This window comes from Mesorhizobium sp. CO1-1-11, assembly GCF_020164995.1.
GTDB classification, from domain to species: domain Bacteria; phylum Pseudomonadota; class Alphaproteobacteria; order Rhizobiales; family Rhizobiaceae; genus Mesorhizobium; species Mesorhizobium australicum.
Genome location: NZ_JAIUHE010000017.1, coordinates 115,344 through 157,154 on the forward strand (window position 1 = coordinate 115,344; position 41,811 = coordinate 157,154).

Here is a 41,811-nt window from a genome sequence, read left to right on the forward strand (position 1 = left end):
GGATTCACAAAGGTCGGAAGTTGGGTCCTCGCCCTGAGCTGATAGAGGAGTTTCAAGCCGGCTCGGATCAAGACTTCCACATTTACGAGTTCGGCCAGTTCTTAAGGTTCGCGGCGGAACGCTTCCCGGAGATCAAGGCGGGCGTGGATCAGGTCGAAAAGAGTCTGCAGGACGACGTACGTGCTCGTCGGAAGCAGAGCGAGGCCGCCGAAGCGAGCGTGACACGAGCAAGGGCACGAGAACTCGAGGACGAACGGGACCATATTGTAGGCCTGTTGTCGGGGGCTCCGGGCGCAACGATGCCTGCTGCGACCGCTGACCGCTCGGTTTTGAGGGCGCGGCTCAGCGAGCTGAACGGCGAACTGCAGTCCTTGTCACTGACGAGCTCCGCCCCTCCCGAAGACCAGGACGATGGCGGAACGCCAGCGAGCCAGGAAGCATGACGAATTCCGCCACGGCATCACGGGTGCCCCGGTCGCCGCAGCCACGCTCAACCGTTCGATTTTACTCGATCGTGTTATTCACGCCTCGGGTGGGGGACGTCGCACGCATAAAAGGCCTTCATGCCTCTCGGGCTCTCTGGAGCTCATTGGTTTGAAAGGCATTTTCGATACCAAGGCGAACTCGGGGTACGATGACGAGATCACACGCCGTTATCACTTCCCGCCGCAGTATCGAGCGATAGCGCAGCGACTTGTCGGCGAGTGGATCGTTTATCGAGAGCCACAACGCAACCGAGGTCGCCGCGCCTACATCGCTGTGGCCAGGGTATTGCGGATTGATCCCGATCCGGGGCGGCCTGGCTACTCTTATGCGCTGGTTGAAGATTACCTCCCCTTCGACCGGCCCGTCCCATTTTCCGGCGCCTTCTATGCTGAAGCCGCCTTACGTGAGATCGGGAATCCGAGCCGCGTCGGCGCTTATCTACAGGGCAAATCGATACGGACAATTTCTGAGGCAGACTTCGCCGCAATCGCGCGTGCTGGTTTCGATGAAACCTTGGCGCCCGAAAACGCAGTTCGTTTGGAGCTTGATTATCGCCATGTTGATCCGGAGACCTTGGATCTTTTACGAGCGCCGCCCGAGGATCAGGCGAGACGGATCGAGCAGATACTCGTCAACCGGAAAGTGCGAGACGCAAATTTCCGCCGCCAGATTTGCGAAGCCTACGACAACCGATGCGCCGTGACCGGGCTGCGCATGGTAAATGGTGGCGGCAAGGCGGAGGTCCAGGCGGCGCACATTTGGCCTGTCGCGTCAGGCGGGCCAGACGTCGTGCAGAATGGCCTAGCACTTTCCGGAACCGTGCACTGGCTTTTCGACCGACACCTAATCTCTCTCACGGACGACTATCGCCTGCTCGTTTCCCACAACAAGGTGCCGGACGAGCTGCGCAGCCTTTTTGCTCACCAGTTGGATCGCATTCATCTACCGCAAGACCCGAAGCTCTGGCCGCATCCCGGCTACGTTGCTAAGCATCGAGAGGCATTTAGCGGAGGTTAGGCGGCCGTCCAGTTCCGGTCGGAACGCCGTCGGGGTGGGAATTGGCCGTGCCTGACGAGTTTCAGAGTGGGGTCCTTCTTCGTCACCTCGGCGACCCACTTCCAATCGTCGTACTTGTCTCCGGTTTGGCGCAGGTGTGTGTAACGCTTGAGCGAGGTCCAGGACCGGTGTCCTGAATTTGAGGCGACCCGTGGGATGGTAAGGCCAAGCTCGAATAATCTCGAAATGCCATCGTGCCGCAGGTCATGAAAACGAAGGTCGTCGATTCCAAGCCGCTTACAGGCGCGGGTGAAGGAGGCGCTGATCGCGTCTGTCGAATACGGGAAGATTTGTGCTGCAACCTTGGGCATTTCCGAGAGGATACGCATTCATGCCGCCAGCGTGAATGTGTTCCGTGCCAGCATCTTTCTGACATATGCGTCCCATTTCTTCATCGCTGCGCGCTTCTCAGGCATGTAGGTCCAGCGATCGTAGCTCTTCGAACTGACATCCTGTAGCGCATGGTTCTGCAGGCGGTCGCGGATTTCCTTCGAGATGCCGGCTTTGCCTGCGAGGGTTTTGAAGGTCCGCCGTAGGTCTCGGTTGGTCGCGAAAGGTATGACCCCGCGGTCCCGTTGCCGCCATACGAAACTGTAGAGCGAGCCGTGGCTGACCGGCCGGAATGGATCGTTCGCCGATGGGAAGTACCAGCCATATTCGTTCGGAGTGATGGACCCGATGAGTTCTGCAGCCAGGGACGGTACGGGCGCGGCGTGCGGCTGGTCGTTTTTCGTCTTCGACCAGTCTATTATCTTTTCGGCCGCATCCCATTGTTCCACATGGAGACGGGCGATCTCTTCAACGCGTTGCCCGGTGAGCATGATGAGTTGGATTGCGCGCGGATAGGAGGGGTGGACCGGGACGTCAGGGCAGTCGAGCCACCAATAGAGACGGGCGAATTCGGCCTCATCGAGCCAGCGTGTGCCCCGCACCTTCGGCTCGGTCGGAATCGCGGAAGCGGGATTGAACGGAATCCGGAACCTGCGCGGTGATGAGTTCCGATAATCGTGTTCGGATTTCATGCCCCAGCTATAGGCGGCGTGGACATAGCTTCTGACGTGGTCCGCCATGGCGCGGGCGCCGCGCTCATAGATCGGCCGGATCACCTCCACAATTTCCTCAGGATCAATTTCGCGGGCAAGCCGGTGGCGGCCGAGCGTGTTGGCTATTTTGTTGAGACCCTTTTCCGTCTCTTTCCAGGAGGGCTTGCCCGCGCTCTTGAGGGCGGCGACATAGCCTGAGAAAAGGTCTTGGACAGTCCCGGCCCGTGCGTCGGTCGCGATCTTGATGCTCCGGCCCTTCTGAATAAGTCTTGCAAAATCGCGGTCGAAAATCTCGCGCGCCGTGGCGAGGGACATCGACGGGTAGGATCCGATCTTCTTTTTGACGCGCTTCTTGTCGCGCCATTGTTGCGCCATCCAATCGGCCGTCACGCGAGTCGGCATGGGCTTGAGAATGAGTATGAGCCGGCCGGTGCCGTGCCCGTCGCCATCAACAAGCGTTTCCTGCTTTGCACTTTGTTCGATCCGCCTGATTGCGGCGCGTATTTCTCCGTCTGAAATAATCGGCATGCTTGTTCTCCCTTGGGTTGAGAGTGGGCTTTGCCGACGGATGAGGAGTGGGGTTTATACCCACCAAAAAAGAAGGGCCGGCAACTGGGGTCTGAAGGGGTTTTGATCCCCCGAAAACCACCCCGAATCTGCCATACTAACCGGGCCTACGACAAGCCAGAAAATACAGATGAATCAGCGGGATAGAGCGTGATCCTGCGGGAGCGAAATAGGCACTTTTGGATGATTGTGGATCACGATCAGTCACGCTGGATCACGTTGGCACACGATGGAGCAAGGAACTGTGGGTGGATTTAGCGAGCCAAAACGGGGTATCGATTTGGGGCAGGGGATTGGTGGTTGCATTAGAGGCAGCCAGACAGGGTGACTCGTGCTCAGCCCGCTCGCTAACGGCAACTGATCGGCAGCCATTGCAATTGCGTTTGGCTGAAATATAGGCGGTCAAATGATGGATGGGGCAGATAGATAAATAAAATCAAATAGTTATCCGAGGCTGTCTGCAAAAAATGCACACGAAAGTTCCGCTCTCTTCCATTTTCGTTCCTGCGATAGGGTAGCCGACAACCCTTCCCGGGCGCTCTTCTGCCGAAGTCGTTGACCTCTCCAACGCGGATATCCGCCGGGATGCCCGTTGACCTATCTGCCGCGGCGTCCAGTTTGCCCGGGTTCCTGGAAGCTTTTCGAAATGCCTTGCGCCTCCAGCCGAAACGCGCGCCTTGTGGAGGACGTTGGCGTTCGGGATCCGCAGTGGTGCAAACTTGATCAAAGCGCTTATCGGGGGCTCGAGTCGGAAGAGCGCTATCGCCTTTCCCCACCCAGCTTTGCTGCATTTTGCACTTCGTTGCCGCGCGTGGCACCCAATAGATTTCAGGGACGCGCGATATCCCAGGGTTCAGTAGGAGATCTCCGGCGAAAAGGCGGCTGAACCGCAGCCTCGGCAAAGATTTCAGCGAACTGCCGCCGGACCAGTGCGAATACTCCGCGAACGGCAGGCGGCCTACCATCTTGGCATCGCGACGATGATCGATCAGGCCGCCAATCAGTGTGCGGGCAGTCTCCCGGTCGATCTGGGGCGATTGTCCTTAACGTCTCCAAAGCTGCTGAGCGATCACATGCGCCAGCAGCAAGAGGCGATTCACGTCCGATGCTTGACGCGGTCCACCGCGACAAACAAGCGAAGCATAGCATCTGTGCTTGGCCCGCACACCCGAGCAGACACTTACTTTCTGGTCTGATGAGTGAGGCCGTGATGCATCCCTCCGGCTATGCATGGTGGAGAGGTCCGAACGAAGAATCCCCCAGCCCCAAAGCGAACGGCAAACCTGAGAATGCCAACTCCAAGGCGACAGGGGTTGGGAACGGCACCACCCCACAGGCTCCCAGCGGCGCTTTTCAGCGGTGTCGATTCTGTCCTCAGCTCAAGGCGTGGCCGGCCAATCCATAAACCCACGGTCCGTTCTCTTCTCGGTTCAGGAAACGGCGCCCTTTGGACATGGTCGTAACGGTCTCGGCAACGCCAAGGCCGCACTGCTCGAGAAACGTGGCAAGCACGCCATCCTTTTCCCTGCTATCCAATCGGACGAAGCGTCCTGCAAGATTCGTCAGATGGACGGCGGTGAGATGGACCGCGTCCAGATCGTTGTGCGCGACCATCGGCCCGATCACATAACCACGCCCAAACTCGCGACACATGGAATAGCCGACGATCTTGCCGCCACGGCTCAGAGTTTGGATTGAGGCATTCGCTGAAAGCAGTGCGAGCAGCTTCTCGCGGTTCGTCCCAAACGCGCGCGTATCCAGCTCGATGATCTCATTCAGCCGGTCGCTCGACAGCGCCTGCAATTCGCCGTCCAGGGCCGGCATGGCCGGGAGTGCGGGCGGAACCTCCCCCTGGCGCATGAATACGATTCCCTCAGTCGTGAAACCGAATGAGACATAGAGGGGATAGGCGGCATGGGTGGCGTTGAGCGCCAAATTGCGATCGCCACATTGCTCAAGCACCTGTTCCATGAGCCATCGGCCGCCGCCTTGCGCTTGTGTGCGGGGCGTTGTGATCACCACGCCGATGGTGGCGAAATCGTCCCCTTGCGGAAACCACATCGCGCTGCCGAAAACCCGGCCAATGCCGTCTACGGCAACGATGCCGCGGCCCGCACGGCGCAGAATGTCCCAGTCCTTCGGCCGATGCGGCCAGCGAACTGAGATCGAGAGCGCGTGGAGAAGATCGACGTCGACTTCGTCGATGTCCCGCGCGACCAGTTCGAAAGACTTCAGGCGCACTGATCTCTGCATTTCAGTCGACCTGCTCCTTATATCCAAGTCCCATGCTCGCGACCCCGTCCTCGCTGACGTGCCGCAGCCGTCTTTTGCCCCATGATTGCACCCGACAGCCAGCAGGTTTCGCTGGTTCCGAGCCAATATTCGAAATCTTCGGCCAAAGCATAGCTTCATTCGGCACGGAATGCTCTGGCCGACTGCCACACTGTACGCATCAGGCGAGTTGCGCCAGTGGAGCGGTGCCCGTGAATGTTAAAGAAATTCTTGCGAGGCTGATCGCGTTCCCATCGGTCGTGGGCTCGCCAAACGGCGCGATCGTCGACTGGGTGCGTGAATATTGCGAGGCGGCCGGAGCAGAAGTGACCGTTCTTTGCGGCCCCGACGGCGACCGGTCCAACCTGTTTGTCACAATCGGACCGCGGCGCGCCCGCGGCTACATCTTGTCGGGTCACATGGATGTCGTGCCGGCCGGTGAGCGAGAATGGAGCTCGGATCCCTTTGTGCTGTTCCAAGACGGTGCCAGGCTTCATGGTCGCGGCACCTCCGACATGAAGGGCTTTCTCGCCTGCGCCCTGGCCGCGCTGCCGCGGCTTGCGGCGATGAATTTGCAGCGGCCAATTCATCTCGCATTCTCCTATGACGAGGAGGCAGGTGCCCGCGGTGTGCCGCATCTTATCGCCGCGCTGCCAAGCTTGTGCGAGAGGCCGCTTGGCGCGATTATCGGTGAGCCGAGCCGAATGGAAGCGGTGCGGGGGCACAAGGGCAAGGCGGCTGCGCGGCTCGAGGTGATTGGACGGTCCGGCCATTCTTCACGGCCCGAGCTGGGACTGAATGCCGTGCACGCAATGGCAGGTCTCGTCACGCAGATCGTGACCTATGGCCAGACCCTCGAAAACGGGCCTTTCGACACGGATTTCGCGCCTCCATACTCGTCATTGCAGGTCGGTGTCATCGCAGGCGGCCAAGCCGTCAACATCATCCCCGATCGCTGCACCGCCGATATCGAGGTCCGTGCCGTGCCGGGTGTTTCCCCATCATCCCTGCTCGAGCCGGTAAAGGCCCAGCTAGCGGCTCTACGCGACAGCGGCTTTGAGGTGGCGTGGCATGAGTTAAGCGCCTATCCGGGACTTTCGCTCGCGCAGGGGAGTGAATTGACGGCCCTTCTGGTCGAGTTGACGGGGCGCGAGCCCCTGTCTGCGGTGAGTTACGGCACGGAGGCTGGCCTCTATCAGCAGGCCGGCATCGACGCGATCATCTGCGGTCCCGGCGATATCAGCCGGGCTCATCGTGCCAACGAATATATCGAGATCGGCGAACTTGCTGCCTGCCAGAGCATGATCGAACGTCTCGGCACGCGCCTTGCCGCATAGCGGGAGAGGGCGGTTTCATGGCTTTTCTTTTCAATTCCGACCCGGTGCGTGCAGCGGTCTTCCGTAAGGTTTTCGCACGCGAACTCCCGGACGTCGAATTGTTCCACAGCAGCGAATGTGTCGACCCGGAGAAGGTGCGCTACCTCCTGACCTGGACGGCGCCGGACGATATCGCGCGCTATCGCAATCTCGAAGTGCTGTTTTCGCTCGGCGCCGGCGTCGATCAGTTCAAGCGTGAAAGCCTGCCCCAGCAGGTGAAGCTGGTGCGCATGGTTGAGGATGGCATCATTCGCATGATGCAGGAATATGTCGTTCTCGGCGTGCTGAGCCTCCACCGGGATATGGTGGCGTATCGTGAACAGCAGAAGCGCCAAGCATGGCGGTGTCTTGCCGCTCCGCAAGCGACCGCGCGCCGCGTGGGCTTTCTAGGCCTCGGCATGCTGGCGCAGGCGGCTATCGAGCGCTTGCTGCCGTTTCGCTTTCCCATTGCCGCCTGGAGCCGAAGCAGGAAGGAAATCGAAGGGGTCACCTGCTTTCATGGGGCCGACCAGCTTGCCGGTTTCCTCGCGCGCACGGACATTCTCGTCTGCCTGCTGCCGCTGACGGAAGAAACCCGCGGCATTCTCGATGCGGAACTCTTTTCCCTCCTGCCGGCCGGGGCGAGGCTGCTGCATGTCGGCCGCGGACCGCACTTAGACCAAACCGCCCTGATTCAGGCTCTCGATAGCGGGCACCTCGCCGCCGCGATGCTCGATGTCACCGATCCCGAGCCGCTGCCGGACGACCATCCACTCTGGCGGCATCCGAAGGTGGCGATCACGCCGCATATTGCTTCCGTGACGCAAGCAGATTCCGCGGCGCAATCCGTCGTGGACAATATCCGGCGCCACCGCGCCGGAGAAGAACTGATCGGCCTCGTCGATCCGACACTCGGCTACTAACCAGGGAAACATGACATGTCACTTCTGATCACGATCGACACAGATCCGGCCTTCGCGCCCAAGCAAGCATTACCGGCTCCGGAGCGGCTCATCTCCGGCAATCCATCCTTCAAGACTTGGGCGCAGGACGCTTCGAAAGGCGAGAAGGTCCTGACCGGCGTCTGGGAGGCGACGCCTGGCGAAACGCATTCGATCAAGGGCACGACCTGCGAATTCTGCCACATCATTTCGGGTCTCGTCGAGATCGAGGAGAAGGGCGGTGAGACCAAGACTTACCGCACCGGCGACAGTTTCGTGATGAAGCCCGGCTTTGTCGGCGTCTGGCGTACCATCGAAACCGTGCGCAAGATCTACGTCAGCGTTTACGACTGAGCTCAACGCTCAAGGTCCGGCCGAATAGCGCGCGCGGCGGTTCCAGAACAATCGACTTTCCAGGTCCCGCCCGACGCGATGCGACGCCGCCGGGCGGCTCATCCTCGGCGGAAAATGCGGCGCGCTGTCGACTATTGTTCCGATGAAACCCGGTACGAGATGCCGAATGTCGCTGCCGAGTTGAGCAGGCTGCGGCCTTCGGTGCCCATCGGTCCTTAGGAGGATCTTCATGAAGGCTTACACGATAGCGCACATCCCAGGCGACGGCATCGGCAAGGATGTGACCGAGGCGGGATGGGAGGTGCTGCAGGCTGCGGCAAAGCGAGGCGGTTTCGCCCTTGAGGATACAAGGTTCCCATGGTCGTGCGCCTACTATCTGGAAACCGGTGCGATGATGCCGCCTGACGGCGTCGAGATCCTACGGAAGTTCGATGCGATCTACCTTGGCGCTGTGGGGTGGCCAGCGAAGGTGGCCGACTCCGTATCGCTTCACGGACTGCTCCTGCCGATCCGAAAAGGGTTCACGCAGTATGCCAACATACGCCCGCACAGGCTGCTGCCAGGCGTTCAGGGTCCCCTTCGTTGTGAGGGTTTCGATGTCCTGTGCATCCGCGAGAACACGGAAGGCGAATATTGCGGCGCCGGTGGGCGCATTCATTCCGGCACGGCCAATGAGGTCGCGATCGAGACGGCGATCTTCACGCGTGCGGGTGTCGAACGAATCCTTCGTTTCGGTTTCGAACAGGCGAGGGGGCGCTGCAAGAAGCTCGCATCCGTCACCAAATCCAACGCCCAGAAACATTCCATGGTTTTCTGGGATGAGGTCACGCGCGAGGTGGCGAAAGACTATGCCGATGTGGAGGTCTCGCACTACCACGTCGACGCCATAGCCGCCCGCATGGTCCTGGCGCCTGAAAGCCTCGACGTGGTCGTCGCCTCGAACCTTTTTGGCGATATCCTCACGGATATTGGAGCGGCCATTCAGGGCGGGCTGGGTTACGCCGCCTCCGCCAATATCAACCCCGATCGCAGCGCGCCTTCGATGTTCGAGCCGGTCCATGGTTCGGCACCCGATATCGCGCATCTCGGCGTCGCCAATCCGATCGCCGCGATCTGGTCCGGCGCCATGATGCTCGGGCATCTGGGCGAGGGGCAGGCGGCAGCCGAAGTGATGTCGGCAATCGAGTCCGCAACCGCCCGTGGGATAGGCACGATTGCGGGCAAAGACAGCACTGAAGCAATCACGCAGGCCGTGCTGGCAGGATTAAGCTGAAAGAGCAGAGGAAAAGACCATGAACGCAATAACGAAGATTGGTTTCCTGAAGGATGCGGACCTGTTTCGCCAAAGGGGGCTCATTGGCGATGTCTGGCAGCATGCGCACAGCAACGCGACTGTCGATGTGATCGATCCGGCCAGTCTGGAAGTGCTTGGAACCGTGCCCGACATGGGCAGGGATGAGACAAGGGCTGCAATAGATGCAGCCCAGGCGGCGTTCAAGGACTGGAAGGCCAGGACCCATGCCGAACGCGGAGCGCTTCTGGAACGCTGGCACGGCCTGATACTGGAAAATGAAGAGGACCTGGCGTTGCTGCTGACGCTGGAACAGGGCAAGCCTCTGGCGGAGGCACGCGGTGAAATCCGCTATGGCGCCTCCTTCGTGAAATGGTTCGCCGAAGAAGCACGCCGGATCGGCGGCTCGACCATTCCCTCACCCACGGCCGGGCGCCGCATTCTAGTGCTGAAAGAACCTGTGGGCGTCTGCGCCATCATCACGCCATGGAATTTCCCCAACGCGATGATCACGCGCAAGGTTGCGCCTGCCTTGGCCGCCGGCTGCACCGTGGTGATCAAGCCGTCGGAATTCACGCCATTCTCGGCACTGGCGCTCGGCGTGCTGGCGGAACGGGCGGGTATCCCTGCCGGCGTGATCAACATTGTGACCGGCATGCCCGTCGAAATCGGCAACGAATTGATGTCCAACGAGACGGTGCGCAAGATCTCCTTCACCGGCTCGACCCGCGTCGGAGCGCTGCTCATGCGTGGCGCGGCCGATAGCATCAAGCGGTTGAGCCTGGAGCTTGGCGGGAACGCGCCTTTCATCGTCTTTGATGACGCGGATCTCGATCTCGCCGTCGAAGGGGCGGTAGACTCCAAGTTTCGGAATGGCGGCCAGACCTGCGTCTGTGCCAACCGCATTCTCGTGCAGGCCGGCGTCTATGAGGCGTTTTCTGGGAAGCTCGCCAGCCGAGTTGCAGCAATGAAGGTCGGTCCGGGCACCGAGGAGGGCGTCGTCATCGGGCCGATGATCAACAGTGCTGCAATTGAAAAGATCGAGCGGCATGTCGCGGATGCCCTGGAAAAGGGCGCTAGGATCATTGCGCAGAGCGATTCAGTGCCGGCAAGCCAGCAGTACTTCCGTCCCATTCTGCTCGGTGGCGCGACGACCCAGATGCTGCTGGCATCGGAAGAGACGTTCGGCCCGGTGGCCCCACTTTTTCGCTTCGAGACGGAAGAAGAGGCCATCGCGATCGCGAATGGTACGCCCTTTGGTCTTGCCGCCTACTTCTACACCGACAATCTCAAGCGGTCGTGGCGCGTTGCCGAGGCGCTGGAGTTTGGCATGGTCGGGCTCAACACCGGCCTCATCTCGACCGAGGTTGCGCCTTTCGGCGGTGTCAAGCAGTCGGGAGTGGGCCGCGAAGGATCGCAGCTTGGCATCGAGGAATATCTCGAGGTCAAAACGCTTCATGTAGGCGGGCTTAGGTAGTTGACTTTGCAGGTAGAACGCCTGCTGCTTCGCAGCGTTTGGAACGACAAGAAAGGGGCGGTGAAAACCGACCCCTCTTTATTCAAACCAGACACCACGTCGGCACAAGATGCGGCGCCGGCGGCAAACGAAAGTCAAAACACCTAACCCAAAGGTGCGCGTCGGGAGGAACTGCTGGCGACCGCAGCCTAACTTGGCATTGAAGAGTTCAGGCCGGAAAAAGACCCATGACCGCAGAGCAAATCACGCTCAAGACGATGACAACCGAGCATTTGAACGATGCTGTCGAATTGTCCCGTCATGTTGGATGGCCGCACCGTCGTGAAGACTGGGAACTGATGCAATCGCTCAGCCAAGGCGTCGTTGTCCAGGAGGAAGAACGTGTGGTGGGGACGATCTTGATGACGCCCTATGGCGACGATGCCGCCACCGTCAACATGGTCATCGTCGATGCCGCAATGCGCGGTCGCGGGCTAGGTCGCAAGCTGATGGAGGAGGCGCTTGCCAGAGCAGGCGAGCGCACTTGTTATTTGGTGGCAACGCAGGAGGGGCTCCCACTCTACGATAAGCTGGGATTTGTCGCGACCGGCAAGATCGTGCAGCACCAGCGGCCTGGCGCGTCTGTAGACGCACCGGCACATGTGTCATGGGGCGAGGACTGCGACCATGCGCGCCTGGTTGTTCTGGATCGCGCAGCCTTGGTCATGACCGGTCGGCGCTCATGGGCTCGTTGCGCGAATGCGCGAAGTTCGCCGTCGTTCGCGATGAAGGCGATGTTCAGGCGTTTGCGGCAATTCGTCGGTTTGGCCGAGGGCTGGTGTTTGGGCCTGTGGTGGCGAGGAAGCTTCACGAAGCGAGATGCCTTATCGACTTCCTGCTGGCCGACAGTGCGGGCGAGTTTGTCCGCATCGACACTGATGAATCCACAGATCTCGGCGAGTGGCTCACCCGTCACGGGCTGGCCTATGTCGGCGGTGGCATAACGATGCGACGAACCGCAGGCGAGCCGAACGACGAAACCACGGCACACCGAACTTATGTGCTCGTCAGTCAGGCGCTACGCTGAAATCGGAGGAAGAAATGCTTGCAAACTCCCTGATCGAACTCGATCGCGCGCATCTCGTTCACCCGTTTTCAAGCTATCGGAGCCACGAAGAAACGGGCGTCCGGGTGCTCAAATCCGCCAAGGGCGCGACCGTGACCGAGGCAAGCGGGAAAACCTTGCTGGACGGGTTCGCGGGTCTCTGGTGTGTCAACATCGGATACGGGCAGGAGAGCGTCGTCGAGGCAGCGGCCAAGCAGCTAAGAGAGCTTCCTTATGCGACGGGATATTTCGGGCTTGGGTCTGAGCCGGCCATTCGTCTCGCCGCCCGGCTTGCCGAACTGGCGCCTGGCGATCTGAACCATGTCTATTTCACGCTGGGCGGATCCGACGCGATAGACAGTACGATCCGTTTCATTCGCTATTTTTACCATGCCAAGGGGACGCCGCGAAAAGACCAGTTTATCTCGGTCGAGCATGGCTACCATGGATCCTCGACGGTAGGGGCAGGTCTGACCGCGCTTCCGGCTTTCCATGCGGGCTTCGGCGTGCCTTATAACTGGCAGCACAAGATCCCCTCGCACTACGCCTATCGTAATCCTGTCGGTTCCAACCCGCAGGCGATCATCGATGCATCGGTCGCGGCGCTGCGGGCCAAAATCGCTGAACTGGGCGCCGATCGCGTCGCGGCCTTCTACGCTGAACCCATCCAGGGTTCGGGTGGTGTCCTGGTTCCACCGACAGGTTGGCTAAAGGCCCTGCACGCCGTGTGCAAGGAACACGATATTCTGTTCGTTGCCGACGAGGTCATTACCGCCTTTGGCCGTACCGGTCCCCTTTTCGCTTGTGAGGAAGACGAGGTCGTGCCGGATCTGATGACCACGGCGAAAGGACTGACGTCGGGCTACGTGCCGATGGGCGCCGTCTTCATGACCGACCATGTCTACAATACGATCGCGGACGGAGCCGGCAAAGCGGCTGTCGGCCACGGCTATACCTACTCAGCCCATCCGGTGAGCGCGGCAGTCGGGCTCGAATGCCTGCGTCTCTATGAAGATGGCTTGCTCGAGAACGGGCGCAAGGCCGGGAAGCGCCTGATGGATGGCCTCCGCTCGCTCGCCGATCACCCGCTGGTTGGCGAAATTCGCGGTCGCGGCATGCTGGCCGCGATCGAGCTGGTCACGGACAAGGATCGTAAAACACCACTGCCGGCGGCGGCCGACCCGGGGCGCCGCATCTTCGACCGCGCCTGGGAGAACGGCCTTGTCATCCGCGCCTTCAACAGCGGCATCCTCGGCTTTGCGCCGCCGCTCTGCTGCACGGACGACAATATCGATGGTATCCTCGAACGCACCCGGATGACGCTCGATCAAACACTCGAAGACAAGGATGTGCGGGAAGCGATGAAGGGGTGATCGATGCCATCGCCGAAGCGAACTTGGCAATTGTCAGCTACGTGGAACGTCCTGCCTTTGCACAAGCGTGGCGAAACAGCAAGTGGGCGCAGTTGTGTACGGGCTCTCAGGTCCAGGACAGCAGCGCGCCTTTCATCTGTCGAAAATGACATCGAGAGGCAAATGGGATTTCACGATCGGTGACTTCAGCACAACGAAGCTGAAATATTTGTCGATCCCGATATCCAGTTCGAGCATGCGCTCCATGATCGTCTGATACTCGCTTATGCCCGCTGTGACGAACTTCACAAGATAATCGTACCCGCCCGAAATCAGATGGCATTCGATCACGGAATCGACTTTCTGAATGGCGGCGAGAAATCTCGCGAAGTCGTTCTGTTGATGGTGCTTGAGCGTCACCTCGGTGAAGATCGTTAGAGTCTGTCCGAGCTTGGACACGTCGATCTGGGCGGAGTAGCCGGTAATGAAGCCTTCCGCCTGAAGCTTCTTCACCCGCATCAGGCAAGGGCTTGGCGATAGATTGACCAGGTCGGCAAGCTCAACGTTGGTGACCCGCCCGTTCTTTTGCAGTTGGGATAAGATCTTGATGTCGATCTTGTCGAGCTTCATTGCATACCTGTCACACGTTCGAACCGCTGATCGTCCGGCAGACGGCGTCCGTCACGTCCTGCGTGGTCGCTGTCCCTCCCACGTCCGGCGTCAGCACGCCTTCGCTGGTCACCGTTTCCACAGCGCTCATCAACCGGACGGCGGCTGCGCTTTCGCCCAGATGTTCCAGCATCTGGGCAGCGGTCCAGAAGGTGGCGACGGGGTTGGCAATACCATTGCCGGCGATGTCGAAGGCCGAGCCGTGAATTGGCTCGAACATAGAGGGATAGCGCCGCTCGGGATCAATGTTGGCGGTCGGCGCAACGCCGAGACTGCCCGCGAGCGCGCCTGCAAGATCTGACAAAATGTCAGCATGAAGATTGGTGGCGACGATCGTATCGAGGCTGCGAGGTTTGAGTGTCATACGCACCGTCATAGCATCAACCAGCATCTTGTCCCACGCGACGTCAGGGAACTCTTGCGCCACCTCGGCTGCGATTTCATCCCACATTACCATGCCGTGACGCTGCGCGTTTGATTTCGTAACAACCGTCAGGAGCTTTCGCCGTCGTGATTGCGCCAGTCGGAATGCATAGCGCATAATGCGGGTGACGCCGACGCGCGTGAAGATCGCGACTTCGGTTCCCACCTCCTCGGGGAGACCGCGGTGGGCACGGCCGCCATGGCCGGAATACTCGCCCTCGGAATTTTCGCGCACGATCACCCAATCCAGGTCGCCAGGGCCAACGCCTGCCAGCGGCGAAACGATGCCGGGCAATATCCTGGTCGGCCGTACGTTCGCGTATTGATCAAAGCCTTGGCAGATCGGCAGCCGGAGACCCCAAAGCGTGATGTCGTCGGGCAGATCGGGGACGCCTACCGCGCCAAAGAAGATAGCATCGAAGCGCTTCAGTTGCGCCACTCCATCTTCGGGCATCATCCGGCCATTGGCCTTATAGTAGTCTGAGCCCCAGTCGAAGTGCTGGACGCGCAGTTTGAAGTCGCCGCAGCGCTGCTGCAGCGCCGCAAGCGCCTGGAGACCGGCGGCGATGACCTCTGGGCCGATCCCGTCAGCAGGAATGGCGGCAATCTCATATTCGCGCATCGTCACCTTCCCTGTTTTTTGTTCTCGCCCGCTCGCGGTCTCCTGTTCGACCGATTGCCGTCTTGGCAGACCGTACTCAGAACTCAGCGACCTTTCCCCATGCAGCGGTCTTCAGACGCCTCGGCCTATATGGGCGCGGATCGACGATCGGCTCGCTGCCCGTAACGATGTCTGCGATCATATGACCCGCGCCGGGGCCAGTCGCGAAGCCGTGACCACCGAATCCCGCCGCCAGGATTAAGCCCGGAATTCCCTCCACTTCACCGATTGCGGGAATGCCATCGGGCGTGCTGTCGATATAACCGGCCCAGACATCGGAGATCGCGACGCGCTGGAGTTCGGGCACCACTTTGCAAGCTCGTCGATATGTCAGCCGAATTTGCCCCATGTCGGGCTTCGGGTCGAGAATCCGGGTCCGCTCCATTGGCGTGATCTCGTCGAGGCCCCATTTGCGCAGGCTTTCATGACCTTGAACCCAGCCCTCGAAGGCGCCTGGGGCGAGATTGCGCCAGCGGCGGGCGAACATGGGTACAAATTCGCGGCTGAACCTGAACTGCTGCGGGGTTGGGTCGACGCGAGCTCGCCCGCCGATGGCCAGCGTGTATCCACCGTTGCCGCGCCGGGTTAGCGATACCCCCGCGCTATGTAGTGCGTCGGGCACTCCATTTGCTCCCGGCGCCACGGCAAGTATCGAAGCGCGCACGGAAGCCTGCGGAAATCGTACGCCGAGCTGGTTGCAGAACGAAGAGGCCCATGCGCCTCCGGCCATGACCACGGTCTTCGTGCGGATGGTTCCCGCTTCGGTTGCGACGCCGCTGACCTTGCCGGCGCTCAACTCCAGTCCACGCGCCGCGCAATGCTGATGCACGGTACCGCCCGCCGCCATGATACCGCGCGCGGTAACCGGCACTGCCTTGGACGAATCCGCCGTCCCGTCAGTCGGTGAGAAAACGCCGCCCTTCCATTTGCGCCCGGTCGCCTTGCCCTTTTCGGTGGCTTCCTCTGCGCTCAGAACATGCGTCGTAACGCCCACCGTCCTGGCGAAGTCACGCCATTTCGCCCAGCCAGCCAGTTCATTTTCGTCCTGTGAGAGATAGAGGAGGCCGCAACGGCGAAAGCCTGTCTCGTGCCCGGTCTCGTGTGCTACTTTCTCCCACAGATCGAGACTCTTGGTTGCCATCGGCAACTCCCGTGCATCGCGGTTCTGCTGGCGGCACCAGCCCCAGTTTCGGCTGGACTGCTCGGCGGCCACGCGCCCTTTCTCTACCAGGGCGACGCTGACGCCGCGGCGCGCGAGATAATACGCCGTGAACACGCCCACGACGCCCCCACCGATCACGACGACGTCCGCCTCGCGGGGCAGGGAAGGGCTGCACTCGATTTGCATTAGCGGCGCGGGCATCTGCGGAACTCCGGAAACTCTGAAGCATTCTAACTCGCGCCGAGAATAGGCAGGCTGCGGAGTTGTGTGCCTGGACGGAATATCCTGCGGTTAGTGGCCCTTAGGACATGCAATTATTGCGTGAAAAGGTCGCCGGCGTCCCAGCTCACAGAGGGGGTAGCCTATAGCCTAGAGCCATCTCGTGTGAAGGCGCGTCGATTGCGTATGCGGCCTAAAACTCAACGACCTTGCCAGGGACATGATGAATCTTGTTCTACGTCAGGCCTGGACGCTTTGAACCACGAAAAACTTCGCCACGCGATCGTTACTTTCCCATCCGATAGATGCGCCCTGGGGCACGAAAAGCGTATCTCCGGTGCCCGCCGACAGCACGCTGCCATCGGGCGCGGCGAATCGTACGCTTCCGGCCAGCAGATGCATGAACTCGTTCTGGCGATGCGGGCGAACAACCCGGTGGTATGGGGTCGAATCCCAGGTGCCCGCACGGTAATCCGCGCCGTCGCTGGAGAAGACGTTGTCGCTGCGGCAGTGCGGCGCGGGGCCAAGCAAAGCCTCAGCCGGTAGCGAAGCAGACGGCTTGAAGTCGGCGTCCGCGCGCAACTGGACAAGGCCGGGCTTCTTCGGTTTGTCGCAAGCGGCCGCGCAGAACGAAAACCGCGCTCCTGATTCAGTCTGGATGCGAAGCGTGGTGCCGCATCCCATGACAACACCCGATTGCGGACCGAGCACCAACGGGGCCGCGCCGGCCGCCGTCAGGATCAGCTCTCCTTCAACCACGACGATGGTTTCGATGTGGGGGAAGCTTGCGACTTCGAGCTCACCAACAAAGCTGGTTCGGCCCACGATCATCGAGTCCGGTCCTTCCCAGGCGATTTCGCGATGCCCCACAAAGGGATCATCCGTGCCGAACGCTGTCCTGCGGAAAGGGGTTGCAACGGGTGCGCCGTCGGCGCGATGCAGCACTATAGCCACGGTCATGATTGCTCCTGCGCGTTGCGCCATGATGTTACTGAAACCTAGCAGTCGGGACCGTCCTGCTAAGCACTCAAATGGGATCGATCAGAATGAGCGAGGTCAGTTACCTCGGGTGGATAGCAGGGTAGGGCGGTTGACGTTGCCAGCAACACTTCACATCCTTCCTCGCTCAAGGCCACCGCACTGTGCTCAACGCCATATGGGACGACGATGAACTCTCCGGGTTCGATAATTTCTTCACGGTCACGAAATTTCATGAGCAGGCGTCCCCGGTGAACGAAGAACAACTGATCGTCGTGCTGTCGAAATGACCAACTGGAGGCGCCATTGAACATGGCAATCTTGATTTGCATGTTGGTGGTATGCAGCTCGACTTTGGGCGCCGAAGGCGCGTGCAGCCCCGCAAACTCAATTGACAAATTCTTCTTGTAAATTGGCGAAAGGTGCTTGTTCAGGGCCGCGACGTCGCGAATGATTGCGGTGAGTTGGCTTGGTAGGTCATTCCCACTGGCCGGGTATTTGCCATCCAAAGCCGCAGTCCCAATCGTAAAACCAGCTGCGCCGGCGCCTTGGACGACTGCAATTCGTTCAGGGGTATCGATCGAACCTGCAATGTAGACAGGCTTGGTGACCGCAGCGCAGACTGCCTTCATCAACTCGGGCACGTTCTGCGCCGAACGATATGCCAACAGGTCCAGGCCATTCACTCCATCACGCCCTGCGATCGTCTTGGCACTTTCGACAATTTCGTCGATGGTGCCTTCAAGCACGCTCGGATGACCGGCGATCCGACCCGGAAACGGGAAGTACTGGATGCCGGTGTCCTTGATGATCGGCAGCACATCGTCGACCCGCGTGCCACCAAGAAGAACGTCAACGCCGATTTCGGCAGCTGCCTTTGCCGAAGCAATTTCGCTTTCGCGGTCCAGCGACACGACTTCCAGATAGGAAGTTGCACCGCCCGTCCTGATGGCCGCATTGAGGCCTTTCAACTGCTCGATCGGCAAGCCGATATCCTTGAATCCGATGTGCCGCACGCCGAGGCTGAGCGCGGTTTGAAGTTGCTGCGACGCGTCCGGAACCGTGCGGTCGTGGCGCGTAAGCATGAAGATGAAGCGTAACCCCATTGGTGGTGGTTCCTTTCGAATCTAGTTCGTGTTGGTTCGCGCCCCTACCAGCTGCTTGGCGTAGGCAAGTGCCGTTTCCAAGCTTGTGTGGTCTGCAATTCCACGGCCCGCGATGTCGAACGCCGTGCCGTGATCTGGGCTGGTGCGGACGAACGGCAAGCCAAGCGTGATGTTCACGCCCTTTTCCAGCCCGAGATACTTCACAGGGATCAGCCCTTGATCGTGGTATTGTGCCACCACAACATCGAATCGACCTTGCCGTGCTTGCATGAAGACAGTGTCGCCCGGATAAGGACCAGTGGCATCGATGCCCTCGGCCCGGGCCGCGTCGATTGCAGGGCGGATGATCCGGATTTCCTCGTCCCCGAAGAGGCCACCTTCACCTGCGTGCGGATTGAGACCCGCTACGGCGACACGCGGGGTCGCGAAGCCGAGAGCTTTTCCACCCTCGTGGGCAAGCCGGATGGCGGATAGCTGAGCGTCGAAATCGCCCTGTTCGATCGCCTTGCTCAGTGACGTGTGGATGGTGACGAGCACCGTGCGGATGTCATCGTTGGCAAGCATCATCGCCACGCGGTTGGCGCCGCCATAGTCGGCCAGAATTTCGGTATGGCCGGGGTAGCGGATTCCCGCGCTGGCCATCGCCTCTTTGTTGATCGGCGCCGTGACGATGCCGCTCACATCTCCGGACTTCGCTGCCGCGATCGCTGCCACGATGGCGTCGAAGGCCGCCTGCCCGCAAATCGCGCTGATACGCCCGATTGGTGGAGGCTCGGTAATCCGCGAGGTTTCGATGACTTCAATTCGCCGCGGCTCGAATTGGGCCGCATTGGCCGCGTTGATGCGTCGCACCTCGACGTTCAACCCGAGCCGCCGCACGGTGTCTTGCATGACAACATAGCTGCCGAACACGACGACGCGTTCGCCACCCTTCGCAAGCACCTTCGCCACGATCTCCGGCCCAATGCCGGAGGCGTCGCCCATCGTGAGAGCAAGCGGGGGAATGTTCATCATTGCGTTGCTCCACGTATCCGCGCGACGGCGCGCTCCAGAGCGTCGTCACCGCCAAAGCCTCCGGCCTTCATAGCGAGCAAGAGCGAGCGCCCATCGCCAAGCCTGGCGAGACCAAGCGGGAATCCGGGATCGAGTTCTTGCAGGATCTCGAACTCACGGACGTTGAGAAGGTCCAGGATCGCGTCCATCGTGTCGCCGCCGGTGGCGATTAAAGCGCCGAAGCGTGAGCTTTGAAGCTCTCGCGCCGCGTCCTGTGCTAGACGGCGCAGCACCGCTGCCGAGTCTCCCTCGCGCGCCCTTGGTCCGCGCAGCAGCATCACGCCGCTGGACTCCTGGAGTTGATCTGCCTGCTGATGGCTGCGCAAATTTGCGCTCCCAATGGCCACCAAGACATCGCTGCTGATGCCATCAAGCAAGGGCGGTAGGCTCTTCGCCAGCACGAAACGCCGCGATAGCGCTGTAGCCATTCCAGGAGAGCCAACCCAAAGGATCGACGCTGGATCCTCGATGGAAGCAATCTGCGAGTCGAGTTCTTCCTGGGTTACCGCATCAAGCAGCGTGACATTCTTGATGCAGTTCGGCACCAGGTCGACTAGCGCGGAATGCCGCACGGGATGCACTGGGTCATGGCCATAAGCACTTTCCGAGACCGAGATGCCGTCAACGAACTGAATGCCCCTCACTGTCGTACGTCCGGCCTGGGGGAATGCCGGCGCAAAAACCAGCGATTTGCGGCCGCTCGCCGCAAAGCATGCTTCAAGCTCCTCCGCTATGTGGCCGCGTAGCGTGGAATCCACTGTTTTGTAGAGCACGCCACGGCCGGCAAGTCGGTCGGTCAATCGAGCGGCCCGCTCGAATGCTTGCGACGCAGTAGCAGACCGCGAACCGCTATCGACTGCGATTACCGCCGCCGCTCGGCTTGGAAGCCGACCCCTGCCGATCGACGCAGTCAAGCCGCGGGCAACGAAAGGTGCTGCGCCATCCGCCGCGCTGGTGAGGTCGTCGGCGAGGACCGCTATACTGGGTTGATGATTGGTGCGCATGCATCAATTAACAAAACCCCGCAAACGATGAAAAGCGATAGTTTCTGATGAAATCGGTGATAGATTATCACTGATGGATCGCTCGGACATACCCTCGCTCGACGACCTGCGCGCGTTCGAAGCAACAGCGCGGCTGGGCTCAGTTCGGCTTGCAGCAGAATCGCTTGCACTCACGCACGGCGCCGTCAGTCGCCGTATCACCAAGCTCGCCAATGACATTGGTGTCAGGTTGTTTGAAAAGAATGGGCGAGGTCTGCGGCTCACCCCCGCCGGCGAGACGCTCAACCTCACCCTCAGCAGGTTTTTCGGCGAGTTGGCCGCCACAGTGCAAGGCCTGCGTGCCACCAATGCCGGAAGCAGTTCCCTGGTGCTCTCCTGCGAGCCTTCCGTTGCCATGCGTTGGCTCATTCCGCGGCTTGGGGCGCTTCAAGTGGCGCATCCGAACATGGCCCTCCACCTCTCCGTAGGTGGAGGGCTGGTGGACTTTCGTAAGAAACAGGTCGATCTCGCTATTCGACGGCTGGACTTCGCTGTGCCTGAGACGTGGAACGTCCGGCCCCTTTTTTCCGAAAAGGTTGGACCCGTTATGAGGCCGGAACTTGTGGCAGAATTCGAACATGGCGACTATCTCGCTCTCGGGTCGAAGACCCGACCTGACGCGTGGGCGCAATGGCTGAAGACCCATCCGTCTGCGCGTCGACCCACAGACATCCGGTACTTCGACAATCACGCGCTGATCGTCGAGGCTGCGTCTGCAGGCCTTGGCGTAGCCCTCAGTCCGCTCGTAATTGCGATTGACGATGTGGAACGAGGAAGCCTGGCGGCCCCTGCTGGCTTTGACCCTGACGGCAGTCAATATGGGTTGATATGGTTGGGCTCGAGTGAACTGGAAGGTGTGGAGTTTGAACTCGCAGAGTGGCTTCATGCGCAGTTCAGCCGCCTGGGACCAAATCGCCTTTGAAAGGAGCGCTCTGGGAGCTTCGCCCAGCTGAACGTGGCCGACCCGGCGTCGAAAAGCAGCAGCCGGGCATCGATGAGCGGCACAGTTTGCGGTGCTGTTCGTCACTGCTTTTATTTGCCTCTGGTGAGGCATCGCATGGGCGAATCACAGGCTTCGTGCACCTCAGGCCGGTTGTTGCTTACCTTCAACGCCTGGACGGGCGCCAGTCTATTTCAATGCGGAAAATTCCGGCGTGGCGGATCGTGCAAAATTCCTGTGGCAAGGAATGCCGTGCCCGCCTTGGACAGATCGGCACCGCCGCTGGCGTCATTGCTCATTCATTTTTCGGGCAATCACTCTCAGACTCTCAGCTAGCCCGCGCCACCATCAACCATGCCAAACAGAGTGAAATGCCAATTCGGACGTTTTTTTCAGAAGTTCATGCCGCCCGAGCGCCAACTTTCGAAGACTCTGCGGAAACAGAACAGCCACACTGGCTGGAAGAACGGGGTACCCTTCCTTACGGCAGGCAAGCTCCCGAGGACCTCCGATAGGCAGAGCTGCCCGATGGAGAGTTCTCCAAGAATAGGGAACAGTGTCCGATACGGGGACCGAACTTCATAAGGGAGCCGCCAGGATGAGTAGAATCCGTCTCTCGCAGCCTCAGGGCGCGAAGCGCCGAGATGGCCAGGCTGCGGCTGCTACGGTGCCGCTTTGCTGCTCAAGGGGCGATGATGCAGTCCGCAACAGGGTGGCTCCGCTTCGGTGGAATGGGAGGTGATCCAGATGGTCGCAAGCATCCAGGCTGTAGCCCCCCACGATGTGGCGCTTTCGGTGCGCGACCTCACGGTGAATTTGCCGAAAGGCATGGAACGAACCTATGCGGTCGAGAACATTTCCTTTGATCTGAAACGCGGCCAGATCCTCTGCATCATCGGCGAGTCCGGATCAGGCAAGTCGGTCACGGCGAACGCGATCATGGGTCTTCTGCCAAAGGTAATCCGCGTCTCATCGGGTGTCATCCAGCTAGAGGGAATGAACATCATCGGCATGTCGCCCGACAAGCTGCGCAACTTGCGCGGCCGGGTCGTGTCGATGATCTTTCAGGACCCGCTCTCGGCGCTCAACCCCCTGATGACCGTGGGCGCGCAGATTGACGAGGTGATGGCAGCGCATGGATACGGGACGCCACAAGCCTGTCGAAACCGCGCCATCGAGCTGCTCACCGAAGTCGGCCTGCCAGATCCCGAACTCATGTATCACCAGTACCCTTTCCGGCTATCGGGCGGGCAGCGACAGCGCGTCATGATTGCCATGGCCTTGGCGCTCGAGCCGACGGTGCTGATCGCCGATGAGCCGACCACCGCGCTCGACGTGACAACCCAGGCACAGATCCTGGAACTCATCAGAGACATTCAGCGCCGCAAGGGCATGAGCGTGATGTTCATAACCCACGATTTTGGTGTGGTGGCCGAGATCGCCGACAGCGTCGTGGTGATGGAAAAGGGTCGCATCGTTGAACAGGGCAGCGCCGAGCAAGTGCTGAAGTCGCCCAAGCATCCTTATACCCAGCGCCTGATCGCGGCCGTTCCGTATCTGACCGGCGAAGATCGCTCTCGTGCGGAGTCCGACAGCAAGCAGCCGATCCTGAAGGTCGAGGGCCTGATTAAAACCTATCGTGGCGGCGGCGCGCTGTTTGGTGCCCAGCGGATAGTGAAAGCGGTGAACGAGGTTTCGTTCGAACTGGCGCCAGGCCGCACCTTGGGGGTCGTAGGCGAGAGCGGTTCGGGAAAATCCTCGCTGGGCCGGCTGCTGATCAAATTGCTGGACAGCGACGGCGGTGAGATTTTGTTCGAGGGATCTGACATAGCTAAGCTTCCCGAAGCGAAGTTCCGCCCGCTTCGGCCGCGGATCCAGATGATCTTCCAGGATCCCTTCGCTTCTCTGAACCCACGCTCGACGGTCGGCCATATACTGACGGTGGGTCCGGTGGCACACGGGATGCCTTATGCCCAGGCGCGCGAAGAAGCGCGGGCGCTTCTGGCCCATGTCGGTCTCGATGCCGGCGCCTTCGACCGCTATCCGCACGAGTTCTCGGGTGGGCAACGCCAGCGCATCGGCATCGCCCGTGCACTGATGTTCAAACCGAAGCTGTTGATCGCCGACGAGGCGGTCTCCGCGCTCGACGTGTCTATCCAGGCGCAGATTCTGCAGCTTCTGGACCAGATCCAACGCGAGACCGGCGTGTCGATGGTCTTCATCACCCACGACCTGCGCGTCGCCAGCCAGATCTGTGACGAAATCGCCGTGATGCAGAAGGGACGGATCGTCGAGCGCGGACCGCCCTCGCAGATATTCCTGAACCCGCAAGCTGCCTACACCCGCCAACTCGTGGCGGCGATTCCAGGGGAGAGACCGGGCAATGCCCGCCCAATTGCAGCAAACGCATAAAAAATAACGCGAACAATCGCTAAAAGAGAGGAACTGCTATGACCAAAAATTCAACGACTACTTCCAACTACTCGAGACGCCAGGCGCTGCGACTGATGGCGCTCGGTGGGGCCGCAGGCCTGATGGCGCCCAATCTGCTGGGCAAGCCCGCTTTCGCCAAGACCCCTGCCGCGGGTCCGGCCGGTCGGGTCGTCGTCGGTCTTTCACAAGAGCCGACCGTGTTTAATCCGCTGATGGCGCATATCGAAGTCGATGACGCGGTCCATTTCTCAGTTTTCGACGCCTTGGTCCGCAAGGATCCCCAAGGCCTTCTTCAGCCGAATCTTGCCGCCGAGGTGCCAAGTCAGAAGAACGGCGGCATTTCGCAGGACGGTCTCAACTGGCGCATCCGGTTGCGTGACGATGTTCGCTGGCACGACGGTGAGCCCTTCACGGCTGAGGATGTCAAATACACCCTTGAACTCATCACGAACCCGAAGTTTCGCGCTTGGCGTACGAGCGGCCATTCGCTCGTACAGGACATCACTGTGGTCTCCCCAACCGAGATCACATGGCGGATGAAGGAGGCTTTTGCGCCCTATCTTTCGTTCCTGGCCGAAACCTTCATCGTGCCAAAGCACATTCTGGAGAAAGAGGCCGATCCGAATACGGCCGCGTTCAATCAGGCGCCGATCGGCACCGGCGCTTTCAAGTGGAGCCGGCGGGTAGCGGGCGACCACATCGAGCTCGCCGCCAACCCGGAGTATGCCGGCGAAGGCCCCTATGTCGAGCAACTCATCTTCAAATACATCCCCGACATGACCGTGCTCTACACGCAGTTCAAGAGCGGCGACGTGGACCTGGTCGATCAATCCTACATCACCGCCGACCACTACACTGAAGCCCGTGATCTACCAGATCGCGTGGTGACGTTGGAGACCGGGGCATCGCTCGAGTCGATCTACCTCAATTTGGGCCGCCCGCAATTCAAGGAGTTGGCCGTTCGCGAGGCTCTCTACGCCGCGATGGATAGGAAGGCGATTGTCGACACGATCTACTACGGTGTGGGCACTCTCACTGAGACCTTCATGCCGAAGGAGTCCTACTACTACAATCCGAATCTTCCCGCACAGGAGTTCAATTTGGACCGTGCGCGCAAGATTCTGGATGAGGCTGGCTGGACGCCGGGTCCCGATGGTATCCGCGTCAAGGATGGAGTGCGACTGTCTTTCGCCAACTCGACAACTTCTGGCAACAACCTCCGCGAGCAGACGCAGCAGTTCCTGCAGCAGACGTTTGCCGAGATCGGCGTCGAGATGACGATCTCGAACTTGCCAGCTGCCGTCATGTGGGGCGATTTCTGGCTGAAGTCGCAATTCGACACCGCCATGGTGGGCGTCACCTATCTGATTGCCGCGGACCCCGATGCGACAAACCGCCTCCATACGAAGGCAATCGCCGCTCAAGGCGGACACGGCTCGAATACCGGGCAATATTCTAATCCTGAGGTCGATGCCCTGCTCGAAAAGGGTGCTCGCATCTTCGATCCGGAAGAGCGCCGCGGGATCTATAATCGCGTGCAGGAAATAGTGCGCCATGATCTGCCCTTCCTGCCGGTGTCAGCGCTTACAAACGTGCTCGGACGCAAGGCAGGGCTGGACGGCTTCAAGCCTAACGCCAACACCCGCACCGCCTCCTGGGATGCCGCGGCCTGGCGCTGGAAGAGTTAAGGCCTGCAGTTGCCGCCGCCCGATCCACCGCGGCGGCGGCAACAGACTGAAATCATCACCCCCAAGACGGAGGAATAGAATGCGCGGCTTCCTGCTCAATCGCCTCTCGCAGAGTCTGGTGCTGCTTGTGATCGTTTCGATCATCGGCTTCGGCATTCTGAACCTCCTTCCCGGCGGGCCGCTGGCGCAGTTTGGGCTCGATCCCAGCATGACCCAGGAGGATCTCGCTCGTATCAAGGGGCTTCTGGGCCTAGATCGACCGATATGGATCCAATACCTGGACTGGGCATGGCGGCTGCTGCAGGGCGACTGGGGTCATTCGTTCCGCGACGGGGCGCCGGTATTGCAGATCATTGGCAGCCATCTCTTTGCCACGCTGCTGCTGATGGGATCCTCAACCGTGATTGCGATCTCCATTGGCGCCTGGATTGGAATTCGGGGCGCCACGCGCCGCTACTCGCTATTCGACTATCTCGCAACGGTCGGCGCCATGGTCGCCTTGTCGGTCCCTACCTTCTGGTTCGGCCTCGTCGGCATCTACATCTTTACTCTGAAGTTGGGCTGGCTGCCCGCGGGCAATATGTCGGAGATTGGCGATTCCTCGATCCTGGGCTATCTCCACCATCTGATCCTGCCAAGCATCGTGCTGTCGCTGGTCCATGTCGCGATCTGGAGCCGCTACATGCGGACGGCGACGCTCGACGCCATCAGCCAGGACTTCGTCAAGACGGCTCGGGCCAAAGGCTTGAGTGAACGCCGGATATTGACGAAGCATGTCGTCGGCAACGCGCTTTTGCCGATGATTACCCTGGCGGGGATGCAGCTTCCCAGCGTCCTGACCGGCGCGCTGGTGACCGAAACTGTCTTTACCTGGCCAGGAATGGGACGGTTGTTCCTCGATAGCCTTGGTTACAGCGACTATCCGGTTGTGATGGGGCTGCTGATGTTCTCCGCTATCCTCGTTCTGCTTGGAAACCTGATCGCCGACATTGTCGTCGCTATTGTCGATCCGCGCATTCGACTGGCTTGAGCGCGCAACTTCCCCGACAGGAGACAGCCGATATGACCGCATTCACCGCAAATGCAGCTCCAAGCCGATGGACAAACAACCGCGCGGCGCTTCGTTTCATGCGGCATCGCCTGGCGCTGCTCGGCTTGGCGATGATCATCCTCCTCAGCCTCGCTTGCGTCGTCGGCCCGCATCTCCTGCCTTATGACTCACTGTATATCGATCTGCGGGCCCGCTTCGCTGCCCCGCTTACGGGCCACCACTTTTTGGGCACTGATCCGCTCGGCCGCGACCTGGCGGCAAGGCTCTTGATGGCGGGACGAATCTCGTTGCTGGTAGGCTTTTTCGCAATGGTGTTGTCGACGCTGATCGGCACGCTCGTCGGGGTAATTGCTGGATACCGCGGCGGCTGGATAGGCGCGTCGCTGATGCGCATGGTAGACGGCTTTCTGGCCTTCCCGTCTATCTTCCTTGTGCTGGCCCTTGCCGCGGCCCTGAAACCCAGCCCGATAATGATTACCGTCGTAATCGCTGCGACCAGCTGGATGGAAGTAGCCCGAATTGTGGAGGCCGAGGTCCGCTCGCTTCGCGAGCGCGAATTTGTCCAGGCCGGGCGAATGCTGGGGCTGAGCGGCACCCATATCATGTTTCGGGAGATCCTTCCCAATGCCATCGGTCCAATCATCGTTGCTTCCACCTTGACGGTGGCGCGCGCCATTCTCATGGAAGCCTACATCAGCTTTCTCGGCTACGGCATCCAGCCGCCACTGCCTAGTTGGGGCAACATGCTCAACGGCGCGCAGCAATATCTGGGCAGCGCACCATGGCTGGCAATCATTCCCGGAGCGGCCATCACCATCGCGGTCACCAGTTTCAATTTCATCGGCGACGGGCTGCGTGACGCTCTGGACGTACGAGATGACCATATTTGAATACCGCGAACCGTCACATGCCTAAACCCTGGAACATCAAGAGAAGCCAGTCACGTGCAAGAGCCCAAAGTCGCCGAAAAGAACACGCCCTACTGGTGGGAAGCGGCGCCCGTCATGCCGCTGCCGCGTCAGCCGCTGGCAAAGAAGCTCGATGTGGTGATTGTCGGCGCCGGCTATGCCGGGCTTTCGGCCGGGCTAGTGCTGGTGCGCGAGGGGCGCTCCGTCGCCGCTTTTGATGCGATGCATCCGGGCGAGGGTGCTTCCACGCGCAACGGCGGGATTACGAGCGGGAGCATCCGGCCGGATTCTGCCACGATCACCAGGCGCTTCGGTGAAGAGAAGGCCATGGCGATCGAGGCTGAGGGCAAGGTCGCTCGCGAATTCCTGTACGATTTCATCAAGGACGAAGGGCTCGACTGCGACTTCCGGCTGGTTGGCCAGTTCAAAGGCGCTTTCGGCTATGAACAGTATGAGAAGATGGCGCGCGGCGCCGAGAGGCTGGCTAAGAAACTGCGGATCGAGTCCTACGCCGTTCCGCATGCCGAGCAGCGGAACTATATCGGCACCGACTTCTACCGCGGCGGAACCGTTCGGATGGACATTGGCGGGCTGCACCCCGCCAAATTCCACGCTGAACTCCTGCGGGTCGCGCTCGCATCCGGGTTGACGGTCCATTCGCAAACGGTGGTCAAATCGATCGAGAGGAATGGTTCGGGGTTCCGCGTCGTGACTTCGGCAGGGACGGTGGATGCGCGGCAGGTTCTGGTCTGTACCAACGGCTACACCGACGGCGCCGCTCCCTACCTGCGCCGCCGGCTGGTTCCGGTCCGCAGCCGCATCATCGTCACCGAGGAACTCGCGCCCGATGTCATGGCGCGACTGATGCCGAAGCTGATGACGATCACGGAGAATCGGCAACTCGGTTTCTATTATCGTCCCACGCCTGACGGAAAACGCATACTGCTGGGGGGGCGTGACAGTTCTCGCGTCGGCGATCCGATTGCCCCGAAACTTCTCCTACGCAAGGGCCTGGTGAACCTCTTCCCGGAGTTGGAGAACGTGCGCCTTTCGCATTGCTGGTTCGGCAACGTAGCGATGAACCGCGACATGCTGCCCCGCATCTTCGAGAAGGATGGTGTGGTCTATGCCACCGGCTTCTGTGGTTCGGGCGTGGTCTGGGCACCGTGGGTCGGTATGCGTGCGGCCCACAAATTGTTGGGGCATGGCGAGCAGTCGCGCACGGCGTTCGACTTTCGACCGCCTTCCGCCATCCCGCTCTATCGCGGCAATCCTTGGTTCATGCCGGCGATTATCCAGGGCTATCGGTTGCAGGACCGCATCGCCTTCTGGCGCGCCAGCCGCTGACCGGCAAAGGTGACGGGCGCACGCCTTCGAATATGCCTGCGCCACGAACGACATCGAGCACTGTACGAGTGGGGCCAAGCATCATTGGACCAATGGACAGGTCGAGAGGATGTACCGCACGATCAAGGACGCCTCCGTCAAACGCTTGTCTATGAGAGCCACGATCAGCTCGGGTAACACTTCGCCGACGTCGACTACAATTCGCACGCAGGCTCAAGACCCTCAAACCCGATCCAACGGACTCGCGAGCAGGCTACGCCGCCCTGCGCCGAACTGGAACTCGGTCCGGCTTGAGCAGTTCGTATCGATCAGGGGATCAAAAACCCGCACATCTGACGAAGTCCTAGATGATTTCGGCACATTCTTTCGAGCGCACGATGCGATGAAGGGCTGATCGGAACTTTGCTTCCGCATTCTTGGCAGCCGAGGTTGGTTGGAACATGTCGCCCCGAGTCGAACGCATTCACAGCGATGAGCGTCTCCCGTCCGAGGTCGACGTCGTCATCGTCGGCGGCGGCATCCTCGGCTCTACGGCCGCCTATTTCCTGGCGAAGCGTGGCCTCTCTGTGGCTCTGCTCGAGAAGGGCCACGTCGCCTGTGAACAATCGAGCAGAAACTGGGGTTGGTGCCGCCGGCAGAACCGCGATCGGCGCGAACTGCCGCTCTCGGTGATCTCCATGCGACTGTGGGACGAGCTGACGCGCGATATCAATCGCGACCTTGGATTTCGACGCTGCGGTCTCGTCTCTGCGACTCACGACGAGGCTGTGCTTGCCGGCTGGGAAAGGTGGCGCGAGGTCGCCAGGGAGTACGAGGTCGACACCCGCATGCTGAGCCGGGCGGAGGTGGCCGAGCGCGTCCCCGAAGCGCGCGACAAATGGGTCGGCGGGACCTATTCGGAACGGGATGGTAAGGCCGAGCCTGCGCTCGCCGCGCCGGCTATCGCCGGTGGGGCCAGAGCTCTGGGCGCCACCATCCACCAGGAATGCGCCGCGCGCGCGCTCGACTTGGCCAATGGCAAGATTGCGGGCGTGCACACGGAGAAGGGCTACATCAGAACCAGCGCGGTGCTGTGCGCCGCTGGCGCCTGGTCCTCGCGCTTCCTTAGGCCCCTCGGAATCAGTTTCCCCCAAGCGAGCATCCGGCAGACCGCGCTGCGTTCCACCCCGACAATCAACATAGGCGAGGCAATCTCCACACCCTACTGCACGATCACGCGCCGACTGGACGGCAGCTATACGCTTGCGATCAGCGGCAAGGCGAACCTCGAAATCACGCCCCAGGCTATCCGGTATAGCAGGGAATTCATGCCGCAATTCTTGCGTCGCCTAAAGAACGTTAGGCTGGGCATCGGCCAATCATTCCTTTCGGGGCCGGATTCAATGCCGGCGCTGCTGACCAACAACGATCGGATTTTCGAACAGAATCGCGTGCTGGATCCTCCGCCCTTGAAGTGGCTGGTGAGCCAAGTTGTGGAGAGTGTGCGGAAAACCTTTCCGCAGCTCGGCGATATAAAGATCGATAGCGCCTGGGGCGGCCTCGTCGATTGCACGCCGGACGCAGTGCCTGTGGTGTCGCAGGTGGACGGGGTGAAGGGCCTCGTCCTCGCGGCGGGCTGCTCGGGCCACGGCTTCGGTTTGGGCCCGGGGCTTGGTCATCTGGCCGCAGAGCTTGTCGTAAACGACACGCCTTGCGTCGATCCTACACCGTTCCGCCTGTCGCGTCTGGTCGACGGCTCGAAGCTGGACATCGCCGCCATCTGAAGATCAGCCGGAAGTCAGGCCTGACGCGCACCAACAATCGCCGCTATGGCCTGCAGGACAAGATCGCGTGGTGGCAGGCCTAACGTTGACGGCTGAAGCTGGCGGCCCATTGACCACGCGGCGCTGCGGCCCGGCTGAACGATCGCGTCTACAACGAAGAGCGTCACATGCACTACATCTCCACGCGCGGCCATCCCGAACGCAGGAAGTTCTGCGAAATCCTGCTCGAAGGTCTGGCGCCGGATGGCGGGCTCTATGTGCCCGAGACCTACCCGCGTGTGGATGACGCAATGCTGGATCGCTGGCGGAGGCTGTCCTATCCGGACCTCGCCTTCGAGATCCTATCGCTCTACATCGACGATATTCCGCCCGCCGATCTGAAGGCCATCTGCGCGAAGACCTATACGCCCGAGGTTTTCGGGACCGCGAGGATCATGCCGGTGCGCGCGCTTGAGACGTGTCTCCACGTGGCGGAACTGTCCAACGGCCCCACGCTGGCGTTCAAGGACATGGCGATGCAGTTGCTTGGTAATCTCCTAGAGTATGAACTGGCGCGGCGGGGTGAGGAACTGAACATCCTCGGGGCGACCAGTGGCGATACGGGCAGCGCGGCGGAGTATGCCATGCGCGGCAAGAAGGGGGTGCGGGTCTTCATGATGTCGCCGCACGGGCGCATGAGCACCTTTCAGCAAGCCCAGATGTTCAGCCTGCAGGACGAAAACATCCATAACATCGCCATCGAAGGGGTGTTTGACGATTGCCAGGATATCGTGAAAGCCGTGTCCGGCGATGGTGATTTCAAGAGGCGCCACCGGATAGGCGCCGTCAATTCGATCAACTGGGCCCGGCTGGTGGCTCAGGTCGTCTACTACTTCTCCGCCTACTTCCAGGTCACCGCGGGGAACACATCAGAGGTCGACTTCACTGTTCCTTCGGGGAACTTCGGAAACATCTGTGCTGGTCACGTTGCGCGCACGATGGGACTTCCCGTATCCCGTCTCGTTATTGCAACCAACGAGAACGACGTGCTCGATGAGTTTTTCCGAACCGGCGTGTATCGCGTGCGGGGCCGAGCGGACACGTATGAAACATCAAGCCCATCGATGGACATTTCCAAGGCCTCCAATCTCGAGCGTTTCGTCTTCGACCTGCTCGGTCGCGATGCGGAGCGGACGAAATCAATGTTCGACGACCAACTCAGGGGACGAGGATCGTTCGATCTCAGTGGCGATTCCGCCTTCGCGCAGGTGGCCGCTCGTTTTGGCTTCTGCAGCGGCAAGAGCACGCACGCCGACCGGTTGGAAACGATCCGTGACAGTTGGCGCCGCTTCAACACGCTGGTCGACCCACACACAGCTGACGGCATCACGGTCGCACGCAGGCACTCCGTTCCGGAGATGCCGATGATCGTGCTCGAGACGGCGCTGCCGGTCAAATTTGCGGAGACCATCAGGGAGGCTTTGGGCCACGAGCCAAGTCGTCCAAAACGGTTCGATGGAATAGAAGATTTGCCGAGACGATTTAAGGTCCTTCCCGCCGATGCACAGACCGTAAAGACCCACGTCGCCGAAATTTTGCACTCTGCGGCCCGCTGAAGAACTGCTTGAGCAATCGGAGACCGTTATTTCCGCCATGGCTGTATATACGGAGCTATCAGTCGACGAAGTCGCAGCGTTCTTTGGGGCGCTGGGTCTAGGCTGGCCGCGTTCTGTTCGCGGCATCACGACCGGAATTGAGAACACGAACTACTTCGTAGACACCGAAACCGGAGAGTATGTGCTCACCTTGTTTGAACGTCTCACATTCGAACAATTGCCTTTCTACCTCCATCTCATAAAACACCTTGCGGCGCGGCGAATGCCGGTCCCGAATCCGGTTGCCAACGCGAGTGCCGAAATCCTTCACTCGCTGAAAGGCCGGCCTGCTGTGGTCGTCAACAGGCTTCCTGGCGAAAGCGTGACAGTACCGACAGTGTCGCATTGTCGCTCTATCGGGGAGATCCTGGCGCGAATACACGTGGCCGGGACCGATTACCCACGACACCAGGTCAATCCGCGAGGTCTCGAGTGGTGGAACGAGGTGGTGCCCGTGGTCGGCCGATACGTGTCCGATGGACAACGGTCGCTGCTCGCCAGCGAGCTCACTTTTCAGAACCAAATTGCCGTGTCCTCCACCTACGAGCAACTCCCCAAGGGGCCGGTGCACGCTGATCTCTTTCGTGACAACGCGTTGTTTGATGGTGGTCAGCTAACCGGCGTCTTTGATTTCTACTTCGCAGGATGCGACGCCTTCCTGTTCGATATTGCCGTGTGCCTCAATGACTGGTGCGTCGATGACTGCACCGGCCGCCAAGACGGTGGGCGAGCAGCCGCTTTCATAGGCGCCTATCAGTCCGTTCGAGCGCTTACTCCAGCCGAACGCATATTGCTTCCCGCGATGCAACGCGCTGGAGCATTTCGCTTTTGGCTATCGCGTCTCTGGGACCTGTACCAGCCTCGGGAGGCTGCAATCCTCAAAGCGCACGATCCTAGCCACTTCGAGCGCATGTTACGCGTGCACAGGGGAGAAATCGCATGAGCAAGACCGCGAAGATCACCAATGGAAGCGAAAGCAGGGTGGCACTGACTCTCAACGACCGCGTTCTCGAGCTGCTTTCGGAGATCGAGGCGGAGGGCCTGTACAAGCGCGAGCGCGTCATCACCTCGCCCCAGTCGCCCGAAATCGAGGTTGGCGGCCGAAAGCTGCTCAATTTCTGTGCCAACAACTATCTCGGCCTTGCCGACAGCGAAGAGCTGCGCGAGGCGGCGAAGGCGGCGCTCGACCGCTATGGCTACGGCATGGCCTCGGTGCGCTTCATCTGCGGCACACAAGAGGAACACAAGCAGCTCGAGGCTAAGATATCGAGCTTCCTGGGCATGGAAGACGTGATCCTCTACGGTTCCTGCTTCGACGCCAACGGCGGCCTGTTCGAGACGCTGCTTTCGGAAGAGGATGCGATCATCTCCGACGCACTCAACCATGCCTCGATCATCGACGGCGTGCGGCTCTCCAAAGCGAAACGCTTCCGCTATGCCAACAACAACATGGAGAGCCTCGAGGAAGAACTGAAAAAGACTGAAGGCAGCCGCTTCAAGCTCATCGCCACCGACGGCGTCTTCTCGATGGACGGCATCATCGCGAATTTGGCGGGCGTCTGCGACCTCGCGGAAAAATATGATGCAATGGTGATGGTGGACGACAGCCACGCTGTCGGCTTCGTCGGTGAGCATGGCCGTGGCACGCCGGAATATTGCGGCGTCGAGGGCAGGGTGGACATCATCACCGGTACGCTGGGCAAGGCGCTGGGGGGTGCCTCGGGTGGCTATACGGCGGCGAGCAGGCCGGTGGTTGACTGGCTGCGCCAGCGATCGCGGCCTTACCTATTCTCCAACACACTGATGCCAGCGATCACAGCAGCATCGCTCAAGGTGTTCGACATCATCGAGAGGGGCGACGGGCTGCGTGAAAGTCTCTACGAGAACGCGCAGCGCTTCCGTTCCGGCATGGAAAAGCTCGGCTTCACATTGGCTGGATCTGACCACCCGATCATTCCGGTGATGATCGGCGATGCTGCGCTGGCTTCGCAGATGGCCGACATGCTGCTTGAGCGCGGCATCTATGTGATCGGCTTTTCCTTCCCGGTCGTGCCCAAGGGCCAAGCCCGGATCAGGACGCAGATGTCGGCGGCCCATTCGGCAGCCGATATCGACCAGGCAGTTGCAGCGTTCGGTGAGGTCGGCGTCGAACTCGGAGTGATTGGCTGATGTCCAACATGATGCGCGCACTCGTCAAAACTCGCGCCGAACCGGGCATCTGGATGGAAGAGGTGCCGGTGCCGGAGATCGGCCCCAACGACGTGCTGATCAAGGTGAAGAAGACCGCGATCTGCGGCACCGACGTGCACATCTACAATTGGGACCAGTGGGCGCAAAAGACGGTTCCGGTGCCGATGGTTACCGGCCATGAATTCGTCGGCACCGTTGCCGATTTCGGCGCGGCGGTGACCGAGTACAAGGTCGGCCAGCGCGTCTCTGGAGAAGGCCACATCGTCTGCGGCCATTGCCGCAACTGCCGTGCCGGGCGAGGGCATCTTTGCCGCAACACGCTCGGCGTCGGCGTCAATCGGCCCGGCGCCTTCGGCGAGTATCTGGCGATCCCGCAGCACAATGTCGTGCCGATCCCCGACGATGTGCCCGACGAGATCGCGGCGATCTTTGATCCCCTGGGCAATGCCGTCCACACGGCATTATCCTTCGACCTGGTTGGCGAGGATGTCCTGGTCACCGGCGCTGGGCCGATCGGCATCATGGGCGCGCTCGTTGCCCAATGCGTGGGCGCGCGAAAAGTGGTTATCACCGACATCAACCCGGTGCGGCTGGCGCTGGCGAAAAAGCTCGGCGTCCAGCATTTCGTCGACGCCTCGAAGGAAAAGCTGCGCGATGTCATGCCGGTGCTCGGCATGACCGAGGGATTCGACGTCGGCCTCGAAATGTCGGGCGCGGCCCCCGCCTTCCGCGACATGATCGACACCATGAACAATGGCGGCAAGATCGCCATTCTGGGCATTGCCCCGACAGGCTTCGAGATCGACTGGAACAAGGTCATCTTCAAGATGCTGCATCTGAAGGGCATAAACGGCCGCGAAATGTTTGAGACCTGGTACAAGATGATCGCGTTGGTGCAGGGACCGCTGGATGTGAGCGGGCTGATCACGCATCGGATTGGCATCGACGATTATCAAGCCGGTTTCGATGCGATGCGCAGCGGCAGTTCGGGCAAGGTGGTGATGGATTGGTGAGGGGCGGTCGGGACTAGCCTCAAGAGGCTCGATCTACGGCATGAACTTAAGGGCCAACGCGTTTTCCGATTCCTGAGATCTTCCCACTCAGGGGTGCCGTGTGTGGTTGCGCTCGTACGGGGCTGCGGAGCTCTGTCGTAAGGCTCTTTGTTCCGGTGCAGCCGCACCATCGAGGCGGGGACTTTCGGTGCGAAGCTGATCAGCGGTTGGGCGTCTTGGCGCGGATCAGCGCGTCAGCCATGTAGAGGTCCTGCAGGGAGATACCGGAGCTGTCGAAGACAGTGATTTCGGTGTCGGAGAGGCGTCCGGACACACGCTTGGCAATGACGTCGCCGATTGGCGTTACTGCAAGCACGCCGGCGTCGATCTCGTCGCGCACGTGTTGAAATTCGCCGATCTGAACGGACTGGGAAAGCAGATCACAAAACAGATGTGCGTTGGGAAATAGTTCGCTCGGCAATTCGCGCTTGCCGGGAGCGTCCGACCCCATGCTGACGATATGGGTTCCGGGTCCCACCCAAGCGGCATCGAATAGCGGTTCGCGTGAGGGTGTCGCCGTGACCACGATGTCGGCGGCACGCACGGCTTCTTCGGGCAAGGCAGCGCGCGCCTGCAGGCCCAATTCGCCGATCTGATCGACAAAAGCGTCGCGCCGCGGCGAAGGCGGGGCCACCACCAACACGCTTTCGATTGCGCGGATGCGTGCCAGCGCTCTCACTTCGAAGCCCGCCTGGTTGCCGGCGCCGAATATCGCCAGAACCTTGGCCTGCTTGCGCGCCAGAAGATCAGCTGCAACCGCGTCGGCTGCGGCCGTCCTGTAGGCGTTCACCTTTCCGGCCTCGATTACGGCGCGGAGCCGTCCGCTATTCTGATCGAGCAGCACGATGGTGGAGTTGTGGCGGGGAAGGCCACGTGCTGGGTTGCCCGACCAGAAGGAGCCGATTTTCACTCCGGTCAAGTCGTCCGACGAGCCGGATTTGATTGAGAAGGTATTGGTCGCCTCCTGCGTGCGCCCGATGACAGCAGGGAAGACCCAACTCTGCCCCGATGCTGCTGCCACGAGCGCCTCCCGCGCCGCCTCGAAGGCAAGTTCATGCGTGACGAGGGCGGCTGACTCCTCTTCGCTGATGTATATCATCCAAAATTCCTCGTGAGCATCAGGCGTTCCTTCGCTGGGGAGTATTGGCGGCTATGCCATTGCAGAGCGTGAGATCACACCAATTGTGAACGGTGCGGATGTCGGCCGTTCGCGGGGCAACCACGAGCTAGCGATTCCAGGTGCCAGATAGTCCTCGCCTGATTTGCGCAATTTGAGATGCCGAGGAACTGCTTAAAACGAATAATCCGGCTGAATTGAAAGGGCAAAACAGCAGCGAAATCTGTCCATCAGACGCGACTCTAAGGTGCGACTTCGATCCTGGATAAAGCGACAGCGTTGCACTTATGGCCATTGAGCATGACACAGACATCGTCAGCAACCAGATAGAGCTGATGAAATTGGAGCCCCGCCATCTGCCGGGCGCGCTGAAGCTGTCGCAGGAGATGGGCTGGCCCTATCGCCTGGAGGATTGGGAATTCGCCGCCACTGTCGGCAGGGGGCTGGTTCTCGAGCAGGCAGGGCAGGTAATTGGCACCGCCATGTCGTGGATTTACGGCAAGGCTTTTGCCACCGTCGGCATGATCATCGTCACTGGCCCTGCGCAGGGCGGTGGCAACGGTTCGCGGCTGTTTGATGGTTTGCTTGAGGCGGCGCAGGGTCGCAACGTGCTGCTCACGTCCACCGAAGAGGGGCTCGCGCTTTACAAGCGCCGCGGCTTCACTGCCTGGGGCACGGTGCTCCAGCACCAAGGCCTGCTGACCACTGCGGTGACGCGGGGGGGCGGTGACGGTGTGCGTCAGGCGACGATCTCCGACCTCGCCGCGATCCAGGCGTTCGATGAACGGGCCACGGGCATGGCGCGACCATCGATGGTCGCGGCACTCGCCGATGTGGGCAAGGTCGTCGTAGTCGAACGCGACGGGCGGATTGCCGGCTACGCCATCAGCAGGAGGTTCGGCCGTGGCTATGTCATCGGCCCCTGTGCGGCCGAGAGTGACCAGGACGCGCGGCTTTTGATCTTGGCGCAGCTTTCTAAGCTTCATGATCAATTCGTTCGCATCGATATCTATGCCGAAGATGGATTGTGCGATTGGCTCGAGAGCCTCGGCCTTCAGCAGGTCAGCTCGGCGACCGCCATGGTCAAGGGGCAGCGGCCTGTCTCCGAGGGCTCAGCCCATATGTACGCGCTGGCAAACCAGTCGTTCACCTAGGAAACGAGATGATGAACAAGATGGCGGCAAACCTGGCAGCGAGCGAGACGACTGAGACAATCGACGCCTTGATTACCCCAGCGCTGCTTCTGGATCGCGGACGGCTCGAGCGCAACATTCAACGCCTGGCTGAGCGTGCCAAGAAGCTTGGCGTGGTGCTGCGCCCGCATATGAAGACGGCCAAAAGCATCGACGTCGCCCGATACGCTTTCCCTCGCGAGCCCGGTCCGATCACGGTCTCGACGATCGCCGAGGCGGAATATTTCGCGGACCACGGCTTTCGCGACATCACCTATGCGGTTGGCATCTCGCCGGCTTCGGCAAGGCGCGCCATGGAGCTTTGTCGCCGTACCGGTGCTGATGTGAAGCTGTTGCTCGATACTGTGGAGCAGGCCGATGTCTTGGCCGACGCGCGCGAAACCACCGGCATGACGCCGTCGGTCTTCATCGAACTGGACTGCGATGACCATCGCGGCGGATTGAAGCCGGACGACTCGGGATTGCCCGACGTGGCCAGCAGGGTCGTCGCTGCCGGTGCCAAGCTCGTTGGGGTTCTCGCTCATGCAGGCGAATCCTATGGCTTGAACACGTCCGACGCGCTGGTCAGGGCAGCGGAGAACGAGCGTTCGGCCACCGTGCGCGCTGCTGAAATCCTGCGCGCCCATGGCCATGCCTGTCCGATCGTCAGCGTCGGCTCGACGCCAACCGCGCATTTCGCCCAGAATCTCGAGGGTGTCACGGAATTGCGCGCCGGGGTCTACATGTTCTTCGATCTCGTTCAGCACGGGGTTGGCGTCTGCGACCGCGACGACATCGCGATTTCCGTACTGGCCACGGTGATCGGCTCGAAGCCGGAAAAGGGATGGGTGCTGGTCGACGCGGGGTGGATGGCGCTTTCGCGCGACCGGGGAACCGCAAACCAGCGGATCGACCAGGGTTACGGCGTGGTCTGCGACGAAAAGGGGCGGGTGCTTGACGATGTGATCGTGGCCCAGGCCAGCCAGGAACACGGTATCCTTGCCATGCGTGCCGGTTCAGGGAAATCCATGCCCGAACTGCCGCTCGGGTCTCGGGTGCGGATCCTGCCTAACCATGCGTGCGCGATGGCCGCGCAGCATGATTTCTACAGTGTCGTCAGAGGGGATAGCCCCAGGATTGAAGCGCGTTGGGAGCGGATGCGCGGCTGGTAGGCGCGCAACTATGCCTCGGATGCCGCCCCACTCAAATCAGCATTGGTGGTCAAGGATGAAGTCTACTTCTTACGGGCTGTATATGTCGACGCTGATAGGCAGCACCATGACTGATCTCATGGATGGGCGCCCCGACTTGAATCCCTGGAAGGATTTCAACTGGCCGGCGATCCCCGGCTATTTCGGGCGCCCCTGGTTCTTGCCGGTTCTGGGTGCGCACTACCGTATGAAGGATCTTGTCGCGTGATGACGCCCCTCGAACATCTGTCGCGCAACAGCCACCTGGACAAGTTCTTCATCGACGGTCAATGGGTCGAGCCGAACGGCACCGCCAAGGGCGTCGTGGTGAACCCCTCCACCGAAGAGGTTGTGGCTCGGTTCCCGCTCGGAAACAGCTTGGACGTGGATGCGGCCGTTTCAGCAGCTCGCGGGGCATTCGCCATCTGGAGCCGGACCACGCCAGAATATCGCGCGGGTCTGCTTGAGCGCCTGGAGGTGCTGCTCGAGGCGCGCGGCGAACTGTTTGCTCAATGTCTCACCCTCGAAATGGGTGCGGCGATCGGATATGCGCGCAGCGCTCAGGTGCCGCTGGCGATCGCGCATGTCAAGGTTGCGCGTGATGTGCTGACAGCCTTTCCCTTCGTCAAGCAGCGGGGGCAAACCGCGGTCACCCACGAACCGATCGGTGTCTGCGCCTTGATCACTCCTTGGAACTGGCCACTTTACCAGATCACCGCCAAGGTTTCGCCGGCGCTCGCGGCAGGCTGCACGGTCGTGTTGAAGCCGAGCGAGCTTTCTCCCCTGGACGCCCTGCTGTTCGCCGAGGCGATCGAGGAGGCCGGCTTTCCTGCCGGGGTGTTCAATCTGATTCAAGGTGATGGTGCATGCGTGGGTGCTGGTCTCGCATCCCATCCGGATGTCGATATGATCTCCATTACCGGGTCCACCCGGGCGGGCATTGCGGTGGCTCAGGCGGCAGCGCCGACGGTCAAGCGTGTCGCGCAGGAACTCGGCGGCAAGTCGCCCAACGTGATCCTGCCGGACGCCGATCTCGACCGCGCCGTTTCCCTTGGCATAGCCGCCGCCTTCCGCAATCTCGGCCAGTCATGCAGCGCCCCGACGCGCATGATCGTGCCACGTCCGCTGCTCACCGAGATCGAGGAAATCGCCAAGGGGGCCGCTGCCCAGATCGTCGTTGGCAATCCTCTTTGCGAAGCCTCAACTCATGGTGCAATCGCCAACCGTGCCCAATTCGATCGCATCCAGACCATGATCGGCGCCGGCATCTCGGAAGGCGCGAAACTCCTGACCGGCGGAGAGGGTCGCCCCGACGGTCTGAATGTCGGGCTCTATGTAAAGCCGACCATCTTTTCGGACGTGCGCACTAGCATGCGCATTGCACAGGAAGAGGTTTTCGGTCCAGTTCTCTGCATCATCCCCTACGACACTGTTGATGAGGCCGTAAGTATCGCCAACGATACGGTGTACGGCCTGGGAGCCCATGTGCAGGGCGAGGACTTGGATGCCGTCAGGGGCGTCGCGTCGCGGATCCGCTCCGGCCAGGTGCATCTCAACTACCCGGCCTGGGATCCACACGCCCCGTTTGGCGGTTTCAAGCAGTCCGGGAACGGGCGCGAGTATGGCGTCGAGGGCATGTTGGAATATCTCGAGGTCAAATCCATTCTCGGCTATTTCTAGGAACCACCGTCGCAAGGCGCAGAGGCGCAGGTGGCGCCATCCATGCCAGTAGCCTGGCGTCAGCGGGCGCTTCCGCATTCGGGCACTGTCTTCGCACTATTCAGTCGAGAGTGGTGTCGCTAAGGGGGCGATCCTGGCCCGAATTTTGGCCTGGAACGACACCCACGACGACAGCCCAACCGGCGGGTCCTCAGGGCGATGCGATTGATCTTTGGCTCAGGGTTGCGAAAGAGGCAGGACTGCGGAAGGACATGCTGGTTCTGCGGTCGACAGGAGGTCCTTCTGCTAAATGACCATGCATTGCCGCATATTCTGCCAAGCGGCCGCGGCTATGCTTTGGCCAGTAGGGCAACTTGATAGGAACCAAGGACATGCAACGCTTCCGGCCGAAATATGTGACTTTTGATTGCTACGGCACGCTGATCAATTTCCAGATGGCGGAAGCCGCCAGCGATCTGTTCGGCCATCTTCTGGACCGACCACGCATGGACGAATTCATCAAGAACTTCTCAGCCTACCGCCTCGACGAGGTGATGCAGGACTGGAAGCCTTATGCTGATGTCGTTTACAACGCACTGGAGCGCACCTGCCGTCGCAACAACGTTGCGTTCCGGGCCGAGGACGCCGAAACGATCTCCAACCGCGTCCCGACATGGGGACCGCATCAGGACGTACCCGAGGGATTGGCCAAACTGGCCAAGGAAATTCCGCTGGTTATCCTTTCGAACGCCATGACGGCTATAATTCCGTCGAACGTGGCAAAACTCGGCGCGCCATTTCATGCGGTCTATACCGCTGAACAGGCCGGTGCCTATAAGCCGCACTTCAAAGCGTTCGAGTACATGTTCGACATGCTGGGATGCGGCCCAGAGGACATAACGCACGTTTCCTCGTCATTCCGCTACGATCTGATGTCCGCCTATGATCTCGGGATCAAGAGCAAGGTCTGGGTCAATCGCCGTCATGAGCCAGCCAACCCCTACTATGAGTATACGGAAATCGGCGATGTGACCCAGCTACCAGGCATCTTCGGACTTTGAGGGCGGGGATGGGGG

General features: G+C 60.6%; 34 protein-coding genes and 3 pseudogenes (1 of these 37 cut by a window edge). 26 read left to right on the plus strand and 11 right to left on the minus strand.

Features of this window, described 5'->3' with window-relative positions:
• Together LB554_RS20675 and LB554_RS20680 are read left to right on the plus strand one after the other, a co-directional pair.
• On the plus strand, positions 1-443 hold the final stretch of the coding sequence (locus LB554_RS20675) for a PIN-like domain-containing protein (RefSeq protein WP_224586616.1). Its footprint begins 688 nt before the window's first position; only the last 443 of its 1,131 coding nucleotides appear in the window; its start codon lies off the left edge, out of view; its stop codon occupies positions 441-443.
• On the plus strand, positions 412-1,503 hold the full coding sequence (locus LB554_RS20680; RefSeq protein WP_224586618.1) for an HNH endonuclease: 1,092 nt from the start codon (positions 412-414) through the stop codon (positions 1,501-1,503). The genes LB554_RS20675 and LB554_RS20680 overlap by 32 nt, the downstream gene beginning before the upstream one ends.
• On the opposite strand, the pseudogene LB554_RS20685 reads toward LB554_RS20680, so the two are convergent.
• The 3 genes and pseudogenes from LB554_RS20685 to LB554_RS20695 all read right to left on the minus strand — a co-directional run.
• Positions 1,500-1,871, minus strand: a pseudogene (locus LB554_RS20685) (tyrosine-type recombinase/integrase); the annotation flags it as partial. The gene LB554_RS20680 and the pseudogene LB554_RS20685 sit on opposite strands and share 4 nt — an antisense overlap.
• Complete coding sequence (locus LB554_RS20690) at positions 1,872-3,113, minus strand: tyrosine-type recombinase/integrase (RefSeq protein ID WP_224586620.1); 1,242 nt, start codon at positions 3,111-3,113, stop codon at positions 1,872-1,874.
• A 1,413-nt stretch (positions 3,114-4,526) separates the two neighbouring features.
• Positions 4,527-5,405: a GNAT family N-acetyltransferase gene (locus LB554_RS20695; protein WP_224586622.1), complete on the minus strand. Its 879-nt coding sequence runs from the start codon at positions 5,403-5,405 to the stop codon at positions 4,527-4,529.
• Between the two features lie 230 nt (positions 5,406-5,635).
• Between LB554_RS20695 and argE the strand changes: the two genes are divergently transcribed.
• The 7 genes and pseudogenes from argE (at position 5,636) to LB554_RS20730 (ending at position 13,298) form a co-directional block, all read left to right on the plus strand.
• Positions 5,636-6,760: an acetylornithine deacetylase gene (gene argE, locus LB554_RS20700; RefSeq protein ID WP_224586624.1), complete on the plus strand. Its 1,125-nt coding sequence runs from the start codon at positions 5,636-5,638 to the stop codon at positions 6,758-6,760.
• 17 nt (positions 6,761-6,777) lie between these two features.
• Complete coding sequence (locus tag LB554_RS20705) at positions 6,778-7,701, plus strand: 2-hydroxyacid dehydrogenase (protein ID WP_224586626.1); 924 nt, start codon at positions 6,778-6,780, stop codon at positions 7,699-7,701.
• A gap of 15 nt (positions 7,702-7,716) precedes the next feature.
• Positions 7,717-8,073, plus strand: a complete 357-nt coding sequence (locus LB554_RS20710; RefSeq protein ID WP_224586628.1) for a cupin domain-containing protein — start codon at positions 7,717-7,719, stop codon at positions 8,071-8,073.
• A 229-nt stretch (positions 8,074-8,302) separates the two neighbouring features.
• Complete coding sequence (locus tag LB554_RS20715; RefSeq protein WP_224586630.1) at positions 8,303-9,346, plus strand: tartrate dehydrogenase; 1,044 nt, start codon at positions 8,303-8,305, stop codon at positions 9,344-9,346.
• Positions 9,347-9,365: 19 nt separating this feature from the next.
• The gene (locus LB554_RS20720) at positions 9,366-10,841 is read left to right on the plus strand and encodes an NAD-dependent succinate-semialdehyde dehydrogenase (protein ID WP_224586632.1); all 1,476 of its coding nucleotides are present in this window, start codon (positions 9,366-9,368) and stop codon (positions 10,839-10,841) included.
• Positions 10,842-11,068: 227 nt separating this feature from the next.
• Positions 11,069-11,907: pseudogene (locus tag LB554_RS20725) on the plus strand (GNAT family N-acetyltransferase).
• 14 nt (positions 11,908-11,921) lie between these two features.
• The gene (locus LB554_RS20730; protein ID WP_224586709.1) at positions 11,922-13,298 is read left to right on the plus strand and encodes an aspartate aminotransferase family protein; all 1,377 of its coding nucleotides are present in this window, start codon (positions 11,922-11,924) and stop codon (positions 13,296-13,298) included.
• Between the two features lie 132 nt (positions 13,299-13,430).
• On the opposite strand, the gene LB554_RS20735 is transcribed toward LB554_RS20730, so the two are convergent.
• From LB554_RS20735 to LB554_RS20770, 7 genes are all read right to left on the minus strand, one after another.
• Entirely contained in the window at positions 13,431-13,907 is a 477-nt protein-coding gene (locus LB554_RS20735) for an Lrp/AsnC family transcriptional regulator (RefSeq protein WP_224586634.1), read from the minus strand.
• A 10-nt stretch (positions 13,908-13,917) separates the two neighbouring features.
• Positions 13,918-14,991, minus strand: coding sequence for a tartrate dehydrogenase (locus LB554_RS20740; protein WP_224586636.1), 1,074 nt, complete (start codon positions 14,989-14,991; stop codon positions 13,918-13,920).
• Between the two features lie 76 nt (positions 14,992-15,067).
• Positions 15,068-16,393, minus strand: a complete 1,326-nt coding sequence (locus tag LB554_RS20745; protein WP_224586639.1) for an NAD(P)/FAD-dependent oxidoreductase — start codon at positions 16,391-16,393, stop codon at positions 15,068-15,070.
• A 258-nt stretch (positions 16,394-16,651) separates the two neighbouring features.
• The gene (locus tag LB554_RS20750; RefSeq protein WP_224586641.1) at positions 16,652-17,371 is read right to left on the minus strand and encodes a cupin domain-containing protein; all 720 of its coding nucleotides are present in this window, start codon (positions 17,369-17,371) and stop codon (positions 16,652-16,654) included.
• A gap of 59 nt (positions 17,372-17,430) precedes the next feature.
• Positions 17,431-18,495, minus strand: coding sequence for a cupin domain-containing protein (locus LB554_RS29560; RefSeq protein ID WP_318013217.1), 1,065 nt, complete (start codon positions 18,493-18,495; stop codon positions 17,431-17,433).
• Positions 18,496-18,516: 21 nt separating this feature from the next.
• A complete protein-coding gene (gene pdxA / locus LB554_RS20765) occupies positions 18,517-19,509 on the minus strand; it encodes a 4-hydroxythreonine-4-phosphate dehydrogenase PdxA (RefSeq protein WP_224586643.1) in 993 nt (330 codons plus the stop codon).
• Positions 19,506-20,552 (minus strand): four-carbon acid sugar kinase family protein, encoded by a 1,047-nt coding sequence (locus LB554_RS20770; protein WP_224586644.1) that lies wholly within the window; start codon positions 20,550-20,552, stop codon positions 19,506-19,508. The genes pdxA and LB554_RS20770 overlap by 4 nt, the downstream gene beginning before the upstream one ends.
• 73 nt (positions 20,553-20,625) lie before the next feature.
• Between LB554_RS20770 and LB554_RS20775 the strand changes: the two genes are divergently transcribed.
• The 12 genes and pseudogenes from LB554_RS20775 (at position 20,626) to tdh (ending at position 35,558) form a co-directional block, all read left to right on the plus strand.
• On the plus strand, positions 20,626-21,513 hold the full coding sequence (locus tag LB554_RS20775; RefSeq protein ID WP_224586654.1) for a LysR family transcriptional regulator: 888 nt from the start codon (positions 20,626-20,628) through the stop codon (positions 21,511-21,513).
• Between the two features lie 765 nt (positions 21,514-22,278).
• Positions 22,279-23,943, plus strand: coding sequence for an ABC transporter ATP-binding protein (locus LB554_RS20780; RefSeq protein WP_224586713.1), 1,665 nt, complete (start codon positions 22,279-22,281; stop codon positions 23,941-23,943).
• 38 nt (positions 23,944-23,981) lie between these two features.
• Entirely contained in the window at positions 23,982-25,652 is a 1,671-nt protein-coding gene (locus LB554_RS20785) for a peptide ABC transporter substrate-binding protein (RefSeq protein WP_224586656.1), read from the plus strand.
• A gap of 79 nt (positions 25,653-25,731) precedes the next feature.
• Complete coding sequence (locus LB554_RS20790) at positions 25,732-26,682, plus strand: ABC transporter permease (protein WP_224586658.1); 951 nt, start codon at positions 25,732-25,734, stop codon at positions 26,680-26,682.
• Between the two features lie 32 nt (positions 26,683-26,714).
• A complete protein-coding gene (locus LB554_RS20795; protein ID WP_224586660.1) occupies positions 26,715-27,593 on the plus strand; it encodes an ABC transporter permease in 879 nt (292 codons plus the stop codon).
• A gap of 114 nt (positions 27,594-27,707) precedes the next feature.
• Complete coding sequence (locus tag LB554_RS20800; protein WP_263485949.1) at positions 27,708-28,958, plus strand: NAD(P)/FAD-dependent oxidoreductase; 1,251 nt, start codon at positions 27,708-27,710, stop codon at positions 28,956-28,958.
• 13 nt (positions 28,959-28,971) lie between these two features.
• Positions 28,972-29,129, plus strand: a pseudogene (locus LB554_RS29655) (IS481 family transposase); the annotation flags it as partial.
• A 269-nt stretch (positions 29,130-29,398) separates the two neighbouring features.
• The gene (locus LB554_RS20805; RefSeq protein ID WP_224586664.1) at positions 29,399-30,721 is read left to right on the plus strand and encodes an NAD(P)/FAD-dependent oxidoreductase; all 1,323 of its coding nucleotides are present in this window, start codon (positions 29,399-29,401) and stop codon (positions 30,719-30,721) included.
• A gap of 167 nt (positions 30,722-30,888) precedes the next feature.
• Positions 30,889-32,316: a threonine synthase gene (gene thrC, locus LB554_RS20810; RefSeq protein ID WP_224586666.1), complete on the plus strand. Its 1,428-nt coding sequence runs from the start codon at positions 30,889-30,891 to the stop codon at positions 32,314-32,316.
• A gap of 37 nt (positions 32,317-32,353) precedes the next feature.
• On the plus strand, positions 32,354-33,298 hold the full coding sequence (locus tag LB554_RS20815; RefSeq protein WP_224586668.1) for a homoserine kinase: 945 nt from the start codon (positions 32,354-32,356) through the stop codon (positions 33,296-33,298).
• Positions 33,295-34,524 carry a glycine C-acetyltransferase gene (locus LB554_RS20820; RefSeq protein WP_224586670.1) on the plus strand — a complete coding sequence of 410 codons (1,230 nt, stop codon included), beginning with the start codon at positions 33,295-33,297 and terminating at the stop codon, positions 34,522-34,524. The genes LB554_RS20815 and LB554_RS20820 overlap by 4 nt, the downstream gene beginning before the upstream one ends.
• Positions 34,524-35,558: an L-threonine 3-dehydrogenase gene (gene tdh, locus LB554_RS20825; protein WP_224586672.1), complete on the plus strand. Its 1,035-nt coding sequence runs from the start codon at positions 34,524-34,526 to the stop codon at positions 35,556-35,558. Before LB554_RS20820 ends, tdh begins: the two co-directional genes overlap by 1 nt.
• A gap of 199 nt (positions 35,559-35,757) precedes the next feature.
• Here tdh and LB554_RS20830 read toward each other — a convergent pair whose 3' ends face one another.
• Positions 35,758-36,696: an ornithine cyclodeaminase family protein gene (locus tag LB554_RS20830; protein ID WP_224586674.1), complete on the minus strand. Its 939-nt coding sequence runs from the start codon at positions 36,694-36,696 to the stop codon at positions 35,758-35,760.
• Positions 36,697-37,001: 305 nt separating this feature from the next.
• Between LB554_RS20830 and LB554_RS20835 the strand changes: the two genes are divergently transcribed.
• The 5 genes from LB554_RS20835 to LB554_RS20855 all read left to right on the plus strand — a co-directional run bounded on the left by LB554_RS20835 (position 37,002) and on the right by LB554_RS20855 (position 41,796).
• On the plus strand, positions 37,002-37,868 hold the full coding sequence (locus LB554_RS20835) for a GNAT family N-acetyltransferase (RefSeq protein ID WP_224586676.1): 867 nt from the start codon (positions 37,002-37,004) through the stop codon (positions 37,866-37,868).
• Positions 37,869-37,879: 11 nt separating this feature from the next.
• Entirely contained in the window at positions 37,880-39,058 is a 1,179-nt protein-coding gene (locus tag LB554_RS20840) for an alanine racemase (RefSeq protein WP_224586720.1), read from the plus strand.
• A 106-nt stretch (positions 39,059-39,164) separates the two neighbouring features.
• On the plus strand, positions 39,165-39,305 hold the full coding sequence (locus LB554_RS20845) for a hypothetical protein (RefSeq protein ID WP_224586678.1): 141 nt from the start codon (positions 39,165-39,167) through the stop codon (positions 39,303-39,305).
• Positions 39,302-40,756, plus strand: a complete 1,455-nt coding sequence (locus tag LB554_RS20850) for an aldehyde dehydrogenase family protein (RefSeq protein WP_224586680.1) — start codon at positions 39,302-39,304, stop codon at positions 40,754-40,756. The genes LB554_RS20845 and LB554_RS20850 overlap by 4 nt, the downstream gene beginning before the upstream one ends.
• Positions 40,757-41,127: 371 nt before the next feature.
• On the plus strand, positions 41,128-41,796 hold the full coding sequence (locus LB554_RS20855) for a haloacid dehalogenase type II (protein WP_224586682.1): 669 nt from the start codon (positions 41,128-41,130) through the stop codon (positions 41,794-41,796).
• The last annotated feature ends 15 nt before the right edge of the window (positions 41,797-41,811 follow it).

Excerpts from the sequence above, each read along its gene's own strand:
- LB554_RS20815 (WP_224586668.1), top strand. The coding sequence starts at position 32,354 with ATGGCTGTATATACGGAGCTATCAGTCGACGAAGTCGCAGCGTTCTTT.
- LB554_RS20820 (WP_224586670.1), top strand. The coding sequence starts at position 33,295 with ATGAGCAAGACCGCGAAGATCACCAATGGAAGCGAAAGCAGGGTGGCA.
- LB554_RS20770 (WP_224586644.1), bottom strand. The coding sequence starts at position 20,552 with ATGCGCACCAATCATCAACCCAGTATAGCGGTCCTCGCCGACGACCTC.
- LB554_RS20705 (WP_224586626.1), top strand. The coding sequence starts at position 6,778 with ATGGCTTTTCTTTTCAATTCCGACCCGGTGCGTGCAGCGGTCTTCCGT.
- LB554_RS20790 (WP_224586658.1), top strand. The coding sequence starts at position 25,732 with ATGCGCGGCTTCCTGCTCAATCGCCTCTCGCAGAGTCTGGTGCTGCTT.
- LB554_RS20735 (WP_224586634.1), bottom strand. The coding sequence starts at position 13,907 with ATGAAGCTCGACAAGATCGACATCAAGATCTTATCCCAACTGCAAAAG.
- LB554_RS20720 (WP_224586632.1), top strand. The coding sequence starts at position 9,366 with ATGAACGCAATAACGAAGATTGGTTTCCTGAAGGATGCGGACCTGTTT.
- LB554_RS20780 (WP_224586713.1), top strand. The coding sequence starts at position 22,279 with ATGGTCGCAAGCATCCAGGCTGTAGCCCCCCACGATGTGGCGCTTTCG.
- LB554_RS20745 (WP_224586639.1), bottom strand. The coding sequence starts at position 16,393 with ATGCCCGCGCCGCTAATGCAAATCGAGTGCAGCCCTTCCCTGCCCCGC.
- LB554_RS20715 (WP_224586630.1), top strand. The coding sequence starts at position 8,303 with ATGAAGGCTTACACGATAGCGCACATCCCAGGCGACGGCATCGGCAAG.
- LB554_RS20795 (WP_224586660.1), top strand. The coding sequence starts at position 26,715 with ATGACCGCATTCACCGCAAATGCAGCTCCAAGCCGATGGACAAACAAC.
- LB554_RS20805 (WP_224586664.1), top strand. The coding sequence starts at position 29,399 with ATGTCGCCCCGAGTCGAACGCATTCACAGCGATGAGCGTCTCCCGTCC.
- pdxA (WP_224586643.1), bottom strand. The coding sequence starts at position 19,509 with ATGATGAACATTCCCCCGCTTGCTCTCACGATGGGCGACGCCTCCGGC.
- LB554_RS20845 (WP_224586678.1), top strand. The coding sequence starts at position 39,165 with ATGACTGATCTCATGGATGGGCGCCCCGACTTGAATCCCTGGAAGGAT.
- LB554_RS20740 (WP_224586636.1), bottom strand. The coding sequence starts at position 14,991 with ATGCGCGAATATGAGATTGCCGCCATTCCTGCTGACGGGATCGGCCCA.
- LB554_RS20775 (WP_224586654.1), top strand. The coding sequence starts at position 20,626 with ATGGATCGCTCGGACATACCCTCGCTCGACGACCTGCGCGCGTTCGAA.
- LB554_RS20830 (WP_224586674.1), bottom strand. The coding sequence starts at position 36,696 with ATGATATACATCAGCGAAGAGGAGTCAGCCGCCCTCGTCACGCATGAA.
- LB554_RS20710 (WP_224586628.1), top strand. The coding sequence starts at position 7,717 with ATGTCACTTCTGATCACGATCGACACAGATCCGGCCTTCGCGCCCAAG.
- LB554_RS20800 (WP_263485949.1), top strand. The coding sequence starts at position 27,708 with ATGCCGCTGCCGCGTCAGCCGCTGGCAAAGAAGCTCGATGTGGTGATT.
- LB554_RS29560 (WP_318013217.1), bottom strand. The coding sequence starts at position 18,495 with ATGGGGTTACGCTTCATCTTCATGCTTACGCGCCACGACCGCACGGTT.
- LB554_RS20785 (WP_224586656.1), top strand. The coding sequence starts at position 23,982 with ATGACCAAAAATTCAACGACTACTTCCAACTACTCGAGACGCCAGGCG.
- LB554_RS20690 (WP_224586620.1), bottom strand. The coding sequence starts at position 3,113 with ATGCCGATTATTTCAGACGGAGAAATACGCGCCGCAATCAGGCGGATC.
- thrC (WP_224586666.1), top strand. The coding sequence starts at position 30,889 with ATGCACTACATCTCCACGCGCGGCCATCCCGAACGCAGGAAGTTCTGC.
- LB554_RS20840 (WP_224586720.1), top strand. The coding sequence starts at position 37,880 with ATGAACAAGATGGCGGCAAACCTGGCAGCGAGCGAGACGACTGAGACA.
- LB554_RS20730 (WP_224586709.1), top strand. The coding sequence starts at position 11,922 with ATGCTTGCAAACTCCCTGATCGAACTCGATCGCGCGCATCTCGTTCAC.
- LB554_RS20750 (WP_224586641.1), bottom strand. The coding sequence starts at position 17,371 with ATGACCGTGGCTATAGTGCTGCATCGCGCCGACGGCGCACCCGTTGCA.
- LB554_RS20855 (WP_224586682.1), top strand. The coding sequence starts at position 41,128 with ATGCAACGCTTCCGGCCGAAATATGTGACTTTTGATTGCTACGGCACG.
- LB554_RS20680 (WP_224586618.1), top strand. The coding sequence starts at position 412 with ATGGCGGAACGCCAGCGAGCCAGGAAGCATGACGAATTCCGCCACGGC.
- LB554_RS20835 (WP_224586676.1), top strand. The coding sequence starts at position 37,002 with ATGGCCATTGAGCATGACACAGACATCGTCAGCAACCAGATAGAGCTG.
- tdh (WP_224586672.1), top strand. The coding sequence starts at position 34,524 with ATGTCCAACATGATGCGCGCACTCGTCAAAACTCGCGCCGAACCGGGC.
- LB554_RS20695 (WP_224586622.1), bottom strand. The coding sequence starts at position 5,405 with ATGCAGAGATCAGTGCGCCTGAAGTCTTTCGAACTGGTCGCGCGGGAC.